General features: G+C 36.9%; 52 protein-coding genes and 2 pseudogenes (1 of these 54 running past the window's edge). 35 read left to right on the forward strand and 19 right to left on the reverse strand.

All coding sequences use genetic code 11. The features are described 5' to 3' along the window. Nucleotides 1-255: 255 nt before the first annotated feature. Complete coding sequence (locus tag QI30_RS04355; protein ID WP_126989733.1) at nucleotides 256-1,239, reverse strand: ring-cleaving dioxygenase; 984 nt, start codon at nucleotides 1,237-1,239, stop codon at nucleotides 256-258. 312 nt (nucleotides 1,240-1,551) lie between these two features. Here QI30_RS04355 and QI30_RS04360 point away from each other — a divergent pair, with 312 nt between their 5' ends. Then, the gene (locus QI30_RS04360) at nucleotides 1,552-2,169 is read left to right on the forward strand and encodes a LysE family translocator (RefSeq protein ID WP_126989734.1); all 618 of its coding nucleotides are present in this window, start codon (nucleotides 1,552-1,554) and stop codon (nucleotides 2,167-2,169) included. Here QI30_RS04360 and QI30_RS04365 read toward each other — a convergent pair. Next, on the reverse strand, nucleotides 2,155-2,844 hold the full coding sequence (locus QI30_RS04365) for a YjjG family noncanonical pyrimidine nucleotidase (protein ID WP_126989735.1): 690 nt from the start codon (nucleotides 2,842-2,844) through the stop codon (nucleotides 2,155-2,157). The genes QI30_RS04360 and QI30_RS04365 overlap by 15 nt on opposite strands. A gap of 58 nt (nucleotides 2,845-2,902) precedes the next feature. Here QI30_RS04365 and QI30_RS04370 point away from each other — a divergent pair, with 58 nt between their 5' ends. Further along, on the forward strand, nucleotides 2,903-3,712 hold the full coding sequence (locus QI30_RS04370) for an SAM-dependent methyltransferase (protein WP_126989736.1): 810 nt from the start codon (nucleotides 2,903-2,905) through the stop codon (nucleotides 3,710-3,712). A gap of 224 nt (nucleotides 3,713-3,936) precedes the next feature. On the opposite strand, the gene QI30_RS04375 is transcribed toward QI30_RS04370, so the two are convergent. The 3 genes from QI30_RS04375 to QI30_RS04385 all read right to left on the reverse strand — a co-directional run bounded on the left by QI30_RS04375 (nucleotide 3,937) and on the right by QI30_RS04385 (nucleotide 5,965). Next, nucleotides 3,937-4,755 carry a helix-turn-helix domain-containing protein gene (locus QI30_RS04375; RefSeq protein WP_126989737.1) on the reverse strand — a complete coding sequence of 273 codons (819 nt, stop codon included), beginning with the start codon at nucleotides 4,753-4,755 and terminating at the stop codon, nucleotides 3,937-3,939. Between the two features lie 74 nt (nucleotides 4,756-4,829). Then, the gene (locus QI30_RS04380; RefSeq protein ID WP_126989738.1) at nucleotides 4,830-5,132 is read right to left on the reverse strand and encodes an antibiotic biosynthesis monooxygenase family protein; all 303 of its coding nucleotides are present in this window, start codon (nucleotides 5,130-5,132) and stop codon (nucleotides 4,830-4,832) included. A 59-nt stretch (nucleotides 5,133-5,191) separates the two neighbouring features. Continuing rightward, on the reverse strand, nucleotides 5,192-5,965 hold the full coding sequence (locus QI30_RS04385; RefSeq protein WP_126989739.1) for an alpha/beta hydrolase: 774 nt from the start codon (nucleotides 5,963-5,965) through the stop codon (nucleotides 5,192-5,194). 315 nt (nucleotides 5,966-6,280) lie between these two features. Between QI30_RS04385 and QI30_RS04390 the strand changes: the two genes are divergently transcribed. The 8 genes from QI30_RS04390 (at nucleotide 6,281) to QI30_RS04425 (ending at nucleotide 15,045) form a co-directional block, all read left to right on the forward strand. After that, nucleotides 6,281-7,252 (forward strand): ABC transporter substrate-binding protein, encoded by a 972-nt coding sequence (locus tag QI30_RS04390; protein ID WP_126989740.1) that lies wholly within the window; start codon nucleotides 6,281-6,283, stop codon nucleotides 7,250-7,252. Nucleotides 7,253-7,356: 104 nt separating this feature from the next. After that, a complete protein-coding gene (locus QI30_RS04395; RefSeq protein WP_199754634.1) occupies nucleotides 7,357-8,364 on the forward strand; it encodes a FecCD family ABC transporter permease in 1,008 nt (335 codons plus the stop codon). Next, complete coding sequence (locus QI30_RS04400) at nucleotides 8,357-9,385, forward strand: FecCD family ABC transporter permease (RefSeq protein ID WP_126989741.1); 1,029 nt, start codon at nucleotides 8,357-8,359, stop codon at nucleotides 9,383-9,385. The genes QI30_RS04395 and QI30_RS04400 overlap by 8 nt, the downstream gene beginning before the upstream one ends. 15 nt (nucleotides 9,386-9,400) lie before the next feature. Next, on the forward strand, nucleotides 9,401-10,180 hold the full coding sequence (locus QI30_RS04405) for an ABC transporter ATP-binding protein (RefSeq protein ID WP_126989742.1): 780 nt from the start codon (nucleotides 9,401-9,403) through the stop codon (nucleotides 10,178-10,180). 154 nt (nucleotides 10,181-10,334) lie between these two features. After that, nucleotides 10,335-11,669, forward strand: a complete 1,335-nt coding sequence (locus QI30_RS04410) for an APC family permease (protein ID WP_126989743.1) — start codon at nucleotides 10,335-10,337, stop codon at nucleotides 11,667-11,669. Continuing rightward, nucleotides 11,666-13,270 (forward strand): amidohydrolase, encoded by a 1,605-nt coding sequence (locus QI30_RS04415; protein WP_126989744.1) that lies wholly within the window; start codon nucleotides 11,666-11,668, stop codon nucleotides 13,268-13,270. Before QI30_RS04410 ends, QI30_RS04415 begins: the two co-directional genes overlap by 4 nt. A 361-nt stretch (nucleotides 13,271-13,631) precedes the next feature. Next, nucleotides 13,632-14,144 (forward strand): RNA polymerase sigma factor, encoded by a 513-nt coding sequence (locus tag QI30_RS04420; protein WP_126989745.1) that lies wholly within the window; start codon nucleotides 13,632-13,634, stop codon nucleotides 14,142-14,144. Further along, nucleotides 14,131-15,045, forward strand: a complete 915-nt coding sequence (locus QI30_RS04425; protein WP_126989746.1) for a DUF4181 domain-containing protein — start codon at nucleotides 14,131-14,133, stop codon at nucleotides 15,043-15,045. The genes QI30_RS04420 and QI30_RS04425 overlap by 14 nt, the downstream gene beginning before the upstream one ends. A gap of 148 nt (nucleotides 15,046-15,193) precedes the next feature. Here the strand turns inward: QI30_RS04425 and QI30_RS04430 are convergent, their stop codons facing one another. Together QI30_RS04430 and QI30_RS04435 are read right to left on the reverse strand one after the other, a co-directional pair. Then, entirely contained in the window at nucleotides 15,194-16,738 is a 1,545-nt protein-coding gene (locus tag QI30_RS04430) for a solute symporter family protein (RefSeq protein WP_126989747.1), read from the reverse strand. Nucleotides 16,739-16,765: 27 nt separating this feature from the next. Continuing rightward, a complete protein-coding gene (locus QI30_RS04435) occupies nucleotides 16,766-17,152 on the reverse strand; it encodes a DUF485 domain-containing protein (protein WP_126989748.1) in 387 nt (128 codons plus the stop codon). A gap of 501 nt (nucleotides 17,153-17,653) precedes the next feature. Between QI30_RS04435 and QI30_RS04440 the strand changes: the two genes are divergently transcribed. Next, the gene (locus QI30_RS04440; RefSeq protein WP_158620961.1) at nucleotides 17,654-18,142 is read left to right on the forward strand and encodes a DinB family protein; all 489 of its coding nucleotides are present in this window, start codon (nucleotides 17,654-17,656) and stop codon (nucleotides 18,140-18,142) included. Between the two features lie 58 nt (nucleotides 18,143-18,200). Then, nucleotides 18,201-18,605, forward strand: a complete 405-nt coding sequence (locus tag QI30_RS04445) for a pentapeptide repeat-containing protein (protein ID WP_126989750.1) — start codon at nucleotides 18,201-18,203, stop codon at nucleotides 18,603-18,605. On the opposite strand, the gene QI30_RS04450 is transcribed toward QI30_RS04445, so the two are convergent. The 3 genes from QI30_RS04450 to QI30_RS04460 form a co-directional block, all read right to left on the reverse strand. Then, complete coding sequence (locus tag QI30_RS04450; RefSeq protein WP_158620962.1) at nucleotides 18,600-19,820, reverse strand: S41 family peptidase; 1,221 nt, start codon at nucleotides 19,818-19,820, stop codon at nucleotides 18,600-18,602. The two genes, QI30_RS04445 and QI30_RS04450, sit on opposite strands and share 6 nt — an antisense overlap. Before the next feature lie 326 nt (nucleotides 19,821-20,146). Further along, nucleotides 20,147-21,832 (reverse strand): methyl-accepting chemotaxis protein, encoded by a 1,686-nt coding sequence (locus QI30_RS04455; RefSeq protein WP_126989752.1) that lies wholly within the window; start codon nucleotides 21,830-21,832, stop codon nucleotides 20,147-20,149. Between the two features lie 229 nt (nucleotides 21,833-22,061). Continuing rightward, the gene (locus tag QI30_RS04460; RefSeq protein ID WP_126989753.1) at nucleotides 22,062-23,195 is read right to left on the reverse strand and encodes a hypothetical protein; all 1,134 of its coding nucleotides are present in this window, start codon (nucleotides 23,193-23,195) and stop codon (nucleotides 22,062-22,064) included. A gap of 217 nt (nucleotides 23,196-23,412) precedes the next feature. On the opposite strand from QI30_RS04460, the gene QI30_RS04465 reads away from it, so the two are divergent. Then, nucleotides 23,413-24,519, forward strand: a complete 1,107-nt coding sequence (locus QI30_RS04465; protein ID WP_158620963.1) for a ParA family protein — start codon at nucleotides 23,413-23,415, stop codon at nucleotides 24,517-24,519. Nucleotides 24,520-24,532: 13 nt separating this feature from the next. Further along, a complete protein-coding gene (locus QI30_RS04470) occupies nucleotides 24,533-24,865 on the forward strand; it encodes a hypothetical protein (RefSeq protein ID WP_126989755.1) in 333 nt (110 codons plus the stop codon). A gap of 82 nt (nucleotides 24,866-24,947) precedes the next feature. Here the strand turns inward: QI30_RS04470 and QI30_RS04475 are convergent, their stop codons facing one another. Beyond that, entirely contained in the window at nucleotides 24,948-26,435 is a 1,488-nt protein-coding gene (locus QI30_RS04475; RefSeq protein WP_126989756.1) for a primase C-terminal domain-containing protein, read from the reverse strand. 818 nt (nucleotides 26,436-27,253) lie between these two features. Here QI30_RS04475 and QI30_RS04480 point away from each other — a divergent pair. The 9 genes from QI30_RS04480 (at nucleotide 27,254) to QI30_RS04515 (ending at nucleotide 37,158) form a co-directional block, all read left to right on the forward strand. Further along, nucleotides 27,254-28,948, forward strand: a complete 1,695-nt coding sequence (locus tag QI30_RS04480) for a hypothetical protein (RefSeq protein WP_126989757.1) — start codon at nucleotides 27,254-27,256, stop codon at nucleotides 28,946-28,948. A 122-nt stretch (nucleotides 28,949-29,070) separates the two neighbouring features. Next, the gene (gene clpX / locus QI30_RS04485; RefSeq protein ID WP_126989758.1) at nucleotides 29,071-30,339 is read left to right on the forward strand and encodes an ATP-dependent Clp protease ATP-binding subunit ClpX; all 1,269 of its coding nucleotides are present in this window, start codon (nucleotides 29,071-29,073) and stop codon (nucleotides 30,337-30,339) included. 469 nt (nucleotides 30,340-30,808) lie between these two features. Continuing rightward, nucleotides 30,809-30,973 carry a hypothetical protein gene (locus tag QI30_RS20330; RefSeq protein ID WP_158620964.1) on the forward strand — a complete coding sequence of 55 codons (165 nt, stop codon included), beginning with the start codon at nucleotides 30,809-30,811 and terminating at the stop codon, nucleotides 30,971-30,973. A gap of 828 nt (nucleotides 30,974-31,801) precedes the next feature. Next, on the forward strand, nucleotides 31,802-32,824 hold the full coding sequence (locus QI30_RS04490; RefSeq protein WP_126989759.1) for an SH3 domain-containing protein: 1,023 nt from the start codon (nucleotides 31,802-31,804) through the stop codon (nucleotides 32,822-32,824). A gap of 58 nt (nucleotides 32,825-32,882) precedes the next feature. Next, nucleotides 32,883-33,821 carry a bile acid:sodium symporter family protein gene (locus QI30_RS04495; protein ID WP_126989760.1) on the forward strand — a complete coding sequence of 313 codons (939 nt, stop codon included), beginning with the start codon at nucleotides 32,883-32,885 and terminating at the stop codon, nucleotides 33,819-33,821. Nucleotides 33,822-34,218: 397 nt separating this feature from the next. Then, complete coding sequence (gene adhP, locus QI30_RS04500) at nucleotides 34,219-35,235, forward strand: alcohol dehydrogenase AdhP (RefSeq protein WP_126989761.1); 1,017 nt, start codon at nucleotides 34,219-34,221, stop codon at nucleotides 35,233-35,235. Between the two features lie 197 nt (nucleotides 35,236-35,432). Further along, nucleotides 35,433-35,885, forward strand: a complete 453-nt coding sequence (locus tag QI30_RS04505) for a GNAT family N-acetyltransferase (protein ID WP_126989762.1) — start codon at nucleotides 35,433-35,435, stop codon at nucleotides 35,883-35,885. A gap of 121 nt (nucleotides 35,886-36,006) precedes the next feature. Further along, nucleotides 36,007-36,594 (forward strand): hypothetical protein, encoded by a 588-nt coding sequence (locus tag QI30_RS04510; RefSeq protein ID WP_126989763.1) that lies wholly within the window; start codon nucleotides 36,007-36,009, stop codon nucleotides 36,592-36,594. A 117-nt stretch (nucleotides 36,595-36,711) separates the two neighbouring features. Beyond that, nucleotides 36,712-37,158, forward strand: a complete 447-nt coding sequence (locus QI30_RS04515) for a hypothetical protein (protein ID WP_126989764.1) — start codon at nucleotides 36,712-36,714, stop codon at nucleotides 37,156-37,158. A gap of 21 nt (nucleotides 37,159-37,179) precedes the next feature. Here the strand turns inward: QI30_RS04515 and QI30_RS04520 are convergent, their stop codons facing one another. Then, nucleotides 37,180-38,160 (reverse strand): arsenic resistance protein, encoded by a 981-nt coding sequence (locus tag QI30_RS04520; RefSeq protein WP_126989765.1) that lies wholly within the window; start codon nucleotides 38,158-38,160, stop codon nucleotides 37,180-37,182. A gap of 140 nt (nucleotides 38,161-38,300) precedes the next feature. Between QI30_RS04520 and QI30_RS04525 the strand changes: the two genes are divergently transcribed. Next, entirely contained in the window at nucleotides 38,301-38,801 is a 501-nt protein-coding gene (locus QI30_RS04525; protein WP_233600518.1) for a GNAT family N-acetyltransferase, read from the forward strand. 498 nt (nucleotides 38,802-39,299) lie between these two features. Then, nucleotides 39,300-39,527 (forward strand): hypothetical protein, encoded by a 228-nt coding sequence (locus QI30_RS04530; RefSeq protein WP_126989766.1) that lies wholly within the window; start codon nucleotides 39,300-39,302, stop codon nucleotides 39,525-39,527. Between the two features lie 74 nt (nucleotides 39,528-39,601). On the opposite strand, the pseudogene speG reads toward QI30_RS04530, so the two are convergent. Together speG and QI30_RS04540 are read right to left on the reverse strand one after the other, a co-directional pair. Next, nucleotides 39,602-40,114: pseudogene (gene speG / locus QI30_RS04535) on the reverse strand (spermidine N1-acetyltransferase). 192 nt (nucleotides 40,115-40,306) lie between these two features. After that, nucleotides 40,307-40,798, reverse strand: a complete 492-nt coding sequence (locus QI30_RS04540; RefSeq protein ID WP_126989767.1) for a hypothetical protein — start codon at nucleotides 40,796-40,798, stop codon at nucleotides 40,307-40,309. Between the two features lie 378 nt (nucleotides 40,799-41,176). Here QI30_RS04540 and QI30_RS04545 point away from each other — a divergent pair, with 378 nt between their 5' ends. Continuing rightward, entirely contained in the window at nucleotides 41,177-42,037 is an 861-nt protein-coding gene (locus tag QI30_RS04545; RefSeq protein ID WP_158620965.1) for a helix-turn-helix domain-containing protein, read from the forward strand. 236 nt (nucleotides 42,038-42,273) lie between these two features. Here the strand turns inward: QI30_RS04545 and QI30_RS04550 are convergent, their stop codons facing one another. Beyond that, nucleotides 42,274-42,708 (reverse strand): hypothetical protein, encoded by a 435-nt coding sequence (locus QI30_RS04550; RefSeq protein ID WP_126989769.1) that lies wholly within the window; start codon nucleotides 42,706-42,708, stop codon nucleotides 42,274-42,276. Between the two features lie 140 nt (nucleotides 42,709-42,848). On the opposite strand from QI30_RS04550, the gene QI30_RS04555 reads away from it, so the two are divergent. Next, entirely contained in the window at nucleotides 42,849-43,763 is a 915-nt protein-coding gene (locus QI30_RS04555; RefSeq protein ID WP_126989770.1) for a phosphotransferase, read from the forward strand. Nucleotides 43,764-43,908: 145 nt separating this feature from the next. Here the strand turns inward: QI30_RS04555 and QI30_RS04560 are convergent, their stop codons facing one another. After that, complete coding sequence (locus tag QI30_RS04560) at nucleotides 43,909-44,748, reverse strand: MetQ/NlpA family ABC transporter substrate-binding protein (protein WP_126989771.1); 840 nt, start codon at nucleotides 44,746-44,748, stop codon at nucleotides 43,909-43,911. A gap of 406 nt (nucleotides 44,749-45,154) precedes the next feature. Here QI30_RS04560 and QI30_RS04565 point away from each other — a divergent pair, with 406 nt between their 5' ends. The 8 genes and pseudogenes from QI30_RS04565 to QI30_RS04600 all read left to right on the forward strand — a co-directional run bounded on the left by QI30_RS04565 (nucleotide 45,155) and on the right by QI30_RS04600 (nucleotide 53,894). After that, complete coding sequence (locus QI30_RS04565; RefSeq protein WP_126989772.1) at nucleotides 45,155-46,582, forward strand: 4-hydroxyphenylacetate 3-hydroxylase N-terminal domain-containing protein; 1,428 nt, start codon at nucleotides 45,155-45,157, stop codon at nucleotides 46,580-46,582. Further along, complete coding sequence (locus QI30_RS04570; RefSeq protein WP_126989773.1) at nucleotides 46,579-47,949, forward strand: 4-hydroxyphenylacetate 3-hydroxylase N-terminal domain-containing protein; 1,371 nt, start codon at nucleotides 46,579-46,581, stop codon at nucleotides 47,947-47,949. The genes QI30_RS04565 and QI30_RS04570 overlap by 4 nt, the downstream gene beginning before the upstream one ends. Before the next feature lie 12 nt (nucleotides 47,950-47,961). Then, on the forward strand, nucleotides 47,962-49,020 hold the full coding sequence (locus tag QI30_RS04575; RefSeq protein ID WP_126989774.1) for an LLM class flavin-dependent oxidoreductase: 1,059 nt from the start codon (nucleotides 47,962-47,964) through the stop codon (nucleotides 49,018-49,020). Nucleotides 49,021-49,031: 11 nt separating this feature from the next. Continuing rightward, nucleotides 49,032-50,078: an LLM class flavin-dependent oxidoreductase gene (locus QI30_RS04580; protein WP_126989775.1), complete on the forward strand. Its 1,047-nt coding sequence runs from the start codon at nucleotides 49,032-49,034 to the stop codon at nucleotides 50,076-50,078. A gap of 33 nt (nucleotides 50,079-50,111) precedes the next feature. Continuing rightward, nucleotides 50,112-50,777: pseudogene (locus QI30_RS04585) on the forward strand (methionine ABC transporter ATP-binding protein); the annotation flags it as partial. Nucleotides 50,778-50,883: 106 nt separating this feature from the next. Further along, on the forward strand, nucleotides 50,884-51,552 hold the full coding sequence (locus QI30_RS04590) for a methionine ABC transporter permease (protein ID WP_126989777.1): 669 nt from the start codon (nucleotides 50,884-50,886) through the stop codon (nucleotides 51,550-51,552). An 11-nt stretch (nucleotides 51,553-51,563) separates the two neighbouring features. Further along, nucleotides 51,564-52,760: an acyl-CoA dehydrogenase family protein gene (locus QI30_RS04595; protein WP_126989778.1), complete on the forward strand. Its 1,197-nt coding sequence runs from the start codon at nucleotides 51,564-51,566 to the stop codon at nucleotides 52,758-52,760. 9 nt (nucleotides 52,761-52,769) lie between these two features. Continuing rightward, complete coding sequence (locus tag QI30_RS04600; protein WP_126989779.1) at nucleotides 52,770-53,894, forward strand: iron-containing alcohol dehydrogenase family protein; 1,125 nt, start codon at nucleotides 52,770-52,772, stop codon at nucleotides 53,892-53,894. A gap of 141 nt (nucleotides 53,895-54,035) precedes the next feature. Here QI30_RS04600 and QI30_RS04605 read toward each other — a convergent pair whose 3' ends face one another. From QI30_RS04605 to QI30_RS04615, 3 genes are all read right to left on the reverse strand, one after another. After that, complete coding sequence (locus QI30_RS04605; protein WP_126989780.1) at nucleotides 54,036-55,310, reverse strand: hypothetical protein; 1,275 nt, start codon at nucleotides 55,308-55,310, stop codon at nucleotides 54,036-54,038. Nucleotides 55,311-55,443: 133 nt separating this feature from the next. Further along, a complete protein-coding gene (locus QI30_RS04610; protein WP_126989781.1) occupies nucleotides 55,444-57,414 on the reverse strand; it encodes an LTA synthase family protein in 1,971 nt (656 codons plus the stop codon). Between the two features lie 132 nt (nucleotides 57,415-57,546). Next, nucleotides 57,547-57,671 carry the end of an HAD hydrolase-like protein gene (locus tag QI30_RS04615; RefSeq protein WP_126989782.1) on the reverse strand. 523 nt of this gene lie beyond the right edge of the window, so only the last 125 of its 648 coding nucleotides appear in the window; the start codon falls outside the window, past its right edge — the gene reads right to left on this strand; the stop codon is at nucleotides 57,547-57,549.

Consider the following 57,671-nt stretch of genomic DNA (forward strand, 5'->3'; position numbering starts at 1 on the left):
AAAGGCAATATCATTTTTTTGTAATTTCACTTCTAAATCTAGCGGTAATATGAGTTGATTCATGTTATAATTTTTATACATAAAGAGTCTCCTTTTGGTTGGTTTGGTGTGGTAACTTAATTTTATCAAAAGGGGCTCTTTTTATTCTATACAAAAACAAAAAAATTACAGATAAAAAGGACTTCGGCATCTTCATTTGCCGAAGTCCTTTCTTTAGCTAGAGTTTTGTCCCAGCCTCTATTTTAGTACTTACTATTATTCATATTCTTTTTCAAATGTTTTTGTGCTGCGTACTGTATCAATCGGGCGTACTAATGCTTCAATTTCTTCGCGTTTGTCTTCAAAGAATGGAGGTAATGATAATTTTTCACCTAATGTTTCATAAGGCTCATCCCCTTGGAACCCGGGACCCTCTGTAGCAAATTCAAATAATACGCCGTTTGCTACGCGTACATATAATGATTCGAAGAAGAAACGATCTACATAACCAGATGTTCGGAAGCCGATTGTTTCTAAGCGTTGTTGCCATTGTAAAAGTTCTTCTTTATCACGAACACAGAATGCAGCATGGTGAACTGTACCGAAACCTTGCATACCTTGTGGCAATTGATCGTTAAATTCTACGATGACACGTGCTCCATTACCCCCTTCACCTACTTCAAATAAGTAAAGATTATCTTCTTGTGCGATTTTTTTATACCCCATTGCATCCACTAATACAGCAGAGAAGTAATCAATATCAGCAATACGAATCACAACTGGACCTAATCCTGTAATCGCAAATTCATCTGGCACTGGACCTTTCGACCAAGGTTTCCCTGATGGACGTCCCTCATTTGTTTCATCTGAAACGAATTGATATTGCTGCTCATCAAAATCTTCAAATGCTAATACTTTCACATCAAATTGTTGTTCAATTCCTGTATGTTTAACACCTAAGCGGTCGAAACGTTTTACCCAGTAATCTAATGCTGCATCACTAGGGACACGGAATGATGTACGGTGAATTTCGTTCGTTCCATGTGTTCCTTTTGGAATTCCAGGGAAATCGAAGAATGTCATATCTGTTCCGGCATTCCCTTCATCATCTGCAAAGAATAAATGATATGTTTGAATATCATCTTGGTTTACCGTCTTTTTAACAAGACGCATGCCTAATGTATACGTGAAGAATTCATAGTTTTTTTCTGCATTACTTGTGATTGCTGTTACATGGTGCATACCTTTTAAGTTTTTCATTTTTATTCCTCCTGATTCAATATCTTTATTTTTAATATCTTGATTTAAAGATATAATAGCACGCAAATTTTATCCTGTCAACACATTCAACTACACTATTAAAAAAACGGGAATTACATGCACGCAATTCCCGCTTCCTTTATTTCATTAAAATGCTTGTAATGATAAAGACAAATCTTATTGCTTACAAAGTGCTTCTACTTTTTCGAAATTGCTAAATCATTCATTTTCACACCTCTTGTTAAATTAAAATGAATATGTTAAATTCAATTAACATATTTTGCAAATTTTATACAAACGAGGTGATAGGTAATGCTTACATTTTTAGTCATGACCATTTTCGTTGTAATGAGTCCCGGTTTAGATACTGCACTGATCACAAAACGAACAATCAGTAACGGTGCAAGAGATGGCTTTCAAATGGCACTTGGCTTTACAGCTGGATCACTCATTCATACGATTGCTGTAACAATTGGATTGTCTGCATTACTAATGCAGTCTGCCTTAGCATTTGGCATAATCAAATGGGTTGGTGCTGTGTATTTAATTTATTTAGGTGTAAAAGCATTATTGGCTAAGAAAGCGATCCCTACAGTTGCTACTACCACCGCTCCTACGAAAAAACAGCATAGTGCTTTTTTAGAGGCTTTTTTATCAAATGTTTTAAATCCGAAGGTTATTGTATTTTTTCTAACGTTTTTACCACAATTTATTACAGACGATCGACATGCAACAAGAGATTTTTTATTAATGGGTAGCACCTATGCTGTTTGCACCGTCATTTGGTTTTCAATTTATGTGATTTGCCTCTATTATATCCGCGAATGGCTATTATCGCCGACTGTTCAACTGTGGATGGAGCGCGCAACTGGTGTTGTGTTAATCGGCTTTGGCTTGAAAATTTTATTCACAAAATCAGAAGCCGTTTAATATCGTGATAAGCTCACTTAAATGGTGAATTTCATACGTTGGGGCCGCTTCCGAATGATTTGCTTTATAATTTGGGTTAAACCAGCACGTATCAATGCCGTAATGTTGTCCACCTTTAATATCCGATGTAAGCGAATCTCCTATCATTAAAACAGTATCTTTATTGTTAATTTGAAGTGTATTAAAAGCATAATCAAAAATTGCTCGGCTAGGCTTTTGATGGCCAACTGTTTCAGAAATGATGAGCTCTTCAAATTTATTAGCAAATGGACTCAAAGCAATTCTAGCTTGTTGCACACGCTCAAATCCATTTGAAACAGCAGCTATACGAATATCTTGAAGTTCCTCAAACAAAGCAACAGCTCCTTCTATTAAAAAGGGCTGTTCACCTAAAAAGCGTAAGTACGTATCATTAAATTGCTGTGCATCTAATGACAGTTTATGCATCTTAAATAATTGATTAAAACGTTCATTTCCTAATTGTGTTAGTGAAATTTGTTGCTGCTCTAACTGTTGCCATAAGCCGTTACTGACAGATTGATAGTCGTGTAAATAGTCAGGTGCACGTAAACCATATTCTTTAAACACTTGTGTAAAGGCGGCTTTCTCCGCAGTTTGGAAATCAAAAATTGTATCATCTAAATCAAATAATAAGACATCATAGTGTTTTTTCATCTATTTACCACCATTCTTTACAGATGAACTTACTATATCATGAATGAGGAGACGTTATATGAAAAATAAAATCGTACAACAATTTGTCGAAACCTATCATCTATATGAAGATGATGCAATTCAACAAATACAACTTCAACATCGCTTTTCGCTCGTCAAAGCATTTAATTTACAGCCTGGTATGCGTATTTTAGAAATTGGCTGTGGACAAGGTGATACAACGATGGCCCTCGCACATATTGTTGGTGATAGTGGTTTTGTGAAGGCAATTGACATTGCAAGTGGTGATTACGGTGCACCTATGACATTACAGGAAGCTCATGAAAATATTCAGAAGTCTCCTTTAGGATCCCGCATTGAATTTCAATTAGACACAGATTTTTTATCACTCGATACTACTGAGCAATATGATGCCATTGTTTTCTCACATTGCTCTTGGTATTTCCACGATGAAGCGCAATTACTTCAGTATTTTGAACATGCTCGCTCTATGACTAGTCAACTTTGCTTTGCGGAATGGGATACAACCTATCATACGCATGAACAGAGCAGTCACTTTTTTGCTGTTACTATTTTGGCGTTATTTTCACAATATGTTGATAATGATGGAAATATTCAAGCCGTTTTCACAAAAAAACATATTCAAAAACTCTTGAATCAAGCGAATTTTACAAATTGTACACTCACAGAAGTAGATGCAAGCTATCTACAAGATGGTGCATGGGAACAAGATTATGCTAATAGTATTCAATCAGAATTTTCAGACGCTCCCCCGTTAATTCAAACACTATTAGATGCCTTATACGACAATATGAATACGGTCCAACAGCCGCAATCACTTAATAGTTTTGTAATTATTGCACGATAACACCTCGATTGTTGAGGTGTTTTTTTCTATTATTAGAAACCACTACTTGCTAATCTGTATTCAGTATGAAGGAAGGTAAGGAATTGCTCAAAGTATGATTTTTCATTTTTCTCTATACTATTTACAAAAAAACTGCGATAACTAAGAAATTAACCATCATTAATGGCCGATTTCTCAGTTATCGCAGATTCCTTATTTTTTCACGTTCGAGTACACTGTGTCTATTAACGTTTATTAAGTTTTCGATATTGACTTGGTGATTGCTGCATCACCTTTTTAAAGACACGACTAAAGTAGAAGTTATCTTGATAGCCAACCGCCTCTGCTACCTCTGCAATCGTTAAATCGGTAATCGCTAATAATTCTTTCGCCTTTGATACACGATAATGCATTAAATACTGTACAGGTGTCATGCCCGTAATTTTTTCAAAAAGATACGCGATACGGCGACGATCGATGTTAAACATATCCGCCACCTCGCTAATAAAAATTTCTTCTTCATAATGAGAGTGGAAATAATCAATAATTTTCGTTACTTGTTGCAACGTGAAATTATATTGACTATTTCTTGCGCCATTTAGAATTTCTTTCATTAAACTCATAAAAATGACCTTTAGCTCAAATTGAGAGAAGTGGTCTGGATTCATATTTTTATGTAATAACTGCTCGATAATTTTTAAAATATCTTCCATATTATCTAACTCAATCGAAAAATGCTTATCAATAAAGCCTTTGAATTTATCGTCTGCTTCAATAACTTCATAGTGAATAACCGCATAAACCCACTCTGTATCATATGTTTTTATTTTAATATTCATATCTCTACCGGCATGAACAATCGTATGCTGATCAATATGGTACGGTACACCGTCTAATGAAAAACGCGCATTTCCTTTTAAAGGAATAATAAATCCACATACGTCAGATGCTGTTTTTCGGTTCGAATCAAGCTTTCCAGAAGGCAATGTCGTTTGAAAAGCATTACGAAATTCAATTGTAGATGTTGCAAAATATTCGATTAGTTCATTTGTTTGTATAGTCATACGTACCTCCTAAAACAAAAAGCTACGACAAATGCGTGATTATTCGCTTTGTCGCAACTTCAGCTACATGTCTGTTATTTAACTTCGTACATAGCCACATCAACATTAATAATAAATTCTGGGCGTTCTTTCCCCTTATTATTGCGATGGCCGGCAATGTGCTCAGGGCTCTTTTCCCAAGCCTTCCATGCATCCTCAGATTCCCAGCGAATAACGACAATTACTTCTTCTTCACCGCGACGCACTTTTTTCTGTAATACCGTTTTATCAATAAAACCTTCTCGGCCTTCAACAGGTGCTTTTTGTGTTGTAAATTTTTCAACTAATTGATGAGCATTTCCTTCTGTAACTGTAAAACGACGCATTTGAACTAACATGAAATCTTCCTCTCCGGTATATGTATATTTTCTATTTTAATCAAAAAAATACCATTTAGTCAATGAAAATGAGAATCATTCTTAATTATTTTTTTTATAATCGAGCGAAATGCTCGACTCATCGTTGTCGGTACAATCGATGCATGGTTCTCATCTGGTGCCACATAATACACTGCTTCTGACGCTGCTAACTTATCAATAAACTGCTTGCTTTCTGTTACCATGAAGGTTTCATGCTCACCCACAGCCATAAATAGTGAGCGCTGATTTTCCATACTTTTTTGATCAATAAAACGTAGTAATTCCATATCATTCCACCAGATAGATGGGCTAATCGCTAAATAATGTGTAAATGCCTCATGCTGCTTCAAATAACACCAAATAGCAAAATAACCACCTAAAGAATGTCCATATAATGTTTCTTGTTCACGGTTAGTAGCAAATTCCTCATAAATTTTTGGCTTTAATTCTTGTTGTAAAAATGCGAAAAACTGCTCTGCGCCACCATAATTTTTTGTATCCATATGCTTGCCCTTCGTGCGTTCTGGAAAAACATATTGTTCAGCTGGCCCAGTAAAATCATAAAAGCGACGCGTTCTTACATCTTCCTCCTGATGACTAATCGCTACGATGATAGAAGGTTGTACGAACGTTTTTGGATGGTTTCTTGATTGTAGCTTTACGATATTTTTTGCGAAATCAAAATACCAACCGCCATCTAATAAATAAATAACCGGAAACCCTTCTTCAGGAACTGCTCCGTCCGGAACATATACATGAATCGTATAACAATAATTCGTAAATGCTGATTGTAACTTAAATGATTGTTCCATCGTTAAAACCTCTCTTTTCTTGTCACTGTGTCTATACATTACTATGTATGAACATACAAATCCACTTTACAATTTACAATTTTTTCATTGCAATATTATAGAAATCCATATTTTTAATTAAAAAAAGTCCATATTTTAATTACTAAATTTAATAATAAATCCTTTAATATAGTCATTCTTGTACTGTTTGTTAATTATTTACCACTTTTAAGTCCATACTTTCATGTGCAAACCTCTATTCATTTCTCATTCATCCTTTGATAGGATTATAACCGTAGTTGAGAATCAATTTCATTTAATCGGAGGTACATAATCATGAAAAAATATTGGAAAATGGGTGCCGCAGCACTTTTTGCACTATCACTTGCAGCTTGTGGATCAGCAGCAGAGGACACAAATAAATCAGATGACACAAAAACAGAAGCTTCTTCTGAATCGGATGCAAAAGAACTTAAAATCAATTATTTAGGTAAAGATTACACATTTGATGCACCAGTAAAAAATATTGTTGCAGCAAGTATGGAATCAATGGAAGATTCAGTAGCACTAGGTATTAAACCAGTTGGTGTACTTGAAGTCGGTGGTGCAATTCCTGAATACTTACAAGAAGGTTTAGAAGGTGCTGAACTAATCGGTAACAAAATGGCTCCTAATAACGAAAAAATCTTATCATTAGACCCAGATGCAATTATCGGTACAGATAAATGGGCTGAAGATGTATTATCAAAAATGAATAAAATGGCAACAACACTTCCATACTCTCACTTTTCTGATGACTGGAAAGATAACTTAAATGCGTTAGCAACATTAAGTGGTACAGAAGATAAAGCGAAAGAAATCATCGAAGGCTATGAAAAAGATTCTGCAGCGTTAAAAGAAGAAGTTCAAGCTTCTGACGTAAAAGATAAATCAGTATTAATGATTCGTATCCGCGGTGGTATCATGTACGTTTATCCAGAAAACGTTTACTTTAACCCAATTTTATACACAGAACTTGGCTTAAAAGCTCCTGATGTTGTAACAAAAGCGGAAGCTCAAGCAGAAATTTCACTTGAATCATTATCTGAAGTAAACCCTGACTATATCTACTTAGAATTTGATGAAAGCGAAAATGCAGATGCAAAAGACGCGCTAGCTGACGTTCAAAAAGACCCAATCTTCAAAGCATTAACAGCAGCTAAAGAAGATCAAGTATTCGTAAATGAAATCGCACCACTTGCTGAAGGTGGTACAGCTTGGTCTAAAACAAACTTCTTAGATGTACTTGAAAAAACTTTAGTAAAATAAGATACGATTGCGGACGATAGAGTCTTAAATAGTACCTCACAAAAAACCGCGCTCCTGCGCGTTTTTTGTGTTTCTATCGCCCTTTCAGAAGATAGGTGTGTAGATTGAAACAGTCATCAAAAATCCAAAAAATCATTATGATCGTTGCACCAATTTTAATCGTTGCCGTAACTTTTATTTCGATTATTTATGGCACAAAAGATATTAGCTTACATACAATTTGGCAATCGATTGTGAATTTTGATAAGAGTGACCCAGATCACCAAATTATTCGCTCCAATCGAATTCCTCGAGCCATCGCCGTACTATGTGTCGGGGCCTTTTTAGCAGTGGCCGGTGCGATTATGCAAGGGATTACACGAAACTACCTAGCATCTCCGTCATTAATGGGCGTCAATGATGGTTCGGCATTTGTCATTACCCTTGCAGTTGTATTCATTCCTGGACTAGCGAATTATCAAATGATTCTTTTATCTATTGCTGGGTCAGCAATGGGTGCTGCACTTGTATTTGGCTTTGGCTCGCTTATTCGAAATGGGTTATCCCCTGTTCGACTTGCGATTATTGGGACCGTTATTGGGACATTTCTAAGTAGTCTAGCCACTGCAATTGCGATGTATTTCCAAGTTTCACAAACCATTGCGGCTTGGTATAACACAAAAATTCATACCGTTAATATGGACATGTTACTTATGTCGATGCCATTTGGTGCAGTTGGACTTGTGCTAGCACTTATTTGCGCACGAGCGATTACGATTACATCACTTGGTGAAGATATTGCAACTGGACTTGGTCAAAAAACAAAAGCAATTCGTTACTTATCCATGTTTGCGGTTGTGTTACTTACAGGTACATCCGTCGCATTAGTCGGAAAAATTGCGTTTGTTGGGCTTGTTATCCCACATATCGTACGCTTTATTGTCGGCATTGATTACCGAAATATTATTCCTTGCTCGATTTTAATCGGTGCCTTGTTCTTAAGTTTATGTGACCTAGTTAGTCGCTATCTTAACTTTCCATTCGAAACCCCAATTGGCGTAGTAACCGCCTTTATTGGTATTCCGTTCTTCCTCTATTTAATTCGTTCTCGAGGAGGTCAACGTCATGCCTAAAAATAAAGAGAATCATATTTGGCTTAAAGCAACCATTCTTTTCGTCATTATCTTTTTAAGTTTTTATTTACATGTTACAAATGGGATGTTTGATATGACCATTCCAGACGTTGTCAAAACGTTATTTGGCATGGGTGACAATCCAAAATTTAGCCTCGTTATTTTTGAATTTCGGCTACCTCGTATTGTCATCGCCATCCTCGTTGGGGTTGGTCTTGCCATTGCAGGATGTGTACTGCAAGGTATAACGAAAAATGATTTAGCCGACCCTGGGATTTTAGGGATTAATGCTGGTGCTGGTGCTGCTGTTTCATTCTTCATGCTTGTATTCCAATTTAATGCTTCTCGTTCAGATGGTTCTGAATGGTTGAAAATTATGTCAATGCCACTATTTGGACTTGTCGGCGGGGTATTAGCAGCAGGAATTATTTTCGCCTTTGCTTATAAACATGGGCGCCTCGATGTAGAGCGTCTACTGTTAACAGGTATTGCGATTAATAGCGGCTTCGGTGCATTAGCACTTTACTTAACATTAAAAATGAGTGAAAAAGATTTCGAAATTGCGGCACTTTGGCAAGCCGGAACGATTTACAATGCGAACTGGGCATTTATCGTTGCTATGCTTCCTTGGCTAATCATTCTAGGCATCTATATTTACCGTAAAAAATATTTACTTGATTATTTCCAATTAGAAGAAAGCACCATTGTTAGTTTAGGTATTAATTTAGAGCGTGAGAAAATTAAAATGCTCCTTGCAAGTGTTGGGATTGTCAGTGCCTGCGTATCCGTATCCGGTAGCATTGGTTTCATCGGTTTAATGGCGCCACATATTGCGCGACAAATCGTTGGGATTCGCCACCGCTTCGTCGTACCATTTAGTGCCTTAATCGGTGCCGCACTTTTATTACTTTCAGACTTTATTGCGAAAACGATTTTCGCACCATCAGAACTTGCAGTAGGTGTTGTTGTATCGATTATTGGTATTCCTTACTTCCTATACTTACTTGTCAAAGCGCGCTAATGAGGAGGAATCAGCATGCAAACAGCCTTTCGTATTGAAGAATTAACTGCAGGCTATGAAAACAATACTATTTTTGAAAACTTAAATGCCTCGATTGAATATGGAAAGATTACAACAATTATCGGACCGAATGGCTGTGGGAAATCAACGTTGTTGAAAACCATTGGTCGTATTTTGAAAAAAGAGCATGGTCATGTTTATTTACAAGACCAGGATATGCAAAAGCTTTCGACAAAAGACATCGCAAAACGTCTAGCGATTTTAGCACAATCTCCATCCGCGCCACCTCAGCTCAAAGTAGGCGAATTGATTTCATACGGACGTTATCCACACCGTAAAAATGTCAATCGCTTAACGCCTGAGGACCATGAGATGATTGATTGGGCAATGGAAGTTACACAAACTGCCGAATTTGCCGATCGTGAATTGTCTCAATTATCAGGTGGTCAACGTCAGCGTGTGTGGCTGGCGATGGCACTTGCTCAAAAAACAGATATTTTATTATTAGATGAACCAACTACTTACTTAGATATGGCCCATCAAATCGAAGTATTAAAAATCGTGCAGAAAATCAATAAAGAGCATGGTTGTACAATTGTGATGGTGCTCCATGAAATCAATCAAGCTGCTCGTTTCTCAGATACCATTTTAGCAATGAAAGCTGGTGAAGTACTTGCGAATGGGAAGCCGAAAGAAATTATGACAGCTGCTTATTTAGAGAAAATCTTCAACATTCAAGCGAAAATTGTAGATGATGACGGGACACCTGTTTGTTTGTCATACGATACGATTTAACGAAAAGAACCGCGATTATGCGGTTCTTTTTTTTGCTTAGCTCTCATTGGTTCTATTTTTCCTGCTAATGTGGTTCTTTTATTCTTTTATTTTGTCCCTCATAATATGACTACGAGTCATTTTTTAATTAAATAGAGAATGGGGTTGATTATTTTTGAGCGAAATTTCGTTGAAGCGGCAACTCTCTGGTTTTGAGCTGACCATTTTTGGACTAGCCCTGATGGCGCCTGTCACCGTCTTTACGACATATGGCATTGCGGCAGAAGTGACGGACGGACGTGTGCCATTTGCTTATTTATTTGCGGCAATTGCGCTATCGTTCACCGCTTATAGCTATGCACAAATGGTAAAGGCTTTTCCCATTTCGGGTTCTGCCTATACCTATGTACAGCACGCCTTCAATTCAAAAGCAGGTTTTCTCGTCGGTTGGGCGTTACTGACCGATTATATGCTACTTCCGATGGTCAATTATTTAGTCGCCAGTATTTTTTTGACATCTGTATTCCCTGGTATTCCGGCATTTATTTGGATTTTACTCTTGGTCGTTCTCAATACTTTCATTAATATTCGAGGAACCAAAATGGCATCCTGGGTTAATACCCTACTACTAACGTATGCCTTTGTCGTCATTCTGTTATTTATTATTTTAAGTATTCGCTTTGTGTTATCGCAAGAAACTGCCTTATTCACCGTGACACCTTTCCTAAATGATGGCTTTAATATAGGCTTACTGATGGCTGGTGCATCACTATTATGCTTCTCTTATTTAGGGTTTGATTCTATTACGACATTAGCAGAAGAAGTTGTGGATCCAAAACGGACAATTCCACGTGCCATTTTTATTATTATTTGTGTCGGCACATTGGCCTTTGTTGGCGTTTCCTATTTTGCGACACTTACCCAACCTAATTATCAGAATTTTTCAAATTTAGATGCCTCAGGAATTGAACTTGTAGCAATGGTTGGCGGTAATTTATTTGTATCACTTTTTTTAGGTGGTATGCTCATCGGTTGTTTCGCTTCCGGGCTTGCAGCGCAATCGAGTGCATCACGCGTTCTTTATGCAATGGGTCGTGATGGCATGCTCCATAAGGCATTTAGTAAATTACATCCAACCTATCAAACACCTGTCTTTAACTTATTACTCATTGCTGCACTATCAATGCTTTCGGTTGTGATGACTTTATCGATGGCCACCGCCTTTATTAATTTTGGTGCGATGATTGCATTTTTATTCGTTAATTTATCCGTTATTGGACATTACTACGTGCGTCAAAAAAGACGTTCCCTAAAAGAAACGCTCCTTTACTTCATTTTGCCAGCATGTGGTGCATTATTTGTCTTTTATTTAATCATTAATTTAAATAAGTATTCTTTAGTTTTAGGGGTTATTTGGGGCGCAATTGGCGTCGTATATTTATTTTATTTAATTAAAATTAAGGGCATGAAAACTATTGATATGTCCTTTAACGAGGAGGCAAAATCATGAACTACGTATTAAAAAGCCAACATATTTTCACAGGATTAAAGGACTTTACAGAACCAGGTGCTATCTTAATAGAAGATTCTCTTATCAAACAAGTAGCCCCTTCTATTGAGGAATTAACATTAAGTGGCGATGAGCAGATTATTGATTTGGGTGAACAATTAATTACACCTGGCTTACATGATTTCCATGTGCATTTATTTACAGGTGCCTTACAACTTGTATGTGTGGACTTACATGATACAAAATCTGCTGATGAAGTCATCCAAAAGGTGAAAAATTACGCAGCAAATCATACAAAGGCGTGGATTATTGGCTTTGGCTGGGATAACGGTGGCTGGAAAGTGGATACACTGCCAACAAAGGAAATGCTCGATGAACATTTTCCAAATCGCCCGGTATTACTCAATCATTTAGAATGCCATTACTGCTGGGTGAATAGTGCTGCACTAGAGCTTGCAGAAATTACAGCCACGACAAAAAATCCAGACTTTGGAGAAATTGTACGTGCTTCTAACGGAGAAGCTACAGGAATTTTAATTGAAAAAGCACAGGATTTAGTGCAAAAAATTGCCTATTCTTTCAGCGAAGAGGAAAAACTGGCGATGTTGCATGCATTTTTTGATTTAACAGCTCGTTCAGGGATTACATCTATTAACGATATGTATGCTCCGTTCTCAGAGTTTTTAGATGATTTTTCATTACTGTTTCAATTAGAAAAGGAGCAAAAGCTAAAGGCGCGCGTTTACTTACAGCCACGTATGGATGGAGATTTAACGGAAGCACATCACTTCAAACAGCTTTATCAACATCCAAAAATCAAAATGAATGGCTTAAAGCAATTTGTAGATGGTGTAATTACTGGTCATACGGCCTATATGGTCGAGCCATATGCAGATGCAAATCATACGGGCATGACAACGTATGATTTAAAGGCGATGAAAAAATGGATTATTGAGGCAGATAAAGAAGGCTTTAGTGTGCGCCTTCACGCAATTGGCGATGGTGCGGTAAAATTTTCATTAGATGCCTTTGAAGAAGCGCGCCGTATCAACGGTCATATGGGCACGCGTCATACAATTGAGCATGTTGAGTGTATTCAACCAGAAGATGTTACTCGCTTTAAAAAGTTAGACGTCATTGCCTCTGTACAACCCTATCATATCGCGGCACTCGAACAAAAAGTGTATTTAGAACGTCTAGGAGAAAAACGTTTCAACCGTACCTATTTCTCAAAAACCTTATTAAATTCGGGTGCAAAAGTGGCTTTTGGAAGTGATTTCCCAGTTGTGAGCATAGATCCAATGCGTGAAATCTATCATGCGGTGACACGAATGGACAGCACATATCGTCAGCAATGGGGGCCAGATGAAAAAACAACAATGGCTGAGACATTACGTGCCTATACACAAGTTCCTGCATATGGCTGCTTTAATGAAGACAAAGGAGGCACGATTGAAGCCGGCAAATACGCTGATATTGTCGCATTTGACCGCAATCTTTTTAGCATTGCACCAAAAGATATTTTAACGACAAAAGTAAGCATGACTATGCTAAACGGAGATATCATTTTCAATCGAAAACCAGCTTCCTCATTGACATAAACATAGATTCATGAGATAATTAATATCTTGCTGATTTTGTATGGCATTTTATGAGTATTTTTGAAGATACTTATTCATTCTGGCGCAACCACGGAGTTGCAGAGACGCGAAAGCAGGTAGGGTTTGCGTTGCTTAAGTTAGAAAATAATCCAATGAAAATTACCGCGGTCTATAATTTTTTTAAATAAATTCTCCCGACGATGGGATCGATACAACTTAGAAAATTAGCAATAAAAAGAGGGCTCCTAGATGATTCTAGGGGCCCTCGTCCAATTTCTAAATCTTTTTTATAAAAATTTGAACCCGTTTCCGCTTTTTTTGCGACAATTAAGTAACACCCTATAAGAAAGGAGGCTACACGATGCAATTACGTGAAATTATGACTACATACGGCGAAGCGTGTATACGCTTTGCTTATCTTTATACGAAGGACTGGAATGCTGCAGAGGAAGTCGTGCAAGATGTTTTTCTAGCCTATGTCAATCAGCATGAGGCTTTTCGCGGGGACAGTTCACTCAAAACATATTTATTAAAAATTACTGCAAATAAAAGTAAAGATTATTTACGGAAAAAGAAACGCTGGGGCTGGCTTTCCTTTGAAGAGCCTCCGGAAAAAGTGACTGCCTCTAGTGAACGCCTACTCGAGCGCGAAGAGGAGCAGCAAGAACTTTTGCAAGCACTCCACCGAATTCCATTAAAATATCGTGAAGTCCTCATTCTCTACTATTATGAGGAAATGAATACAACGGATATCGCAGCGCTCTTACAATGCTCGAAAAATACAATTAAAACGCGCTTAATTCGTGGGCGCAATCAGCTAAAAGCACAGCTAAAGGATAATGACTGGGAGGTGTTAATGAATGAAGAATTTTAAACAACAGCTTGATCGTGAAATGGGGCCCGTTGAAAAACGATTTACACCGGCGATGCAAGAGCGCATCATGCAAAAAATCAATGAGCCTACGCCGAAAAAAATGGCTTGGCCGTATGTCATGACAATGGTTGCCACGACTATCATGATGCTGCTTCTGAGTGTGCTCATCATGTTTCCTGCTACACAGCCGGCATCTACTGCGACCTCTCCTCTTGCGGCACCGATTAAATCATTCCATATCAATTCGGAGCCGGAAGAAGACTTTTTCGTCAGTACATCGTTATTTTCACTAGGAACACCGATTGTGCTAAATAAAGAAAAAATAGCGATGATGCAGATGCTATTATCACATGCACAAAAAACAGATGACAAAATCGATGAAGAGACACTTTATGCGGATATTACTGTAGCGTATGATACGGGTAAAGAGCGTTCACTTCGCCTCTACAGTGAAGATGATGCGCACTACCTCCTTTATGATGTGCACACGCATGAAACATTCGCCGGCGTATCGCCAAAATCATTAGATGAATTTATTGATACGCATATGCCTTTTGAATATATCTTCATACTGCTTGGTCTTTTTTTCCTTCTATTATTTGTAGCCAATCGAATCGTGTCAAAACGATTTGGTATCGTGAAAAGAAACCAAAAAGCCGTTAGCAAAAAACAATCCTGGATACTTGTTGCCCTTTGTCTATTTACAAGCTTCTATACAGCATTTAGTGCCGAAAAAAATATCTTCGTTTATTTAATAGCCTATAGTACCTTCGTGGCCATTGATTTCTATTTCGAATACCGCTATGCGCGCGAGGATCGTCGTTATATTTTATCGGTCAATCTCTCTATCATGCTGTGCCTTTTCTTCATAGCAATTTATATTATCCCTTTATTTCTATAAACAAAAAGAGACTGGGACAAAACACGTCATTTTCCTTTTTTAGCGTTCGCAATGAAAAACCGGAACCGCGCCACCGCGCGATTCCGGTTTTTCTTATGTTCATATGAGAGGTGATTTCTACACGGATGTCAAAACCTCTTTTTTTATGTTAATGCGAAATATCTGAAACACCCATACCTGTATTAGCCTTTACCGTAATTTCGTCAAAGACATCATCATTTTCTTCCTTCTTCGAAAGCATCGAGCCTATATAGCCTGCAAGGAAGCCAAGTGGTACAGTAATAATCGCCGGATTCGTTAATGGGAATAATGCTTCTCCAACGAAGATGGCTGTTCCTTCTAGGTTCCATACATTCGGACTCAGTGCGCCAAGTACAAGACAGCTGACTAAGCCCGTTATTGTTGCAGCAATCGCCCCGGTCGATGTGAATCGCTTCCAGTAGATTGTGTACAAAATAACCGGTAAATTTGCAGATGCTGCAATACAAAATGCAAATGACACTAAGAATGACACATTTAATGACTGCGCGCCTAATGCTAATAAAATAGAGCAAGCAGCTAATACAATGGAACCAACACGTGCCGCAAGCATTTGTTGTTTCTCTGTTAATTGGCCTTTTTTCAAAATTTCACCGTATAAATCATGTGAAATAGCCGATGCGCCTGTTAATACTAAACCCGATACAACAGCTAAAATCGTTGCGAATGCTACTGCACAAATGAATGATAATAGCACATTGCCACCTAAGTATTCGGCTAGTAGCGGTGCAGCTAAGTTCCCTGCAGCGTTGGCTGCCATAATATCTTTTACACCAACGAATGCGGCAGCACCAAAGCCTAAGAAAATTGTTAATGTGAAGAAAATACTTGTAATCCAAGTTGTCCAAGAAATTGATGTACGTGCTGTACGCGCATCTTTTACAGTGAAGAAGCGCATTAAGATGTGCGGAAGACCACCTGTACCAAGTACTAAAGCAATTAACATCGAAATTGAATCAAAACCATTCGTATACTTTACACCTGAATTCAAGAAATTATCGCCATGCTCTGTTGCCTGTGAAACCTTATCGAACATGTTAATAATACTGTAGTCAAAGTGGCGTAGTACTAAGAATGACATTAAGCCTGTACCGAAAAGTAATAAGCAAGCTTTAATAATTTGTACCCAGCTCGTCGCGCCCATGCCACCGAATAATACATAAATCGTCATCATGATACCAACGATTAACACAGCAATCCAGTAGTCGATACCGAATAATAATTGAATCAATGCCCCAGCACCTACAAGCTGTGCAATCATATATAAAATAACGATGGTAATGGTGCTCAGTGCCGCGGCAGCACGAACACGTTTTTCGTTAAAGCGAGCAGTGATCATATCCGCTAAGGTGTAACGGCCTAAGTTACGAAGCGGCTCTGCAATAATGTATAGTACTACTAAATTCGCTACTACATACCCTACAGAGAAGAAAAATCCGTCAAATCCCGATAATGCGATGGCACCCGATACCCCTAAAAATGCGGCCGCCGATAAGTAATCCCCTGAAATGGCTAAACCATTTTGCCAGCCCTTTAACCCTCCGCCAGCCGTATAGAAATCGCTTGCTGAAGACGTTTTCTTTGCCGCAAGATAGGTCACAAATAATGTCAATCCAACAATGCCTAAGAAGAAACTAATCGTTACAATGCTCATAAGCCAAATCCCCCTTGATGTATGAAACTACTTGCTGTCTCCATACTCTTTCATAATTTTTTCTACCTCTTTATCAAACTTACCTGCGCGGTATTTGTACACCTCACATAACACAATCGTCATCACAAATAGTGACAGTGAATACACCCAAACCCATGTGATTTTTCCGATTACTCGATGTTCTAATACAGATGTGAAAGATGTTAAAACAGGTAGCATAATATAGGCAATTAAAAATAAAATAGTTGTTGAGAATAAGAATTTCTTTTTCTTTTTAACTAATAACTTAAAAGAATCCATTTGCGCAATTTCTCTATACACCTGGCGTTCCTTCTCTTTTTCATTCGCTAACACCGGCTCCCCAACCGTTGTTTTCGGCTGTTGTTCAACAGAAATATCCATTTGATTAGCCATTTATAAAACCCCCTTCAATGCTGAAAATTCTACTTAGATGATAAAATTTTCTGTTTTAGTAATGTTCCGTAAACCTATTGTATGTGCACTGTTATGCAAAAGCAACAAGTTTTTCTAATCACTTTTTCCTTAAATGGAAAATAAAACCTTATGAAAAATATAAAAATAACGAACTAGAAAACTCTGATTTTCTAGCTAATATAAATCGTTTTCGCAAAATTAACAGAATATTCACTTTTTAAAAAGAAAATAGAGACATAGAGTACTTAAATTAGTATTTTAAAAGAAAATAAACGATTGAAACAGATTTTCTTAATTATATATTAGTATAATTAAAAATTCATAAAAATTTTTCTTTGTGTACTATAACAAAAATAGAAATAATACACAATTCGTATGGTAGGCTTGAATTTTCAAGTCTTCTTTTATCTCATTCAAATAATAATAACGCTTTTATTCTTTCTAAAAATCGGGAATATACTCTATAAAGGAGCTGATTTTTTGTCAATTTTAACAGAAGCCCGTCAAGAACTCATTGATTATATCACGCAGTTACCGATTGATTCCTTAAATACTGCTATGGATAAGGATTCCTGGACAGTCCTACAAGTCGTTGAACATTTAGCTTTAATGGAGGAAGATGTCAGTACTGTATTAAAGGACGCCATTTTAAAGCGTGAATTCATCGAAGAGGTCCGTCAAAAACCCATTCATTTAACAACCGATCGCACACAGAAATTCAGTGCGCCTGAAAAATGGCAGCCAAAGCAAGAAACCTATTCATTAGAAGAAGTACTGCATCATTTAGAAAAAAGTCGAGAATCCTTAAACAATGCCTTTGCCCATGCTAACGATGCAGATTTAGAGCATGTTGTCGCTAAAAACGATGCATTTGGCGCACTTTCACTTGCACAATGGCCTGATTTTATTGGCTACCATGAGCAACGCCATTTAGCACAGATTAAAGAAATCATTGCCGCAATTTCATAAAGAAAAGCCGAAATCGTATATCCTACGATTTCGGCTTTTTTAAGAAAGGGTGTTGCAGATGACTCTACGTGTATCAGCAATCGACTTTATCGAACAGAATTTCCAGCATACACATTATGAAGGGATGCATTTTTCGGATGCTGACTTTTCAAATGCACAGTTTCAATATGCCACGCTAAAAAACATTACATTTGAGCACATTAATTTTTCAGGTGCTTCATTTGATTATGCCTATTTTGAGCAAGTCCAATTCAAAAATTGTCAATTTGATGATGCAACTTTCCATGAAGCCTTATTACAAGACGTCCAATTTCATGACGTAACTTATAAAGAGCTTGCGTTACATGATGCCACATTAAGGCATGTTTCTTTTGCCCAGCCGGCAATCAAACGCTTATTGCCCATTATTATTACCGTCGTCATTATCATGTTGATTTGGCAAGTTCTATTTCAAAGCTTATAACTCAGCAATTAATGCTCGTACAATCTCCATATCAACATCCTTTGTTAAATGTGCGGGTGTCCATGGCACATAAATATGTGGCTGAATGCCATCCTTTGAAGCCAGCTCACTATCCTCATTGATTTTTGACATACTATAATTTAAAGAAACATCACCAAAATCAACGGTCAAAACATTACATGTCGCCATAATTCCCATTGTTGGTCGTCCTACAATGGTTACTTTTGGCGATTTTTTTGCGTATGCCACAAACGTTTCCCCTGAGCTGCCACAGTAATAATCCGTTAAAATATAAATTGCTGGCGGCGTTGCTTTTCCTTCTACCGTAAAATCCAATTCTTCTTCCACTTCTATCATGCCCTGACCACGATGCTGTTCCAATAAAAACATTTCACGGTCAAGCATTCGTTCAATTTCCTGATTCATCCCTGGCTCTATATAATCTTCAAGCAGTGCCATCATCAGCGCACAATTACGTGCAGTATAATTGGTAAACATCGTATCCTTGCCCTGCAATTCTTTTGCGGTATAATCGCGGTCAAAAACTAAATCTAGTAATGGGAAATAAAATGCATCATTACCGCCATAATTTTCACGTACATCAATAATCAAGTGCTTCGCGGCAGCGATTTCCTGCTCATATGTCTTTAGTATTTCACGCACGCCATATTCCTGTGCAAAATCGGTAAATTTCATATAAAATGTTTCCCTCGTTAATGCCTTCGCTGCATACGTTGGTTGATAGCGTTGTCTAGCATAAGTCGTCAACACCATTTCCATTGCCACGCCACGTTGTTCAACGGTAATTGTTCGCGCGCGCATTAAAACGTTATTCCATTTTTGGCGTTCTACTTTATCATGTAGTAGCTGTAAGGCATATTTTTTAGATAGCTCTTCAATAGAAAGACCATCAATTGCGATAATTTTATCACCTGTATGTAAGCGTGTTTCTTGAGAAGCTTCTATTATATAGAGTACATCCTCATGATGACGTACACGAAAACCAATATTCGGTCGCACACTATTTTTAACGCTCAAATAAAGATGCTCATCTTTAAACGTTGCCAAATAATCTTCTACCACTCGAACAAACGCCTCATCACTCATTTGATTCGTTACTTTCGGTATTGATGTTTGCACTACTGCTGAATTCCCAGCATAATCCTCTAGCATAATTTTTTTAATTTCTTTAAAGACACTTTCCTTCGTCCACATAGTTATTCCTCCCAAAAAAAGAGCCCCCCTAAAAGCGGCTCTTTTCTCTACTGTCGCTACACTAAAACGTAGCATGTTTTATAAAACGCGTCAAACATTGTAAAAAAGACTAATAATATTTTAATCTGCATTACGAACTAATGCATAATTCTGACCTCAAAGAGCTTCCCATGGCTCCTTTATCACCTGGCACAATTGGTCAATCTCTTCTTTTAATTGCGTTACAAATAAAAATCAACTGCATTTTGTATATTCTGTACAATCAATCCAGCCATATCTACTTTCATGATAATCAACCGACTAATACCCTAATTTCAACATCATTATTATACTTTAAAGCTACTAATTTCCTCATTTAGACGCTGTGCACTTAAGCTTAAATCTTGTGCCACTTCACTCACTTGAACCATTGTTGAAATTTGCTCGCCCATCGCATTCACAATGACCTCAATACTACCAGCAGTCTGTTGTGTGCCTGAAGAAATCTCCTTAACAGAAGCAGATACTTGTTCAGCACCAGCAGATAATTGTTCTGCCGTTGCCGATACATCTTCGATTTGTGAAGTCATCGTATTAATAGCCTCTGAAATTGTTGCAAATGATGTCCCCGCATCTACAATAATTTGTACACCATCTTGTACCGAAACAAGTGAATTCTCAACAGCTTTTTCAACATTTTTCGTATCTGCTTTAATTTCCTGTGTCAATGCAACAATCAAATTTGCCGATTCCTTCGATTGATCAGCTAATTTACTTACCTCTTCTGCTACAACCGCAAATCCCTTACCATGTTCACCTGCACGCGCTGCTTCAATCGAGGCATTCAGTGCTAGTAAATTTGTTTGATCTGTAATATCTGTAATAACACCTGTGATTTTTTCAATCTCTTCGGTTTGCTTAGCTAGTTTATCCACAAGCTGATTTACTAAACTTGTTGAATTGCTAATGATATCCATTTGTGATTTTGCTTGTCCTAAAATAGATACCCCATTTGTTGAAATCCCTCTCGCATTTGTTGATGCATGATTTAACGTTTGGACAGCTTCTGCAATTCGGTGAACTCCCTGCGCTGTTTCATCTGTTGCGATGGCACTTTCATTTGCCGCTTTTGTTGAACCCTCCGTTACCTTTGAAGTAGTTGCTACTTGTGATGAAATGTTTTCATTTGTCGCAGTTACTTCTTCCGTGCTAGCAGATAATTCTTCCGCTGCTGCAGATAAATGCTCTGCATTACTTTGAATATTTTGAATGAGTCGACGCAGATTTTCTTTCATCGTATTTACACCCGTTGTTAAAATACCAATTTCATCCTTTGATTTGTGATTGATATCTTCTTGGGATAAATCTCCGTTTGATACAATTTCGACAGCTTTTGTTACTTGTTGAAGTGGCCTTGTAATCGTACGCTTAATCATCATCATAAGGAAAATCCCAATAAGAATACTGACGACAACACTAATAATTGCTATCATTTTTGTAAATGCAATAGCATCATTTGTTGCCGCTCGCGCTTCCCCTAATTTTTTATTTTGATAATCAATCATCGTTTTCGCTTCTGTCAAAATAGCACCATTTGTTATCGTTAATTTTTCATTAACGATACGACTAGCTTCTTTTAAATTATCATTTTCGACAGCTTTAATAAATTCTTCGAGCTGTCCATTAAATAAATCATTACTTTCATTCATTTTCGCCCATGATTCTTTCATCTCTTTAGAAATTAATAAGCCCTTAATTTCTAAAATATCTTCATCTAAAATCTTCGCACTGTCTTTTAATTCCTGCATTGTCTTTTCATTATTATTTAAAATAACTGCTCGTGCATACAATCCTTGTTGGAATATGCCCTTTTGCACTTTCTCTGCTAATTGTAACTGTTGAACACGGCTACCTAGAGCAAGTTCTGATTGTTCACGAATAGATGCTAAGTTAATTAGTGTAATAATGACTGACGCAATCATTAATCCAATAATTACAGAGAAGGACATATTTAATTTCTTTCGTACATTCATTACAAATCACCTACCTTTGAATTATCTAACACTTTAACTATTTACCCATAAATAAACAAAAATATGTGACTTTCATAATATTTATTCAAAGAAATTAAAAGATATATAGACCAACTAAAAAAGAGAGTAATCCATACGTGTAAAAATGACCCCTTCTAGGAGCATAATAAAAATCGGAATCGCGCTGTCGCGCGGTTCCGATTTTTCGTCCTAGTCAATTTCCTGTATATTATTTTTCTAATGCTACAATTGTTGTTTCAAACTGCTGAACATAGGTATCTAAATCAACACCTGCTCGCTCAACTACACCCGCACTTAGAAGTTGTTTTTCAATTCCTGTATAACTCTTAATAACTGCTAAGAAAGCTTTCGCTTGTTCTTTATTTTGCACCGTTACTTGCTCAGGTGTTGCAAACTTCCCATAGCCAATATATTCTGATAAGCCTTGTAAATCTGCAATTTTAATTAAACTTTGTAGCCATGTATCGCGTAGTACTTGATCATATTTCAAACCAACTTCTTCGCTCGTTAAAATCCATTTCGTCGTATCTGGTAAATTATTCATTTCCATATAGACCGCTGCCATTTCTGTTTGCATCACTTTTAAGAAGGCAATATGCTGTGCTTTACCTGCTTCATCATTCCCCCAAGTTTTTTGCAGTTGCTGATATTGTGCTAATAATTCTTTTGATTGCTTATCTACCTTCACAATCTCTGCTTCAGCTTTTTTTGCTTCAGCTACCACTGCATTAAATGAAGCAACAATCTCCTCTGCACTGCCTGTTTTTAAGAAGCTTGGTAAAATCGCATTTACATTCTCTGCATATTTTAAGCTATGATAAGCTGATGTATCTTGTTTATTTTCTTCTAAATATGCTGTAATAATTGCGGCTGTATCCCCATTTGTTGCTAAAGCCATTTGTACATTTTCTACGAACTGCTCTGCTAGAGAACCAGATGTATTCTTTCCATACGTATACGTAACACCATCAATCGTTTCGTTCGCAAGTTGCCCTTTATAATAGAATAAACTTTTAAATTCCACTAATTTTTTTGTCAGTCTACCGTTCTCAAATAAATACTGTTTATGCTTTGCTGTTTTCAATCCTTTTTTCAATTTAGCATTGTAGTAAAGCTTCATGCTAGCGCCCGATCCCACAACAGCATAGCCTTTGTTTAGTTTACCATTTTTATAAAGCTTTCCTTTATATACTTTAAACCCTTTTACTGCTTTCCCTGTGCTTTTATCCACTAGCACATTCTTTTTATTTAATTTTTCCTTTGATGCTGCTTCACTAGCAGTTGGTGCAACAAGCGTTAGTCCTACTGCAGCCACCATTGTTGATAGCATGATTTTTTTCATTTTGTAACCTCCTAAGTTAATTGTCCTTATAAATATAGTTCTTAAAGGTTAAAAATAGGTTAAATTTTGAATTTTTATGAGAAATTTTAGTTTTTTAAATTAATTAGTTAATTTATTAATAGTTTAATAGCTTAATCATTTAAAAAACTAACATATTAATTTAGTGTTTTTTTTGCTATACTATATGTATTGTAAGAATTAAGGGAGTGTGGAATTTGTGGCAATTAAAATTACGCTAGGTAACAGTAAAGGTGGCGTTGGCAAAACGACCACGACTTGTCTCCTTGCGATTTCTTTAGCAAAACATTTTAATCAACGCGTACTCGTTGTCGACTTCGATGCGCAAGCAGACTCAACTGACTTTTTAGTACGTACATTTAATGTGCAGCATGAGCTAGCCAATCATACATCTGTTTTTGAAGCCATTAAGTCTCCTGAGACCGCTGCTGATGCTGTTGTGAAGTTAGATGAAAATTTAGATTTGATTCCTTCAGGGGAAGAATTAAGCGGGCTGGATTTATTATTATTTAATAAAGGCGTATTTGGTGAATTTGAATCGGGACTTTATTTAGATTTAGTTATTCAACAAGTAGAAGCAAATTATGATTTTATTTTGTATGATGTACCACCTACTTCAAATATCCAAAATATTAATGCTATTGTAGCAAGTGACTATTATATCGGTGTTATGATGACGCAAGCGAAAAGTTACCGTCAAATGAGCAGTTTCCTTAAAGAATCAAATAAAACGGCTGAGAGCGCTCATAATTCGAAATACGGCTATGATGGTGCACAGCTGCTTGGTATTTTAATGTATCTTGAAAATAAACGTAGTAATGTTGATTACACAGTTATTTCTTCGGCACTTCAAACATATGGAGATAATATTTTCTATTCACGTATTTATGAACGTGAACGTGTGAAACGGTATGATTTAGTTCCACCAAACCCAGGTAAGTTTGATCAACATGATAAAAATACGTTTGCGATGTATGATTCGCTTGCACAAGAGATTTTAATCCGTGTTGGTAAATTACCAGCTAATACACCTAAAATTCGCTTAGAACAGCTATTAGAGCTTGCTAGCGATGATTTAAACCATTCAGAGTACAATACACTAATCGAAGCTTTTAATAAAGCTGTTTTCTATCGTGATGATGTTTTAGAAAGCCTTGAATTTACAGCGAATCAATTAACGAGCGCTTTACGCGATGTTTTCAAAGATATTGAAACAGCTAAAAAACGTTTTGTTATCCAACGTATTGTTCAATGGACTGAATCCAAAGGTTCTCTTGCACAATTAAAAGAATTAAAGAATATATAGGAGGTCTCACATTATGGGACGCAAAAACTTATTAGAAAACGATGCACTGAACAGTAAATTTAGTGCAGAAGGTGAAAATCCTCATCAAGCTGCTTTCTCTGAGCCAAAAGCTCGTGGCCTTGCATTAATGAAAGATGAAATTCATGTTGAACCAAAAAAGAAAGAAAAAGTTGAACGTAAAACAACTCTGATGTCTGCTAAGGCACATCAATTCTTTAAAATCAATGCAGCACAACATGACATGAAATTATTAGAAGTTATTGATTTTGCAGTAGATAAACTTCTTGAAATGGATGAACAACAATTCCAAAAAGAACTAGAAGCCTATAAAAATAATTTAAACTAAATAGTTAGCTAAAGACTTCTCTCTAACCAGAGGAGTCTTTTTTATATTACTAGAAATATGTATTGGCACAGTGGAGTATTAATTAGCCAGAGTTACCCACAAGCTTTGGTAATTTGTATGGTGCAAGTTGATAGAGTGTTTCAATGAGTTTTGTGCAAGCTTTTGACGGGATAAAATTTGTTTCAGCAATAAGTGCCCATAATGAAATACGCATAGCACTTTTTTTCGCAAAAAGTTTTTGTGCATGCGTTCGTATATAATTTACATAGCGTGTAACAGTTGTCCAACCAGTTTTTGCACCACGACCTTTTCCTTTTCGCACCAATACTAATTGGTGCGATTTTTTTATGACTTCATTCAATGAGCTTTGTGGCATATTGAGTGCTTCGCATAATTGTTTTTGAGAATGCCAAATAAACGGACCGTTGGTGCATTTTTGTGCATTTAAGTAGGCAATGATGTCCGTTTCCCATTCCGTATAATGACTTCGACTACGTTCATGACGTTCTTTTTTGAATTTGTACCAGCCTCCTGAAGGCAGTTCAAAGTGCTGATTTGGGACGTAAAGCGCCAATAATTCCTGAATGTATTGTTTTGAAGCACCTTGATAGCGCCCTGAATAAGCAGAACGCATCACAGCTGTAAGCTCATTTTTAGCCAAAGGTTGGTGCAAATTCGCATTGAATTCATCGATGATGTCAAACGCCTCGTCTGTAGATTTCCCTTCGCTATAACAAATAAGCGCTAGCGTAAACAATGTATTGTTACGACCGATTTGCCCTTTTGCCCCCTTAATATACGTTGAGTTAATAAGGGCATGGAACCAATCTGTTTGCATCAAGTTGTTTGTAGACGGTTTTGGCTGAGGTGCATAAAGTGGTGCATCTTCATTTTGACGCATTGACCAATCAATGCATTGTTTGATGCTGTATGTTTGATCAAGTTGCACCCACACCATATTTTTTTCCGTTGGTGCACGGAAAAAACCAAAGTCATTGCAATAAAGATCGGCTTTGACGCTGTGTAAGCTCTTTTTTAGATTAGCTGCAATTCGTTTGGCTACTTTTAAGCCTTGGAAATCATGTTTGTTTGAAATATAAAGTGGTTCTGCTAATACAAAGTACACTTGATAACCGCGCGGCGAGGCAATAATGGCCGTTGGTGCACCAATGGATTCATCAAGGCATGTGAGTAAAATATCTTGCACCGAAAAAGCCTTTGTATCAATGTCGACAACAAAAGCATTGATTTGTTGCAAATTCGTTTCGACGAACCCGTGTACAATGGTGCGTTTTGAATCTGTATATGCACCAAAACGGTAAACATTCGGTGTAAAGTGGCTTAAACCGGCAACATCGTCTAATAAACGCTCTTTTGAATTGATAATATAACCTTTTACACCATATTGTGAGAAATCTTTTTTATTTCGCACCGCAAAAAGCACACCTTTACGTGTGTTTCGTTCCAAATGTTCCATTTGTAGACGCTTTTGTTCTGGTGCATGTGAAAATTGATAGCGATATGTCGCAATTCCATCATGTAATAGAGTGTCATAGAACGCATTTAGCATGTTGAGATACACCTCCTCCGATTGTTTTCTCTATTATAGAGAATCCGAAAAACGTGAAAGTGCTCTCTCTAGAGGATTATGCACCAAAATGAAAATGCCCTTGAGCCTTACTGCCACAAGGGTTTGAAATTTTTTTGAAATTTTTTTGTTATACAGGTTTGTCCCACTTTTTTTCATATTGCACCACATATAAAATAGAAATGCACCATTTAAATTTGTATAAAAAGCTGTTGCGACAACATTTGTGAATTTTATCCATCGATGTTTATACACGGGTTTGTACCAAAAATACCCCCGGGTGTAAAAAAAAATACTACACGGGTTTGGAAATGCACCAAAAAAAAGTGCACCAAAAATGCACCAAAAAATCGACAATATGACAACCACGGCTTTTTTAACTACACGGGTTTGTTCCAATGGTGCATATTAAGCCAAATACTACACGGGTTTGGCTGGAGTTTGTACACGGGTTTGTACCAAAAATATGTGTTTTCGCTTAATTGAGGTGCATTTTTACAAAAATTAGGTCATTTTATTTTGTGGGATTTTTTTCCTATTTCTTGTTAATTGTGGTGCGTTTATGGTGGTTGGACAAACCCGTCTACAAAGTGGTGCATATTATGTTTTTTCATCAAGATGGTGCACATTATAGTACACAGGTTTGTCTGTAGTTTTGCACCATTCGGCATATTTGGTGCAAATCCATCGCATTTTTCGACATTTATGCACCATGTCTTAAAAAATGGTGCAGATTTTTGTATACGGCTTTGTTTGATGGTGCATTTTGTTATAATAAATAATAGGAAAAGAGGTGGTGCATGATGGAATATGCAACGATTTCGGAAACAATCTTATTATCATATGAACAAACAAAGATTGCGGTGTATGAAGAAACGAAAGAATTATTCGAAGATGCACCAATGCTATTAGAATTATGGCATCAAGATGCGTACCAGACATCAGATGATGAACGTTTGCACCAGCAACCAAAAAATGAAGCGTTCCTCGCATTATTTAATTTAATTACCGTGGAATTAACCAATTTCAAGCGAATGACGAAAAAGGTAATTCGCGATACGGTTGAAAGTTATAAAGATACGATTACACAAACGATGTTACCTTTTGTACAAATGATGAGTGACGTAGAAATCGATTTTTCAAAACCACTAGTTAATCAAAATTATATGATGACGGATTCAAGCACGACTTTTTATTTGATGCGCAATATCGTCACAAGCAAAAAAGGCTTTGCCGATAATGGGAAAGGTCATCTTGAATCGGAGCTTGTCGATAATCAAGGTCAATTGCATGGTTTGGCCGAATTGCGCCCTGCCCCATTAATGGAAACCGAACCAACAGACTATTTAATTGATGCAGTAGAAAATACACTTAGTTCATTGGATGAATTAACAGCAGATATTTTTGATTTAGTATCATATATGTGGATGACTGGCGAACATACAAGTGATGGCTTCATTGAATTTCATAGTGATGATGCCCTCCTTTTACAGCATGGACATAATGATGATGCCCTTGACACAATGAAATTTAAAGAACGAGATCGATTCAATATTATGCGTCGGGTCGCTGCGCTAACGAGTGTATGGGTGGCGCTTAATGATGGACCGGACCGTTTGAAAATCGTCAATTCACGTGATATTAATTCGAAGCTATACAAATTCCAAGACTTCAAGCGGATGTTTGAGGTAGGAAATGTTCGTATTGCCTTTGATAAAAAAACGAATAAGCCAAAAGGGATTTATGCACTTGAGATTAAACCATCATCGTTATTACAACCATATTTAAATGGCAGTAAATCGTCATTAGGTGTGCTCGACTTAAAAGTATTTAAATATAGTTATTTTACACAGCGGGAGCATAAGCGTCTAACTCGTTATTTGAGTCGTCAATGGAAAATTCGTGTCGTTCGAGGAACATTACATCAGCCATTTAAAATTGGTACATTGCTAAAGGAAATGAATTTTCCTGAGCGTTTAAATGGTGTGCAACTTCGGGATAAATTTGAAGAAGTATTAGATGATTTGCAGCGCGATGAAATTATTAAAGCGTGGAATTATAGTGAAACGATTGATGAAGCGCGTGTTGGCAAACGTGGGTGGGTAAAAAATTATTGGAGCCAGCTAAGCGTGACAATTTTACCTCCGGATGTGGTTGTATTAGAAAACCGCAAACAAATTCCATTGCCAACTAATTCAGACGAGAAACTTATAGAAGAATCCACTGAAGAAGTCATTGAAGCAATTTTTGAAGATGTTGCAGAGCCAGAGCAGGAAGCCTTTGACTTTGATGAAGTCATTGAAGAATCTGCGGTTATGTTATTAACACCCGAAACGATGCGAGCTAAAATCGATGAACTTGGTTACTCGATTCGTAAAGCTGCTGAGGAAATGGGAATGAGCCATACAACATTGTCACGTTATATGAATCATAAAATTAAACGACATAACAAGGACAATGACAAAAAAATGCTTCAGTGGATGAAAGATAATTAGAGCTTGTTAGTGTACGCTTGAAATAGATAGCGGTATAATTTAACTATGCAATAAGCATAGTTAATTGACGAATAAAACATACTAGTTTAAAGTATGTGAACAACAACGCCTAGGGGGATATTATGACGAACGAAAAATTAACACAATGTAGTATTTGTCATCAGGAATTAGAAGGTACCGTTTTTATTAAAGGTCCAGATGAGAAAGTAGCAATTTGTGAAGACTGTATTCAAACAGCTTATGAAATTTTAGGATTAGGTCCTGTACAATATAATGAGGTTAATGAGTCAGATGAATCAATGTTAAATGCTGAAAACTTTGTCCGCCCTTCTATTATTCGTGATTACCTAAATGATTTTGTTATTGGTCAAGAAGAAGCGAAACGCGTATTAGCAGTCGCAATTTATAATCACTTAAAACGTATGGCACATAACGCACACCGTGAAGAAGGTCAACCAGAAATTGAAAAATCAAATGTATTAATGGTTGGACCAACGGGTTCAGGTAAAACGTATCTACTACGTAAAGTGGCAGAGCTAATTGACATTCCAATGATTGTAGCAGATGCTTCAAGTATGACAGCAGCTGGTTATGTAGGTAGCGACCCAGAAATTATGTTGCGCCAATTACTACAAGCAGCAGATGGCGATCTAGACCGCGCACAACGTGGAATCATTTATATTGATGAAATTGATAAATTAGGTCGTAAATCAGAATCAGCTTCAATCACACGTGATGTATCAGGTGAATCTGTACAACAACAAATTTTAAAAATTCTTGAAGGTACAAAATCTCAAGTACCATTAGATGCCAACCGCTTACACCCAGGTGGCAACAATGTTGAAATGGATACATCAAATATTTTATTCGTTGTTGGGGGTTCATTTGAAGGTATTGAAGAAATCATTAAAAAACGTTTGGGTGAAGAAGGTCGTCGCATTGGTTTTGACGAAATTTCAGAAGCTGAACAAAAGAAAAAAGATTTCAACCACTACATTTTAGAAGTAGAGGCTGAGGACTTACGCAAATTTGGTATGATTCCGGAATTACTTGGCCGTCTACCAGTCGTTGTACCACTACAAGAACTAGATGTGGATGCATTGACACGTATTTTAACAGAACCACAAAATGCATTACTAAAACAATACAGTTCATTATTAAGCTATGATGGTGCTGATATTGAATTCTCAGACGAAGCAGTAAAAGCAATCGCTGAAATTGCTTACGAGAAGAAAACAGGTGCACGTTCATTACGCTCTGTATTAGAAAAAGTATTATTACCGCATATGTTCAATCTTCCTGATGAAGAAGAAAACGTAACGTTTTACTTTGATGAAGAATCAATTCGCAGTGGCAAAGCACCAAAACGTATTGTGAAAGAATCAAAATAATAAACGAAAATCCCTACAGCAACTGCTGTGGGGATTTTTTAATTAACTAATAAATAAATTAGTATATTAATAATTTAATCAGTTAATAAATTAAAAAACTAATTAGTTAATTGATTTTTTTGAATGGAGTATTTAATATTCTTTATAATAGAAAGAACATCAAACTTTTAGCAAGAACCGATACAACGTAAATTGAGGCTTAGCTAAGAAAAAATAAAATTTATTTTGTATGATTTTAAAAGTAATCATTTCGCTGATAGATAAAGGACATTCTCTATACAATGTCGAATAGAATATAAACAAGAAAAGTAAGTGCAAGTTATTAAAAACTACGCTCTAATGTAGACAGTAAATAGTATATGTAACTTATTATCCTTTTACGACTTCTTGGAATATCACAAATAAATAAATAATTAATTAGTTAACCAATTAATTATTTAACTAATTAATTGAAAATGGAGGTATACATATGAAACAATTTCTATTAACAGCACCATTGTACTTTATGACAGGGATTGGGTTTTATCATGCATTATTCGGCAGTAATAAATTATTTGGGATTATTATTTTAGTAGTTGGTATCTTAGGGATTTCGTTAGATTTGATTTCAAAGCGTACGAAGAAAGTTACGTAACTTTATAGACATGAGATAATCAGGAACTGCTACTATGGTGGTTCCTATTTTTTATATAACAAACTAATAAATAAATAAATTACTTTGTTAATTAGTTAATTTATTTTACGAGAGAATGATATGACGACTATTTAATTTGTAAGACACGCACGCATTCTCATTATACGACAGATGAATAGAATCGCCCGCTTTCAATAGAAGGAAGAGAAGAAGTAGAAAAATTAGTCTCTTTTTTCAGTACATACATATTGATGCTCCATAGGCCAGGAATTACCGAAGAACAGCAAGATTGCAAAACAAAAGAAGTTAAACATACATACTCTTGAAGGTTTAAATGAACGCCGTGTTTCTAGTGCACCAGTGAAACGTTTTGAAGAAGTAATGCATAAACTATGGGGCGTCAACCATCGTTTTCCCTCCCTAGTGGAGAATTAAATGAAGTAGCACGGCATAGAATAAGGAAGGCAATGGATCAATTAGTCGTAAAGCATGCGCAACGAACCTTGTTAATAGGCACACATGAAAATATCTTTACATTGTGGTTATAATCATATGATTCAAACTATAGTTATATGTTTTGGAAGTCTTTAAAAATGCCAGAAATAATTAAAGTCGTTGTGAAATCAGCGAAAGCACGGGAGGTAGAAAGGGTTTGTTTCACGTGAAACAAATAGTAATAGATACTCTATATTAATTAGTTAAACTATTAATTTATTAACTAATTAATTTTATAAATTTTAATGCTTTCGTTTCATTTTTATAAAAACCTCCCTAAACTAACCATTTTCCGTTAGAATAAGAAAGACTAGCAATGTTGGAGGTACACAAATGAATAAAACATTTCAAAGAGTAAGCTGCCTCATCATAGCAACGAGTTTGCTAGCTGCTTGTAGTTCGACGAGTGCTGAGAGTGATCAGAGTAATAAAATGATAGCAGCAAAAGAGGAAAAGGTTCCGAAGAATTTCACGAAGGAACTTAATGAAATTGTTGATGATCGTACACTAGAAATAGCAGAGAATGTTTTAGTGTATGCACATAAATATGAACAACAATATGACACACCTATTCAAGATAAGAAGCAAGAATTCAAACGAGCGCTTGTAAATATTGTGAATACATCATATTTAGAAGGTGATACTGCGGCGAAGGCTTCACAGCTCTTTAAAACTTATTTTTTAAAGGAAGCATTTGAAGAAAATAGCACAGAGTATGCGTTACTAGAAAACTATTCTCAAGCATTGATTCAATCGCTGCGTTTAGAAATAGCGGACGAGCAAAATAATGAAGATGTCGCAGAGAAATCTGAAGATGAGTTAGATTTGTTGAATGATAAGATTGCAGAAAGTGCCAAAGCTTTAAATTCAAAGCTCGGAAATAAAATTTATAAAATGCTTAATAACTCACTGGAAAATTCGTCAGAAGAAGACAATATTTACGTGAGTACAGGTCGTTTAAAAGATGGATTGAATTTAAGACAGGCCCCAAGTGCAGAATCGCCATTAGCCCTACCAAAGGAATTGCCAAATGGAACGGCGCTTAAGGTCATTAGCAAACAAGGCAACTGGTATAAAGTATTTGTGATTGGCAAAGGTGTAGAAGGTTGGGTAAATAGCACATTTACATCGATTACTGCACCAACATACAAAGAAGCGTACGCAGCTTTTGTCGAAGTATATAACGACACATTAGTATTACGTGAAGGTGCAGAAAAGACGTATCCGAAAATTGCAGAGCTAGAAAATGGTACGGAACTACAAGTCTATGATGAATCAGATGGCTGGTATTATGTACATGTTCCAAGTATTAATGAGTATGGATGGGTACATAGCTATTTTGTTACACGTGAATAATTAAAATGAATCGCGCTTAGTCGCGATTTTTTGTTATGGAATGAAAGAAGGGGTATAGATGTTAAATAAATTAAATCACTTTATACAGAGATGGATGCCCATTCTAACACCACTTAGTCTAGTAGTAGGTGTAATTTTAGAGGATATCGGACAACATTTACTATTTTTAGTAGCATGGTTATTTGCTTTTATGACACTTGTTAGTGGGTTGAAAATGAATTTTCGTGATGTGAAAGTTTTTACAAAGTATCCTAAAACGATTTTATTCACAATTGCTTTTTTACATATTTTAATGCCACTTTGGGCATATGGATTATCCCAATGGGTTTTTGATGATCATTTACTGACGATTGGTTTTATTTTATCGGTTGCAGTCCCAACCGGTGTAACGAGTGTCATTTGGGTAACAATTGGTCGAGGAAATATTCCACTATGTTTAGCTATTATTTTAATTGACACATTATTAGCTCCGATTATTATGCCTGCCCTTCTTCATCTTTTTGTTGGAGAAACGATTCAAATCGATACAATGGGTTTGATTATGGATTTAATTTGGATGATTGTACTACCCTCTCTATTAGGAATCGTCATAAATGAGGTGTCAAAAGGACAAATTCAACGAAAATATGGTGCGGTGTTATCTCCTCTATCAAAGCTATGCTTATTTGGTGTTATTATGATTAATAGCAGTGCGATTGCGCCCTATTTAAAAAATATCAATAGTGAATTGGCGCTTGTGATTGGTATTGTTTTTGCACTTGCGGTTTCTGGCTATTTGATTGCATTTATTATTGGTTACATCGTTTGGAAGGATCGGACGATTGCAACGACATTTTTATTTACTGCAGGTATGCGAAATATTGCGGTAGGTGTCATTATTGCGACAACCTATTTTCCGGCCAAAGTTGCGATGCCAGTTGTTTTTGGTATGTTGTTTCAGCAAATACTGGCTTCGGTTTTCAATAAATTGAATGAGCGTCAAGTAACTAAAGTTTAGCGCAGCGTTAAAAAAGAAACAATTATGAGTAATTTAAAAATGCACTAAAAAAAATTAGGAAATGTAAAAAATAACTTCATATTAATCAATTAAAAGAAAGACGTATATTATTTAATAGGTCTTTCTTTTTTTATAAACTTATTTAATGTAATTTGACGTATTCATAAAAAAATAGGTAATAAAACTTACTTTACTATTTTATCGCATTGAAATACGGTTGATTTTTGATAGAAATTCACAATAAAGGTAATGTTTATTATTTTAATTAAAAGAAAATTCAGAAAAAATAAATTGACTAAATTATGTAAAAAAAGTATAGTGAAACCATAAATGATAATTATAATCATTTATTTTTCACCGAAAAATATTCCCCAAATGAGAAAGGAGAAATTTTTAGATGAAAGCAGCAGTAGTAACGAGTGATAAGTCCGTTAAAGTTGAGGACAAGCAATTAAGAGCACTAGAATATGGAGAGGCACTGGTAAAAACCGAATATTGTGGCGTTTGTCATACAGACTTACATGTGAAAAACGCAGATTTTGGTGATGTGACAGGCGTGGTGCTTGGACATGAAGGTGTCGGAAAAGTTATTGAAATCGGCGAAGGTGTCGAATCATTAAAAGTCGGTGACCGTGTATCAATCGCATGGATGTACGAGAGTTGTGGACATTGTGAATATTGTACAACAGGCCGCGAAACATTGTGCCGTGATGTAAAAAATGCGGGTTATACAGTCGATGGCGCAATGGCTGAGGAAGTTATTGTTAAAGCCGATTACGCAGTAAAAGTACCAGATAATTTAGATCCTGCAGCAGCGTCTTCAGTGACATGTGCGGGAGTTACGACATATAAAGCAGTGAAAGAATCACAAATTCGACCAGGTCAATGGATTGGTGTATTTGGTATTGGCGGCTTAGGAAATTTAGCTGTACAGTATGCTAAAAATGTATTTGGCGCTAAAGTAGTCGCATTTGATATTAGCGATGAAAAATTAGCCTTTGCGAAAGAGCTAGGTGCGGATGCAACCGTAAATTCATTAAATGAGGACCCTGTTGAAAAAGCAAAAGAATTAACAGGCGGTAAAGGGCTAGATGCAACGGTTATTACAGCAGTTGCAAAAACGCCATTTAACCAAGCAATTGATGTTGTAAAAGCAGGTGCACGAGTTGTAGCAGTTGGTTTACCTGTCGATAAAATGGATTTAAATATTCCACGCCTTGTACTAGACGGCATTCAAGTAGTGGGTTCATTAGTAGGAACGCGTCAAGATTTACAAGAGGCATTCCAATTTGCAGCTGAGGGTAAAGTAGTGCCGAAAGTTGCCCTTCGTCCAATCGAGGATATTAATGATATTTTAGAAGAAATGGAAGAAGGTAAAATCACAGGCCGTATGGTAATTGATTTCACAAAATAATACATTAGTAAAACACTCATATGCTGTTTTTTCAGCATATGAGTGTTTTAAAATTAATTAGTTAATTTATTAAACTATTAACTAATTAATAAATAAATTCCCTTCTATATAATATGTTTGAAGCTGTAGTGCTTGACTATACAGTAACTGGATAGTTTACAGTAAGGATGTAAAAGAAAAAGAAGGGTCTTGAAATTATGTTTTCGGAAATCTGTGAAATCACAGTAGATAATAAACAACAGGCACTACAATTAAAAGTAGCGCCAAATCAGCAAGGTTATGTAGAGACAGTGGAAGAGTGTCTAACTGAAGCGCGTGAAGATACGCGCTATGTACCTGTTGGATTGTATGACAATAATACAATGGTTGGCTTTGCAATGTATGGCCGTTTTGTAGAAAATAACGAGGAACGCATTTGGTTTGATCGATATTTAATTGATGAGCATTTTCAAGGAAGAGGCTACGGCAAATATTTTATGAAACAAGTGTTGGATTTTTTAACGGAAAAATATCATTGTCATAGCATTTTTTTAAGTGTTTACGATGATAATTTATTTGCCATTCAACTCTATGAAAAAATGGGCTTTCACTTTAATGGAGAGCTTGATGTCCACGGTGAAAAGGTGATGGTTCGTGAACTAATAAACTAACTAATAAATTAAAAGAAGCTACCATCTAAAACGTGGCATAGCTTCTTTTTTGTTATACTAAATAAAATTAATTAGTTAATTTATAAAACAATTAATAAATAAATTTACTGAGGTGAAGACAATGATAAATATTGCATGTTTGCATGCACACTACTCAAATATTGCTTATATAGAACGGGCTTTTTATAGTCATACTGTCCAACTGGAGCACTATGTAGATCCAGGTGTGATGTGGCATGTACAACATCATCAAATAGAGCAAGCCAAAATGCAGGTAGGGAAGCAGCTCCAATGGATTGCAACAACTAAACCAGATGTCCTTGTTGTAACGTGTACGAATTATATTGCGTTAATGGATGCGTCATTGTCGGTACCGATGATTGAAATTGATGTGCCGTTTTTTAAATTACTCAAACAACAAAAACTACCGCTAACCTTATTTTTCACGAATCCACAAACGGTCGAAGGAACGCTTAAACGTTTATATACATATGTAACTAGAGAGGTAGAGGTTGTGGTCATTCCAAAAGCATTTGATTTATTAATGGCGGGCGATAAAGTGGCGCATGACAAAATTGTTATGGCAGCACTGCAAGACGCACCAAAAAATGCAGCGGTTGCACAGCTTTCCATGGTAGATGCTGCAGAAAAAAACGGGCTACTGCATCCATTAATGCCACTTGTCGAAGCTATACTAAATAACGAATAAAGGTTTGAATTCGTTATTTAGTATGTGCTTGTATTTAAAAGAAGGAAAATAGAATATGAAGCTTTTAGGCTTTCAGGCTTTTTTTGTTATACAATAATGTTAAATAGGGGGGATAAAATGGAAAAGTACGATAAAGGCGGCTTTTATGAATTGTCATTGGAGCTTACTGAAGGTCAATTAGTACAGGCGCTTGAACGATTACATACAGATAATGTTGTTGGCATAGCTCATTTTACAGGAGATTATGTAGAGTTACAGGGGCAATTACGTGTAGCTGAAGGGCGTGTCCCATGCGTTGTGACGGCAATGCAATCAGAGGGTGAGACCAGTTGGCTAACGCTTAGCGTGTCCCCAAAAGTATTGCGCCGTACAGGTTCTGCTGCAATAAATGAAGCATTTATTACAGTAGCAGAGCAATTGAACCCGTTCTTACTTGGTTTAATTGGCGAGGAAGTTAATGGCATCACAAGTCATGAGGATGTAAATGTTGAAGAGTTTCCGAACATTATTATTTTATTAAAGGATGCACAGCAAAAAAGAGGCTTCCAAATTTACGGTCAATAATAAGAAAAAGCAGAAAATGCTTTACGCGTTTTCTGCTTTTTTGTCTCGTAAAATAAATGCTGGAACGAGGCGGATATAAAGGAGCTCCATAATAATTTCAACAATTGTTTGCGTTACAATAATGGCCGCGACAAAAGTTTGTACAGCGCTAGGAAGTGCAAGAGCTAATGGGAGCACAACGAGTGAATTTCGTGTGAAGCTGCTAAAAATTAACGCACGTCCTGCATCGATGTCTAAGCGGAAAAGCGTTGCAATCGCTTTGGCAATCCACGGCATGATGAGCATAAATAAAATATAGATTGGAATGACAATTAAAATATCCTCGATAAATGTTAAGACCTTCGTAATTTGTGAAGCCACAATGATAAATAAAGTGAATGCCATGAACGGAACCGGTAGCCACGCGGAACCATCAAGTACCTTTTGGGCAACTTCTTTTTTCGTTGCAAGTAATTGAGTACAAACAGAAACAATTAGTGGTAGTAAAATAATGACTAAAAATGTTTCAATAAATGGGCGAATTTCGATAATTGCTGCGGCATGCTCTCCCATAAAAAGTGTTAAATAAACTGGTAGCAAGAGCATTTGCGCAAGTAATAAAATCGGTGTAGCAAGGAGCATTAGCTTTTCATTCCCACGACCAAGCGCTGTGAAAACGATGACATAGTCAATGCAAGGTGTTAGTAAAACAAGAAAGACTCCAAGAAGCATCGGTGAATTGTCAGGTAGTAAGTGTGTTAATAGCCAGACAACTAGCGGTACTACAAGAAAATTTGTCGTTAATAGTGCTGCAAGAAAACGCTTATTGACGAATGATTTTTTTAAGGATGTAAATGGAATTTGCGAAAACATGCTATACATTAAAATGGCGAGTGTTATCGAAATAATTGCAGAGAATGAGCTGGCAATTGAAGGTGAGAAGATACCAGCGAGTGCACCAAGAAAGAGTGCCAAGAAATAATAATAAATTTGTTGTTTTTCAAGTGTATCTCGAGTGAGCAATTGAAGTGGAGGCTCCTTTCTATGAATGCTGTACTTATTGTAGCACAGCGTATTCTTTTCTTAAAAAAGTGTTTAAATAAGTTAGCTGATAATGTAAAAAAATTCCTGTATACTAACAACTAAAGAATGGGGGAGACAGTATGATCACTATTCGCGAAGCTATAAAAAAAGATGCAAGTGGGATTGCAGCAGTGCATGTTGAAAGTTGGCAAACAACGTATAAGGGGATTATTCCACAATATTTTTTAGATGAATTATCTGTAGGAGAGCGCACAAAATTATGGAATCAAAATTTAGAAAATCGTGAAAATATGATATTTGTAGCTGAGGATTCATCGGGAATTATCGGCTTCATTACCGGAGGAAAACGTAAGGAAAATACAGAAGTAGGTGTGACGGACTTAACATCACTTTACTTATTAGATGTTTGTCATGGGCAGGGAATTGGTCGCAAATTAGTAGACCAACTGATGCACGCTTTTAAAAAGCAGGGCTATAAAAAAGTATATGTCGATGTGTTAGCGGATAATGCGACGCGCCACTTCTATACGTATTTAGGTGCAGACTATGTTAAAACGGTAAAAGTTCGTATAGGTGGTAGGCTATTGAATGAAGAAGTATATGTTTTTGAAATTAATTAGTTAATTTATTAAACTATTAATTAATAAATAAATTTAAATAGAACATCAGATAATTAACGAATTGTATGATGCACGTTTCCCAATCGAATTTAAAAATAGCTATCGATTTTTACAATAATTTAGGTTTAATAGTAGATCATCTTGTAGACGATAAATTTATATTCTTTTAGATTGTAGAACAGAAAAACTAGTTAGGATTGTAACATGCTAACGTATCTTGTCACCCATTTGTTCGGCATATTGCTTTAAGTAGAGCTGGAGGATTTAGAAGATGTAGTCAAACGGTTGCAACATCGGGATATTGCATCAAGAGAAGCTTTTGGATTTGCGCCGACTGAGCCATTCCTAATAGCAAATGAAATAGGGGCTCGCGCAAAAATTCACTTTAATGATCCGGATGACAATAGTTTGGCGTTTATCACACCTCTTCGAATCCTAAAAAATAACAGAAATGTATTATTTGAATAAATGAAAAGTGTAGAACGATAGGAGGCTTATATGCGGAAAACAACAAATCATCCGAAGTTAAAAGCTTTTTTCGATGGGCTATTTTTAATTGGGGCTTTGCTAATTATTATTAAAATTATTGTAGCACTTGGAAATCATTTTTTAGATTGGCAAATCACCTTTTTTAATGATTCGCTTTTTTGGATGGCAGGACCATTGCTTATAGCGATTATTGGTGCCATTGGCACAGAGGCACTTTCAAGAAGAAAAAATAATTAATTAGTTAGTTAGTTAATTTGTTAACTAATTAATAAATAAAAACACTACTCTCAATATCGAGTAGTGTTTTTATTTTAATTGTTTAAAAAATCGCGCTGGAACATGCACATTCGAATCGCATCATGGTAGCTCCCATTAATGAAAAATTCTTCTTTCAGTTCGCCTTCAATTTGAAAGCCTGTCTTTTGATAAATATGAATTGCCTTGTGATTCTTTTTATCGACGAGTAAATAAATCTTGTGCAAGTTTAAAATCGTAAAGGCATATTCAGTTGCAAGTTTAGTAGCTATACTTGCGTAACCTTTTCCCTGTGATTGTGGGTCGATAATAATTTGAAACTCTGCATTTCGGTGAATTAAATCGATTTCTACTAGCTCAACGAGACCAACAATTTGTTTATCATCCATTAAGATAAAACGACGTTCACTTTGGTTATGAATATGTTTCTCGAATAAATCTTGTAACTCGGCAAATGATTCATAAGGTTCTTCAAATCAATAAGAAATAATTTTGTTGTCGTTATTTAAGAGATGAATATAGCGTAGATCTTCACGTTCAAGAGCGCGTAATTGTATATTTGCTTTCATAAGTATAACTCCTTCATGATTTCTACGTTGAGCATAAAGTATCCAGTAGCTGTAGAGTCAACATGTGTAAAAATTAAAATTAATTAGTTAATAAATTAGTTTGTTAATTGTTTTATTTATAAATTCATTTTGAAAATCTACCTGTCATTTCAAGCTTATGATTTAGCAAAAGTGCCTTTTTGGTGGAGTCAATTAATTCCGTATTCTTTTTTGCTTGCGTAGTGCTAATGCTTGATGAAAACAGTTTTGAGCCTTTTGATGAAACCCAACTTCCATATAACATTTCCCCATATGCTGCAAAATAAAATCTCGATGTGATTCGATAAGATGTGTATCACATAAGAATAGTGCCTTTTTAAATAATTTTAACGCAAGCGCATGTAAGTCACTATATTTGTATGTTTCACCAAGACGAACAAGTGTAATGAGTTCTTTTTTAGGGTCATTGTTTTCTCGCGCATAATCCAGACAGATGTGAAAATAATTTTCAGCCACAACAATATCAGTTGGAACATGCACACTGTGAAGGCGATAATAATAACCAAGAATACTAGCAAGCCGGTATATTTCTAAATCCTTCGCATGGGAGAATTGTCGCTCATATTCAGTGATTTTTTGCTGTAGATGTTGCTGGTCCAATGTTGCTTCTCGCAAAAAATGCTGCTCGTCAAAATAAACTTTCATATCCTTTCCTCCTTTTTGATACAGAAAAACCCACAATTCTCATGGCGGTGAAGAATTGTGGGCCCAATTCGGGTTATTACATAATAGGGATTTTTAAATTAAGTACTAGTAAGAGGTGATCTCCATTTGGGATGAATAATGGAATCATTCTTTAGATAAAAGCATATTTAAGAATTTAAGGCTTAACTAGCCACCAGTGATCTGCTGCTGCGACAATAACTGTTGCTGCTAGCAAAGAATAATACCCTAGTGCTGTTTTAAATTTTGTTGAAAATTTATGTTTTTCCATTATCATCACCTCCTTAAAAATAATATAATAGAAAAGTGAACCTTGTGCACAGTTTGTAAACTATATGACACATTTGGATGGTGGAGAAATTGAAAATTGGAACATTAATAAAACGAATCCGTAAGAGCAAAAGTCTAACACAACAACAAGTTGCCAATGCCATGATGATTACAAGACCCTATTTAGCAAAAATCGAAAACAATCATCATCAAATTTCTTCAGAGAAATTAACATATATTTTAGACTATTGTAATGTGAATTATGATGAATTTCTTTTTATGAAAAATGATTTTAAAGTAAGTGAGAAGACAGGTACTTATTCAGAAATAATAGATATGTATGTGAAAAATGATTTTGAAAGTGTAAATAAATTAAAAGAGCATTCCCAATATAAATTTGAAGAAACACAGGATATTTATTATCGACATTTAGTCATTTTATGTGAGTGCATTGCAATGAAATTTGATATAGAAAAAATACCAGAGTTTTATCGTCAGGAGCTAACGGAGTATCTAATGAGTGTTAATGAATGGACTTATTATGAATTGGTTTTGTTCAATAATTTTTTATACTTATTTCCACCTAATACAACAATGCTTCTCGCAGATAATCTAATAGATAGAGCTTTAAAATATAAAGAATTAAAAAGCGATTATGAAATTATTGGAATGTTATTGTTCAATCTTATCAATATAAGTTTTAAAATAAAAAACTATAAAAAGATAGACATATTTTTAAATGTTGCTAAAAAATTATATAGTGAGCAAAATCGTTTCTTCGAGCAAACGATGATTAAATACTATACAGGCTTGCGTATGATTTTAGATAAAAAAGAAGAGGGAATCGAACTTAGTCGCCAGGCGCTTGAAGTTTTTAAATTACTTGATCATCATGATCTATATACTTTTTATGAAGGGCGTTTGCATCAATTATTAAAAGAAATGGAATAACTAAAAAGCTCCTACGACAGGTATGTGTTATAGGAGTTTTTTGCTGGATAGAATGCATTAGATAATACCATTTTACAATGTTTCATGGTCTCAAATTAAAAACCGTCTGCTTAGAAATTGTTTATCGATGTGCGGGTACTGTATAAAAACTTGGGTCGAAATCTTTTTCTTTTTTCAGATGGGACCGGTATGCCTTAATATAAACACCTAATGTATCACGGTTATAACGCAATGCCTTAATACGCATAAAATAATCTTGCATTAAGTACATCATGATAAGGAAGATGAAGATTAAAGAAATTATGATGTAGTCGGTTTGTGAAAACAGGATTTTCTTCAAATTTTTCATAGCTAATTGTTGAATTGAAAATCGTAATAATCGCGCTATCTTCCTCAATTGACATTTGTTTAAGCTCCTGTCTGCCAGTAATGACGACCGGCTGGATAAAATCAAAATTGTTTAGCCCGATTTCATTTAAATTTTGAACGGTTTCAGAGAGCACTTGATTTGCTGTATAACGCTGTTTATCTGCTTGTGTATGAAAATAAACAATGTTAATGAGTTCAATTTCATTTGCTAAATATCGTTCAACAAAACCTTGAATGGCATAGGCAAATGTAAAATTGTCACTGAAAAAATAAACTTTTTGCAATGAAATAGAATGAGCCAAAATGTAAAACATCTCCGTTCGATTTATATTATATAATTAATGGAAATAAATTCTTTATATATATCGGTCACGCTAGTGTTATTATAGATTTTCAATTGGATTTTTACATAAAAGATAAAAATAAAGGAAGAAGTGAAAAAATGATAGAACAAACTTGGGGCATCCGAACCGAAAAGAAAAAGGTTATACGCGATAGTGAGAAAAAAATCTATGCTATTCGTGATATAGAAGGAGACGAGTGGATTGTAAAAGGAGAAAAAGCACCACTTTGGCAGGTAGAGCAACAGGCACAATTTGCAAATAAATTGATAGGGATTTTACCGGTGCCTAGGTATAAAAAAACACAAGATGAGGTATATGCAGTAGCAAAAGATGGCCTCACTTGGACGATAGAAACACGTCAGTTTGGACGAGAAGTAAATCATTTAACAGATAGTATGCTTCTATCAATGGCCACGATGCTTGGAAAACTGCATGCAGAATCACTTCGTCAATCGTACCGTTTTCACCGAGCGACGTCTTGGAGTCTATTTGGTGGTAATGCAACGGAGGCAATTGGGGATTATGATGAAAATGAGCTAAGCTTTTTAGAAATGAAGGCAGCGTACGGGCAAGAAAATATTTTTGAAGAAATTGAAACACAGTATTTAGCACATCGTACATACTTGAAGAATTGTTGGAAGCGTCTGCCGATAGCTGCTGTGCAAGGGGATTTTTGTCATTATAATATGTTATTTGATGGAGACTGTGTGCAAAGTGTTTTTGACTTTAATTTAGCTGGCGATGAGCGCCTGTTAAATGAGTGCATTGCGGTAGCTGTCTATTGCTGTTGGCATGTGGAATCGGACAGCATGTTTTCGGCTGAGGAGCGTTACACATTATTTACGGAGGCGTATCAAAAGTATCGTGTATGGACAAAGGAGGAGCGAGCCGTCGCGAAGCGTCTGAAAGCGATTATTCGTGCATTCCGTTATGACCGCGTGGCTAGAGGAATCGAAAATGTAGCTAATAGGCATTTATTTTTAGAAGAGACGTTACAAATTTTAAAGACATAATAAAGAGGCTGGGACAAAACAAGTCATTTTCCTTTTTTAGCGTTCGCAACGAAAAACCGGAATCGCGCTATAGCGCGGTTCCGGTTTTTCTTATGCTCATAGGAACGGTTGTTTTTATACGTATGTCAAAGCCTCTTTATAGTTATTATTTAAAATAATCTGGCTGCCAGAAGCCTTTAAATTCAGCATCTGTTTCGATTAATTTTTGGAAGCTATCAGTTTTATAGGCGGCCGTTAAATCTTTTACAAATTGTTTATCTTGATCCTCTGTGCGAACAGCAATTAAATTTTGGTATTCAAATGGCGGGTCCTCTAGTAATAGACTATCATCTAAGCTGCGGTCGGCTGCTAAAATATAATTGCCATTTACGAGTGCGAAATCAACATCACTAATGACGCGAGCCAATTGGGCTTGCTCAACTTCCACAAATTTAATATTGATATGATAGTCTTTAACATCATGCTTACTAACAGTTAATGGCTCATAATCTTTCTTGAGTGTCACGAAATCAAGTTGTTCTAATAAACGAAGAGCGCGTGCAAAGTTTGGTGGATCATTAGGAATCGCAATTTTATATTCTTTGTTTTTATCTAAATTTTTTAATGAATCATAGCGGTCTGAGTAAAGACCCATCGGTGCAGTCGGAACTTTGATAGTTTCGGTTAAATCGACATTATTTTCTTTAATAAAATTTTTGAAATATGCCGTATGTTGATAAATATCGGCATCTAGTGATCCTTCAGCAAGGGCAAAATTCACTTCATTACCACTTGTAAATTCTTTGTATTCAATAGTGTAGCCTTGTTTCTTTAGAATTGGCTCAATCCCTTTACGTACTTGATCACTATATGGTCCTGGGGTAAAGCCAATGCGGATTGTTTTTGTATCATCTGCACTAGCTTTATTGTCGCTTGATGTCTTGCCGCAAGCAGCGAGCACCGCTAAAAGTACAATACTTAATAAAATGGTTACAATTTTCTTCATTCTTCATATCCTCCTTAATTTGGGTAAAATAAAAGAGGCACTATATGTAAAAACATACGTGCCTCCGGTAGTCCGGTCGGAAATATAAGTTAGCCGATAGGAATTAAAGAGTATTCTAGCAAGTAATAGAAAAATTAGCAATGATTATTTTTTAAAATATTTTTTAATTCATACTTGACCAATGGGTATTATTCGTTTAATCTATGAAGCATAAGAATTTTACAGTGACTGGACAACCAGAGCTCTTAACCGACACATTTGATGCGATTTGTTAAGAGCTCTTTTTGTTTTCTTAATTAAATATTTATAGCGACTGGACCACCGGAGCTCTTCTCATAATAGAAGGGCTCCGATTGTGTTTTACGGACTAGACAACTAGCCGTAATCATAGAAAGGAGAGGATGGAATGACAGCAATTAAAGGTGCGGGCCATGTTTGGCTAGATGGGAAGCAAGTAACTAATTTAGCAGAGCATGCAGCGTTTAAAGGGACTTTTCAAACGATTCAAGAATTATTAGCACGTATTGATGACGAGCCGGTTGGTTATAAGGATGCCAAACTTGGTAAGTATGTACATCAGGCATTTTCAATTCCGACAACTAAAGAGCAATTGTTAGAAAAACGTGCAGCTTTTGAGGCATGGAGTATACAAAGTTTTGGCATGATGAGCCGGTTATCCGATTATGCTTATGCATTGATTACCGGATACTACATAGACCGCGAGCAGTTTGCACAGTATGATGCGACATTTCCCCAAAAAATAGAAAGGTATTATGAGCAATTAAAATCAGAGCGCCGTTTGCTAACGACAGCTATTGCTGATCCACAAATTGATCGTTCGAAGCCACTGACAGAGCGCCCTGAGCATGCGCTACTACATGTTGTAGAAGAAACAACAGATGGTATTTACGTAAGTGGTGCAAAAATGATTGCGACAGGCGCCCCTTATGTTGACGATATTTTAGTAAATACACCCTATAGTAAAGCAGAAGAGCAAGAGAAGTTTGCTAATTTCTTTATTGTATCTACACAGTCACCAGGACTTGAAATTATTTGCCGTAAAAGTCATGCGGCGCAGGATTTGGCATTATATCCGCTTGCTAGTCAATTTGATGAAATGGATGCAGTAGTCGTATTTAATCGTGTATTTATCCCGAATGACCGCATTTTCATACGCGGCAATGCAGAGGGAGTAGTAAAAGCGCATCGTCATCAGCAGTTAAATGAGTTAGCACATTATCAAACGGTCATTCGTTTATTGACGAAATTAAAATTTGTGGCAGGTGTAACGACGGCGGTTGCTGAAAGTATTCGCGTAACAGAATTTTTAAATGTTCAGCAAAAAGTGGGCGAACTGTACATGCAGGTAGATACAATTGAAGCATTGCTACACACCTCGGAAACGAATGGATTTGTGCAAGAGAATGGTGTTTTTACACCAAGTGCTGTACAACTACAAGTCGTACGAAATCTTGGAACGAGTTATTATAGTCGCGCGATTAGTATTTTAAAGGAAATTGGGGCAGGTGGATTTACACAGCTACCGTCCACATTAATCGAACGTTTTGAAGATGAAGCATTACAAAAGCAACTTGAAACATATTATGTCGGCGCTGCGAGTTCAGCAAAACAAAAAACGGCTCTTTTCCGTATTGGGTGGGAACTTGTAGGAAGTGAACTAGGGAGTCGTCATGATTTATATGAACGCTTTTATACAGGCGACCCATTCCGTATCCAATCTTTATTTTTTGAAAATTATGATAAATTACCGCTTGATGATTATTTAGATACATTTTTAACGAAAATTCAGCAACGAGAGGAGTTGCTTTTATGACAGCTTGGCTAGAACGTTTAAATGATGGACGAAATGTTTGGTACGGTACAGAAAAGGTAGAGCATTTGGCATCGCATCATGCATTTAAAGGCACAGTGGCCACAATTGAAAAATTACTTACATTATCAAATGAAGCATTATATATAGAGGGGAGACATGCTTCGTTTCATATTCCTAAAAATATAGAGCAACTACAGAAAAAGCAGCATGCCTATGAGATTTGGGTGGATGAGACTTTTGGAATGATGAGCCGTCTATCCGAATATTCGAGAGAAATTGAAACAGGATGGTACGCAAATCGACGTCAGATTGCTACATATATTCCACATTTTGAGGAGAAAATCATACGGCGTTATAACGATTCCAAAGAGCACGAATTACTATCAACTGCAGCGGCACAGGATCTACAGCGTAAACGTAGTCAATCTGCAGTTGAAGTGGCTAGTGGACAGCTTCGGATTGTGAAAAAAACAGAAGAAGGCGTAATTGTACGCGGTGCAAAAACGATTGCGACAGCTGCACCATATGTAGATGAATACATTATTTCATCATTTCACCCACGTAGTGCTGAACAAAAATCGTTGGCTAATATTTTCCTGATTCCAGCGAATTTAGCGGGTCTACAAATTATTAGCCGCGCTTCCTTTGCAAGTGACGATAAAGTAAATCAGCCACTTAGTGCACGATTTGATGAAATGGATGCGGTGTTGCTTTTTGAAGACGTACTCATCCCATGGGAATATGTGCTAGTACACGAGGACCCGGAAGCGGCTTGGAAATTGCAGCAAGATCCTGTAGCGGGGGCACTAAGTCAGCATCAAACAGTAGTAAGACTTGTGCGTAAGTTGACAGCAGTAGCGGCACTTGCGAATCGTTTAGCAAGTGAGGCGGATATTACGTCTTTCTTACATGTTCAAAATGAATTAGCAACGCTATTCTCACAAATTGAGGTCATTAAGGCCTTACTTCAAACAGCTCAGCAAACAGGGCAATTAATTAACGGTGTATATTTACCGAACAAGCAATATTTGGCGACTGCACGAAATTTAGGAACGACCTATTATCCGAAAGCGATTGAAATTATTCAAAAACTAAGTGCATCAGGCTTACTTCAAGCACCTGCGACACTTGAATTATTTGATGTACATCCAGAATGGCATTCCTATTTTGAAGGTGCCTCATTGAATGGATATGATCGCACATTATTGAATAAGGTAGCATGGGATTTAGTTGGCAGTCAGCTCGGAGCACGCCATGAATTATATGAGCGTTTTTATTCGGGAGACCCCGTAAGAACCTATGCGAATTACTATAAACAACATACAAAAAAAGAGGCATGGCAACAATTTGCTACGTCTATCTTATAGGAGGAATTTATAATGACAAATACACATTTTTACTGGTTTGCACCAACAAATGGCGATGGTGAATTTTTAGGAACGGAAAAACCGCAGCGTCCAGCAAATTTAGAAACGATTACGCAAGTAGCACAGGCGGCTGAGGATGCTGGTTTTGAAGGTATTTTAATTCCAACAGGCGTACCCTATTTAGACTCATGGGCAGTGGGCTCAGCTATCGTTCATCATACGAAAAAAATTCGTCCACTTGTAGCATTCCGTCCAGGCTTTATTTCACCAACTGTGGCATCTAAACTGGCGGCAACATTGGATCAGTTTTCTGATGGCCGTTTATTAGTAAATGTGGTGACAGGTGGTTCACAAACCGAACTCGCAAAAGACGGCGATTATACAGAGCATGGTGAGCGCTATGAACGTACGGGTGAGTTTTTAGATGTGATTAAAAAAACATGGCAGGAAGACTCTGTGACGCATAAAGGTGAATTTTTCGAAACAACAGATGCGACGCTATTCCCACCACTTAAACAGCAAGCAGGCATTCCAATTTATTTTGGTGGCTCTTCTGATATCGCCAAAGAAATTGCGGCCGAGCATGCGGATGTGTTTTTACAATGGGGTGAACCAGTGGCGCGCATTGGTGAACAAATCCAAGATGTAAAGGCGCGTGCTAAAAAATATGGTCGTACGTTAGAATATGGCATTCGTCTGCATATTGTGGTACGTGATACAGAGGAAGAGGCATGGGCAGCGGCGCATCATATTATTAGCCAAATTGATACGGATGTACAGCAGTCGATTCAGCAAATTAAATCGGGCAGTGACTCTGTCGCACAGCAGCGTATGACGGAAATTGCCGCAAAAACAGACCGCTTCGACAAATATAGCTGGACCGGCATTGGGAAAGTAAGAAAAGGTGCAGGGACCGCAATCGTTGGAACACCAGATCAGGTAAAAGAAGCACTTGATGACTATGTCAATGTGGGCATTACACACTTTGTTTTATCTGGCTTCCCACATGCAGAAGAAGCGACACGTTTTGGTAAAGATGTGTTACCGAAGTTTAATCCAGTAACGGTATAGGAGGAATCATTATGAATTTTTTAACATGGGGAGGTAATGTGAGTGGAGGATTTTTACGCTCACATGTTGTACAAGAAAAGCGTAGCGATATTGCTTACAATATTGAATTGGCACAATTAGCAGATCGATTAGGTGTGGAAGGTATTTTATATCCAGTGCGTTATGTAGGGCGTATTGGCGGTTCAGCTTCAGACTCAGGACAGCTTGATCCACTTAGTATCATTAGCGCGATGGCGATGAAAACAGAAAAGGTACATTTATTGGCTGCTATATTACCAGGGTTCATCCATCCCGTAACATTAGCAAAAGCAGGCGCTACATTAGATGTGATTTCTAATGGACGTTTTCATATTAATTTAGTGAGTGGTTGGTTTAAGGCAGAGCAAGAAGCCTTTGGTATTGAATGGATTCAGCATGCAGATCGTTATCGTCGCTCAGAGGAATATTTACAGGTAGTAAAAGGGTTATGGACGAAGGATAATTTTCATTTTGACGGAGACTTTTACAAAATTAATGGTGGAACATTGTCACCAAAACCGATACAAAAACCGTATCCAGCAATTTATCAAGGCGGAAATTCAGAGGAATCGCAGCGGATTGCGGCAGCAAACTCAGATATTTATTTTATGAATGGTGCGCCAGTTGAAGAACTAATTGAACAAATTGAAGCAGTCCGAGGTTTTACAAATAAGCGCACAGTAAAATATGCGGTGGCAGCCTATGTGATTGCACGTGAAACAGAGGAAGAGGCACAGCGCGAGTATGCACATATTTTAGAACAGGCGGATGAAGCAGCGATTGAACAGTTTAAAAAGAGTAAGGAAACGAAAGGTATGTGGAAAAATGCGAAAGAAATTAGCGATTTTGTTGCCAATAATGAAGGCTTTCGTGTTGGTCTAATTGGTAGTTATGAACAGGTTGCGGAGAAAATTAAAGCACTTGAAGCGATTGGTATTGAAAAAATTTTAATAGCATTTCGCCATCCATTGCAAGAATTGCCAGTATTCTATGAACAGGTAGTACCGCGAGTAAATTCTTTCGCATTAAATACCAAGTAAATTGATAAGTATACAACAGAAAGGGTGCTGTGATTGATTACACTAAAAAATGTGAGTAAGGCATATAAGTCGAAAAAATCATCGTTTCAGGCAGTGCATGATACGTCACTTACGGTGAAGCAGGGGGAGATTTTCGGCATTATTGGATTTAGTGGTGCAGGGAAATCAACGTTACTACGACTCATTAACTTAATTGAACAGCCATCGACAGGTGAAGTCTGGTTTGATGGTGAAGAATTAACAGCCTTAAAGCCAAAACAACTTGAAAAAAAACGACATGAAATTGGCATGATTTTTCAGCATTTTAATTTATTGCTGAATAAAACAGTGGTCGGCAATATTGAATTTGCTTTAAAAGCTGCAGGTGTACCTAAAAAGGAACGTGCTGAACGGATTGAGCATATTTTGAACGTTGTTGAATTAACAGATAAGGCAAAGCACTACCCTTCACAATTAAGTGGTGGCCAAAAACAGCGTGTGGCAATTGCGCGTGCCCTCGTATTAAATCCAAAAGTATTATTATGTGATGAACCGACATCTGCCTTAGATCCACAAACAACGGAAAATATTTTAGATTTCTTAAAATCTATTAATGAACAGCTTGGTGTAACACTTGTGGTTGTGACGCATGAGATGGATGTCGTCAATACATTATGTCACCGAGTTGCAGTGATGGAAGAGGGGCGCGTGCAAGAGGAGTTAGTTTTATCACAAGCACCGACTTCAGCAACGACGCGTATTGGTCATTTGCTCGTTGAAAACCGTCGCAAAGAGTCAGCACAAGCGTTGAAAGGAGAGGTCGTACATGTTTGATAATATTTTGCCACTATTACCGGAAATTTATGAGAGTGTTGGACAAACGGCATTGATGGTTAGTTTTTCATTAGTGGCTGCAATTGTTTTAGGGACTCCACTCGGCGTATATGTTTTTTTAACGGAGCAAGGCTCAATTCAGCAAAATACGACGGTTAATCGTTTACTTAATATGGTCATTAACTTGATTCGTTCATTTCCATTTATTATTTTGCTAGTAGTGCTTATCCCAGTGACACGCATGATTGTTGGTGAAACTGTTGGGCCGCTTGCGGCATCTGTGCCTTTATCTATTGCCGCAATTCCTTATTTTGCGCGCCTTGTTGAGCAAGCCTTGAAAGAAGTACCAAAGGGAACAATCGAAGCGGCAATTGCGATCGGCACACCGAAGCATTTAATTATTAAAGATGTCTTATTAAACGAAGCGCGCTCGGGTATTTTACTGGCATTAACAGTTACCACAATTAGTTTTATCTCTTACTCTGCAATGGCAGGAATTGTTGGTGGTGGGGGCATTGGGGATTTAGCAATTCGTTATGGCTATTACCGTTTCCAAACAGACGTCATGCTCTTTATGGTCGTGCTATTAGTGGTCATTGTTCAAGTGATTCAATTTGTAGGAAATCAAACTGCTAAAAAACTAGATAAACGAAATGTATAGGAGGACATGAAATGGTTAAAGTAGAAACAGAACCGATTAACATAAATTCACAAGCATTTGAAAACTTGCTAGAAAGCATTCAAGCAGATGCAGAGCTACGCCGTGGACAGGATGCGCGTCTTTTACCGACGAAGGCGATTGAGTGGATTAAAGAAGCAAAGCTCGGAGCATTGCGTTTGCCAAAAGAACTTGGTGGGAGCGGTATTACTAATCAGGAATTGTTTGAAGTGATTCGACGTATCGCAACTGCTGACCCAGATGTTGCGCATGCTTTGCGTTCGCATTTTATTTTCGTTGAGGATAATTTGGCAGCACCAGCTAGTGCGGAACGAACGCGCCGCCTGCAATTAGTGGCAGACGGTGCGCTTGTTGGAAATGCTACAACAGAGATTTCAGCCAAGCCTCAAGGCAGTAAACAGTATGATACAACGTTGACGAAAACCGCAACAGGATATACATTAAATGGGAGGAAGTATTTTACAACCGGTACATTATATGCAGATTATGTATATGTGCTTGCTGCTGGTGAAGGGAATCGTGTTTTTGTGGCATTTATTCCGACTAATCGACTGGGAGTACAAGTATTCGATGACTGGGATGGCTTTGGCCAACAATTAACTGCGAGTGGTTCTACAACATTCACGAATGTAGCCGTAGAGGCGCATGAAGTAATGGAGTTAGCGCGTGAAAAGCAGCAGTATGTGCCGGTTCGTCAGTTATTTTTACAGGCCGTTGCAGCAGGGATTGTCGAAAGTATTGTCAAAGATAGTGTAGCCTTAGTGAAAAGTCGCCAACGAACGTTTACACATGGGGCAGCAGATCAGGCATCACTTGATCCACTTTTACTGCAAACAATTGGCGAACTACAGGCCACTAATTTTACGGTAAAAGTAGCATTAACGCAGGCGGCAACAGCACTAGATGAAGCGATTGCTCATCGTGGGACGGCTGAATTTGCGCAGTATCAGCATGAAGCAGCATTACAAGCAGCCTATTTGAAAATTATCGCTGAGAAAATTTCATTAGAAGCGGCGACAAAGCTTTTTGATGTTGGTGGAGCTTCTGCAACAAGACGCGGGGCACATCTTGACAGACATTGGCGGAATTTACGTACCATTGCCTCGCATAATCCTTCTTCATATAAAGCAAAAGACATTGGCCATTATTTAGTAAATGACGAAGAATTACCGATAAATGGCTATTACTAGGAGCGAATCATGACAACATTTGAATTTAACCAACAAGTGCCCATTGAATTTGGTATCGGTGCACTCGACAAACTGCCGCAAATTATTACACGATTGCAGGGAACAAAAGGATTAATCATTTCGACAAAATCAATGATTCAAAATGGAACGGTTGCGAAAATCAAGGAGCAAAACCCAGCGCTACAAGAGGTGTTTTATGATATTCAGCCAAATCCAACGATTCAAAATACACAGGACTGCGTAGATTTACTACGTGAGGAGCAGTATGATTTTGCAATTGCACTTGGTGGAGGTAGTGTACTTGATGCCGCAAAAGTAGCGGCTGTACTAGCGCCCACCACGGCATCTGTACAGACGTATTTTGACGGTCAGTACATACTTGAAAAAGCTGGACTTCCGCTGATTGCGATTCCGACGACAGCTGGCACTGCAAGTGAAATTACAAAAGTATCGGTATTAACGGATACGATATCAGGCAAAAAAGCACCGCTAAATGACGGGCTTCTTTATGCAAGTTATGCACTAATTGACCCTTTATTAACAGTAAGCTGTTCGCAAAAAGTGACAGCAACAAGCGGTATTGATGTACTGGCACATTCCCTTGAGGCATTGTATAGCGTAAAACATCAGCCATTTACAGATTTATTTGCGAAGCATGCGGCGCGTCTTGTATTTGATTATTTACCGAAGGCTTATGACCACCCAGAGGATATTACGGTCCGTACGAAAATGGCGGAAGCCTCTGTAGCAGCTGGTATGGCCTTTAATTTAACGCAAACTGCTGCGGCACATGCATGCTCATACCCCTTAACGGAGCAACTTGGTGTGCCACATGGCGAGGCATGCGCCTTTACGCTACCAGCCTTCTGGGTACATAATGCAATAAATGCACAAGATGATGGCCGCTTAGAAGCGATTAGTCGTGAGTTAGGATTTAACGATGCGCATCATTTAGCACAAGCCGTTGAAAAATTAAAAGCCCATTTACAGCTACGCACAACATGGGCGGAGCTTGGTGTGACAACTGATGCCGAACTTCAGCGCATTGTCGATGATAGCTTTTCAGGCAATATGCTAAATAATCCCGTTGCATTTACACCGGAGACGTTGTTTGAATTTTATAAGGGGATTTAGAAAAAGAGGCTGGGACAAAACATGTCATTTTTCTTTTTTAGCGTTCGCAACAAAAAACCGGAACCGCGTCACAGCGCGATTCCGGTTTTTCTTATGCTCCTAGGAGAGAGTGTCTTACACTTTTGTCCCAGTCACTTTTATTTAAAAATACGTTGTAAGAAACGTATAAATAATAATTATTAGCACCAAATAGCTATACGTTATAACTGTATCGATGTATTTTTTAAAGAGTCGATCATAGCGATATTCATAATAAAAATCAACGATAAAAGGAATAAATGAAAAGCAGATTATATAGAGAATAAGGAATCTACTGTCATGTAAAAAGCCGAAAAACGTAAAGGCAATTGCAGCAACAATCGCAATGATGTGTAGCAAACGATGCTGTTCAGATACGTAATAATAGCTTCGTGGAATGAATTTAGAGCGATTTCTAGACAGCTGTATGATCATTGGCAAGATGAAACTAGTAAAGACAATAAACAGGAAGAAAATCCAAGTATTCTTACTCTCTGCAAGCTCGTAAAAGAACCAATCATCACCTGAAAATTTTCCGCCATACACTTTGTTCGTCGCTCTATTATACAGCCAGTAGTTGGCATCATCTGTATAGACGCGGTATGCAAACATTTCGTCATTTGCATAGTTGATAATGAGGTCGACATTAGGCTCTACATTTTTCGGAAGTGTCGTTTCTTTTGCGTTTTTTACATACTGTTCAAGCAACTTGATTTTTTTCTCATTTTTCATCACAGTTGTATCTAAATCGAAAAAGGATGTTGTCGCACTAAAAGCGTCTTCATCATCCCAAGCGTCGCTAACATAAACTTTTTGAATTGACTCATCCGTTGGGAGAGTGGATGTTGAGAATATGTAGTCGGTATTCATGGCGGTCATAAATAAAAGAATAAGAGCAACACCAATGCCCGCCATGATTAGTGGGTACATAAGGTCTTTTGGACGTTTTTGTAAGGGTACATTTTCGATGTGCGCCGTAATACGTGCCTGCATCGCTTCGTCAAAGTGGTCTTCATGAGAGCGCCCGAAAAGATCTTTATTCAATGTCTCATAGGCTTTCGCAAGCATTTTATCGACCTTGGGCTCAGAATACGTTAGAAATTTACTGATTTCATACGAATGTAAATGCGCATACTCCGCTAAAATAATAACGTCCTTTAACTTTGTAGATTGTTTAAATGGTACGGTTTTTTTCTTTTTCTGAACATACTGTTTACTGAAATTCATTGTATCCTTTAATAGCATCGTTTCGAATTCAGTTGATTTTACATTGCTTTTAGATGCTGCAAGAAAAACTTTTTGCAGGACTTCCTCTGCAGCATGCCAGTCTTCTGTATAGAAATACGCCATTTGTAAATGGGTATTGCCGTAGGTTGACATGATTTGTTGTAAATCCAAAAAAACACCTCCTATTATTTTCCTTCTTTTATTGTCTCAAATAATTACAATACATGCACAGGAAAATATTATTTTTTTGATAGTTTCCCAAAAAATAAGAAAAAACCCGCTCCTCTAAAGGAACGGGCTTTTTTTATTTACCAGTAGCATTTGGATCTGGATTTGTGTAATCAAGCTTCAATGGATCTGCTGGTGTATAGTCAGTCGGTGTATAGAAACGTAAGAGGTCACCATTAACGATTTGATCTGAAATCCCTAATTTCGTACTTACTTCAGCACTTGTTTCTTTCGCTTTTTCAATACGTGCTAAATCCTTTTTCTTTTCAGGGTCTAGCTGTTTACCTGTTTTCGTATCGTATACTTTTTCATCAATTGAGTAAACCGATGGGCTTGTGAAATCACCATTACGGAATGCGACAACTTCCTTATGATCTTTCGATAATAAGTCAGTACCTAATTGAACGTATTTTTGTGTATCTTCGCCAAGTAAGTGTAAAATTGTTGGCAGCATATCGATTTGACCACCATACGTATGTTTTACGCCACCTTGCATACCTGGTACGTGAATGAATAAAGGAACACGTTGTAGACCAGCGTTTTCATAAGGTGTAACTTCCTTACCAATGATTTGTTCCATCGCTTTGTTGTGGTTGCTTGAGATACCATAGTGGTCACCGTAAAGAACGACCATTGTATTATCCGCAAGACCATCTTTTTCTAACTGTTTGAAGAATTGTTTAACCGATTCATCTAAGTAGCGAGCTGTTTGGAAGTAGTCATCGACACTGGCGTCACCCGTTGTTTCTTTATCGATTGTAACTAAATCTTGGTCCATTTTATAAGGGAAGTGGTTACCTACTGTAATTAACTTCGTATAGAATGGCTGTGGTAAATCATTTAACATCGGACGAGATTGTGTGAAGAATGGTTTATCAAGTAAGCCATATTCAGCCATATCTTTATCAGATGATGTATCATAATAGCTCGCATCATAGAATTCATCGTAACCGAATTGTTTATAAATCACGTTACGGTTCCAGAAGCTACCGTTATTACCATGGAATACAGCAGATGTGTAGCCATTATCTTTTAAAATATTTGGTGCTGCTTGGTACGTATTTTGTCCCTTCGTAATAAACGCAGAGCCTTGTGGTAAACCGAATAATGAGTTTTCTAACATAAACTCAGCATCGGATGTTTTACCTTGACCAGTTTGGTGGAAGAAATTATCAAAATACAATGTTTCATTATTTTTTGTTAGTTTATTTAAGAATGGTGTGACTTCTTCACCGTTAATCTTATAGTCTAATAAGAATGTTTGGAACGACTCTAAGTGTAAATAAACAACGTTCATATCTTTTGCGACACCAAAGTACTCTTTATCTGGCGCTGCGTAGTTAGAGCGTGTGTAGTTTAACACTTCTGAAATATCACTGCTATCTGCTAATGCACGTTGTGATGATGCTTGTGCTGTTTCAACTGAATCATATAATGTGTAGTTGTACATACCTAAGTATTTCACGATGTATGAACGGTCAAAACCGCGAGATAGTAATTGTGGACGGTCCATTTCAGCTAATGCTAAGTTGAATAAAGAAATCGCGATGGCAGCCGTTACTAACGTGCTACCTTTTTTAGCAGTAATGCGTTTATCGCCAGTTAAGACATTTTTCTTTTTCACACGTAGGTAAATTAATAACGCTACGTCGACAAAGTATAAAATATCTGTCACATGTAATAATGATAAGACACTACCACCTAAATCACCGAAGTTTTGTGTTTGTGTAACAGTCGGTAATGTGATGAAATCGCTAAAGAAGCGATAATACACAGCATTTGCGAATAATAAAATCGTCACTAACGTGTAAATAACGACTAATGCGGTCAATTTTCGTTTGTCTTTTTTGAATAGGAACGAAATTGCTAACAACAGCATAACCGCGCCTAACGGGTTAATGAATAATAAGAAATGCTGTAAAACGCCTTTTACTTCAAGATTAAATTGTGTGATTTGTACAATATACGTTTTAATCCAAAGCACGATGACAGCTACAGCATAAATTCCCGCAAAGTGATTCAGCGAGAATTTGTTGTTTTTCAACATACGTTTCCACCTGCTTTATAAAATTACTATTATTATTATGAAAAAACATATTTAAGAACGATTTTACCGTAAAAAGGTTCCATTGAACAGTGTAAAAACTTGTGAAACCACCTGTGTTATATGGAGTTTTGCTTATTTTAAAATAATTGACACCAATTTGTCAAAATGTGGCACAATATGGTCTGCTTTCTTAAGTTCAGATGCTTGAGAGAAGTCGAAACAGACGCCAATGGAGACAAGGCCATTATCCGCCGCTG

Origin of the sequence: Candidatus Kurthia intestinigallinarum (assembly GCF_003991225.1) — a bacterium.
GTDB lineage: Bacteria > Bacillota > Bacilli > Bacillales_A > Planococcaceae > Kurthia > Kurthia populi.

Coding starts and splice junctions, on each gene's coding strand:
- QI30_RS04355 (WP_126989733.1), bottom strand. CDS start 1,239: ATGAAAAACTTAAAAGGTATGCACCATGTAACAGCAATCACAAGTAAT.
- QI30_RS04360 (WP_126989734.1), top strand. CDS start 1,552: ATGCTTACATTTTTAGTCATGACCATTTTCGTTGTAATGAGTCCCGGT.
- QI30_RS04365 (WP_126989735.1), bottom strand. CDS start 2,844: ATGAAAAAACACTATGATGTCTTATTATTTGATTTAGATGATACAATT.
- QI30_RS04370 (WP_126989736.1), top strand. CDS start 2,903: ATGAAAAATAAAATCGTACAACAATTTGTCGAAACCTATCATCTATAT.
- QI30_RS04375 (WP_126989737.1), bottom strand. CDS start 4,755: ATGACTATACAAACAAATGAACTAATCGAATATTTTGCAACATCTACA.
- QI30_RS04380 (WP_126989738.1), bottom strand. CDS start 5,132: ATGTTAGTTCAAATGCGTCGTTTTACAGTTACAGAAGGAAATGCTCAT.
- QI30_RS04385 (WP_126989739.1), bottom strand. CDS start 5,965: ATGGAACAATCATTTAAGTTACAATCAGCATTTACGAATTATTGTTAT.
- QI30_RS04390 (WP_126989740.1), top strand. CDS start 6,281: ATGAAAAAATATTGGAAAATGGGTGCCGCAGCACTTTTTGCACTATCA.
- QI30_RS04400 (WP_126989741.1), top strand. CDS start 8,357: ATGCCTAAAAATAAAGAGAATCATATTTGGCTTAAAGCAACCATTCTT.
- QI30_RS04405 (WP_126989742.1), top strand. CDS start 9,401: ATGCAAACAGCCTTTCGTATTGAAGAATTAACTGCAGGCTATGAAAAC.
- QI30_RS04415 (WP_126989744.1), top strand. CDS start 11,666: ATGAACTACGTATTAAAAAGCCAACATATTTTCACAGGATTAAAGGAC.
- QI30_RS04420 (WP_126989745.1), top strand. CDS start 13,632: ATGCAATTACGTGAAATTATGACTACATACGGCGAAGCGTGTATACGC.
- QI30_RS04425 (WP_126989746.1), top strand. CDS start 14,131: ATGAAGAATTTTAAACAACAGCTTGATCGTGAAATGGGGCCCGTTGAA.
- QI30_RS04430 (WP_126989747.1), bottom strand. CDS start 16,738: ATGAGCATTGTAACGATTAGTTTCTTCTTAGGCATTGTTGGATTGACA.
- QI30_RS04435 (WP_126989748.1), bottom strand. CDS start 17,152: ATGGCTAATCAAATGGATATTTCTGTTGAACAACAGCCGAAAACAACG.
- QI30_RS04445 (WP_126989750.1), top strand. CDS start 18,201: ATGACTCTACGTGTATCAGCAATCGACTTTATCGAACAGAATTTCCAG.
- QI30_RS04450 (WP_158620962.1), bottom strand. CDS start 19,820: ATGTGGACGAAGGAAAGTGTCTTTAAAGAAATTAAAAAAATTATGCTA.
- QI30_RS04455 (WP_126989752.1), bottom strand. CDS start 21,832: ATGAATGTACGAAAGAAATTAAATATGTCCTTCTCTGTAATTATTGGA.
- QI30_RS04460 (WP_126989753.1), bottom strand. CDS start 23,195: ATGAAAAAAATCATGCTATCAACAATGGTGGCTGCAGTAGGACTAACG.
- QI30_RS04470 (WP_126989755.1), top strand. CDS start 24,533: ATGGGACGCAAAAACTTATTAGAAAACGATGCACTGAACAGTAAATTT.
- QI30_RS04475 (WP_126989756.1), bottom strand. CDS start 26,435: ATGCTAAATGCGTTCTATGACACTCTATTACATGATGGAATTGCGACA.
- QI30_RS04480 (WP_126989757.1), top strand. CDS start 27,254: ATGATGGAATATGCAACGATTTCGGAAACAATCTTATTATCATATGAA.
- clpX (WP_126989758.1), top strand. CDS start 29,071: ATGACGAACGAAAAATTAACACAATGTAGTATTTGTCATCAGGAATTA.
- QI30_RS20330 (WP_158620964.1), top strand. CDS start 30,809: ATGAAACAATTTCTATTAACAGCACCATTGTACTTTATGACAGGGATT.
- QI30_RS04490 (WP_126989759.1), top strand. CDS start 31,802: ATGAATAAAACATTTCAAAGAGTAAGCTGCCTCATCATAGCAACGAGT.
- QI30_RS04495 (WP_126989760.1), top strand. CDS start 32,883: ATGTTAAATAAATTAAATCACTTTATACAGAGATGGATGCCCATTCTA.
- adhP (WP_126989761.1), top strand. CDS start 34,219: ATGAAAGCAGCAGTAGTAACGAGTGATAAGTCCGTTAAAGTTGAGGAC.
- QI30_RS04505 (WP_126989762.1), top strand. CDS start 35,433: ATGTTTTCGGAAATCTGTGAAATCACAGTAGATAATAAACAACAGGCA.
- QI30_RS04510 (WP_126989763.1), top strand. CDS start 36,007: ATGATAAATATTGCATGTTTGCATGCACACTACTCAAATATTGCTTAT.
- QI30_RS04515 (WP_126989764.1), top strand. CDS start 36,712: ATGGAAAAGTACGATAAAGGCGGCTTTTATGAATTGTCATTGGAGCTT.
- QI30_RS04525 (WP_233600518.1), top strand. CDS start 38,301: ATGATCACTATTCGCGAAGCTATAAAAAAAGATGCAAGTGGGATTGCA.
- QI30_RS04530 (WP_126989766.1), top strand. CDS start 39,300: ATGCGGAAAACAACAAATCATCCGAAGTTAAAAGCTTTTTTCGATGGG.
- QI30_RS04540 (WP_126989767.1), bottom strand. CDS start 40,798: ATGAAAGTTTATTTTGACGAGCAGCATTTTTTGCGAGAAGCAACATTG.
- QI30_RS04555 (WP_126989770.1), top strand. CDS start 42,849: ATGATAGAACAAACTTGGGGCATCCGAACCGAAAAGAAAAAGGTTATA.
- QI30_RS04560 (WP_126989771.1), bottom strand. CDS start 44,748: ATGAAGAAAATTGTAACCATTTTATTAAGTATTGTACTTTTAGCGGTG.
- QI30_RS04565 (WP_126989772.1), top strand. CDS start 45,155: ATGACAGCAATTAAAGGTGCGGGCCATGTTTGGCTAGATGGGAAGCAA.
- QI30_RS04570 (WP_126989773.1), top strand. CDS start 46,579: ATGACAGCTTGGCTAGAACGTTTAAATGATGGACGAAATGTTTGGTAC.
- QI30_RS04575 (WP_126989774.1), top strand. CDS start 47,962: ATGACAAATACACATTTTTACTGGTTTGCACCAACAAATGGCGATGGT.
- QI30_RS04580 (WP_126989775.1), top strand. CDS start 49,032: ATGAATTTTTTAACATGGGGAGGTAATGTGAGTGGAGGATTTTTACGC.
- QI30_RS04590 (WP_126989777.1), top strand. CDS start 50,884: ATGTTTGATAATATTTTGCCACTATTACCGGAAATTTATGAGAGTGTT.
- QI30_RS04595 (WP_126989778.1), top strand. CDS start 51,564: ATGGTTAAAGTAGAAACAGAACCGATTAACATAAATTCACAAGCATTT.
- QI30_RS04600 (WP_126989779.1), top strand. CDS start 52,770: ATGACAACATTTGAATTTAACCAACAAGTGCCCATTGAATTTGGTATC.
- QI30_RS04610 (WP_126989781.1), bottom strand. CDS start 57,414: ATGTTGAAAAACAACAAATTCTCGCTGAATCACTTTGCGGGAATTTAT.